Origin of the sequence: Microbacterium sp. GXS0129 (genome assembly GCF_044769785.1) — a bacterium.
Classification (GTDB): domain Bacteria; phylum Actinomycetota; class Actinomycetes; order Actinomycetales; family Microbacteriaceae; genus Microbacterium; species Microbacterium nymphoidis.
In genome coordinates, this window is the sequence record NZ_JBIZVZ010000004.1 from 57672 (window position 1) to 112401 (window position 54730).

A 54730-nucleotide genomic window follows, 5' to 3' on the forward strand; every position below is an offset into this window, starting at 1 on the left:
CCACATCGACCGACACGTACGCTCCCTGGGCGGCGCCGACGAGCGCCAACGCCATGAGGAAGACGGTTTGATCCGGCGCGAACATCGCGATGACGAGCCCGCCGACCGAGAACAGGCAGGAGATCCAGATCACCGGCTTACGACGCCCCGTGCGATCCGAGATCCAGCCGAACAGCACGGTCGTGACCAGCCCGCACAGGGTGAAGACGATGAGCCCCGTCGCCTGCACCGCAGACGCCTCCTCCTTGGGAACGCCCAGGCGATCCATGATGAAGAAGAGCAGGTAGGTGGCCACGGAGAAGATCGACATGGTGACGAACAGCCGGCACAGGAACGCCCAGAAGAAGTCGGGATACCGGCGCGGGCTCAGCCAATAGGTACCGAGCACATCGCTCCAGCGCCAGGGGGCCGGTCGCTCGGTGCGGACGATGTCACGCAGCCCGAAGAACAGCAGTCCCGACAGCACGCCGCCGAGCATGCCGGGGACGGCGAACCACAGCCAGCGCTGGTCGTTGGGCAGCGCCGCGACGATCTGCGACCCGACGATCAGCGCGAGGCTGTTCGCGGCTCCCGCGATGCCGGAAACCCGCGCGCGGATCCGGCCCGGGATCTGGTCGGCGAGCAGCGCGTGGACAGCGGCGTTGGTGGCGCCGAAGCCGATCTGGACCACCACCCAGCCCAGCACGATGCTCCAGAGGCCGGTCGCGGCCGCCAGCAGGAACACTCCGATCAGGCCGATCACCGCGCCACCGAGGATCCACGGTCGCCGCACCCCGAGGCGGGACATGGTCCGATCGCTCAGTCTGCCGAACAGCGGCGTGACGATGATCACCACGATGCCGCCGATGGCGGTGGTGATCGACAGGTTCACCTCCTTGGTCGCGTCGTCGAGGAAGGCGAAGGCCTTCGGGATCGCCGCGCTGCCGAGCGTGGACAGCACCAGGTTGATGCCGAACCAGCTGAGCACGAACAGCGGGAGGAAGGAGCGCGGCTGCTTCGAACCCGGAATCTCGGGTCCGAGGGCTGTGGGAACGGGTGGTGCGGGGGTCGCGGACATCATCGTCCTTTCGGGATCGGGTGCGGAAGGTGGGTGAGGTAGGCGGTGGCGAGCTCGTGCGCGAAGCGACGCTGCCAGACGCGCGCGGCCTCCCAGCGCGCGGTCAGTCCGGGTGTTCCGTGGAGATGACCGGCGCCCACGCGAACGACGACAGGGACGCCGGCGGAGCGGAGGGCAGCGGCGTAAGCGAGCGCGCCGTCGCGGAGCGGATCGTGCTCGGCCACCAGGATGAGCGCCGGGGCGAGTCCGTGCAGGTCATCGGCGTGGAGCGGGAAGGCGTCCTCGGGATCGGCCGTCCCGACGTAGAGCCGAGCGACCTGCTCCGCATCGTCGAGGCCGAAACCGGTCGAGTACAGCTCCCACGATTCCCCCAGCGGTTCGGCGCTGGCGGGGAGCACCTCGAGCGCCTGGTGATGGACGCTCACGCCCTCATCGCGCAGGCGTTGTGCGGCCACCGCGGTGATCGCCGCTCCCGCGGAGTTACCGCCGATGCCGAGTTTCGCCGCGTCGATCCCCAGCTCGCCGGCGCGTGTCGCGGCGTCCCGGAACGCGGCCACGGCGTCGTGGACGGCGGCGGGATAGGGATGTTCGGGGGCGAGTCGGTACTCCAGTGAGAGGATCTGCACGCCCGACGCCAGAGCCAGCGCTGCGCTCAGCCGGTCGTTGAGCGTTTCATCGATGGTGCCTCCGACGAAGCCGCCGCCATGGCACCACAGGATCGTGGGGCGGGCTTCGGGCCCCACCACGGGCCGGAAACGGCGCGCCCGCAGCGATCCCTCGCCGCCGTGAACGGTGACGTCGTCGATCTCGACCCCGGCCGGGATCGGCTCGGTGAACTCCGCGGCGAGCGCGTCGCTCAGCGCGAACGCGGCGACGCGGCGGCGCCTCGCATCCGGCGAGGCCAGGTCGGGGAGATCATCCCGCAGAGCGGCGATGCGCCCGGCGCACTCGGCGATCACCGGATCGAGACTCAGCACGGCGGGGTCGAAACCGACCTGATCCCGGGGCTCAGGTTCGGGGCTCATGCCGCGTCCGCCGAGGGTTCCGGTGCGTCGTCGTGCAGGGTGCGCAGGCGAGCGATGACCGCACGATGCGCCTCCGCGGCCGCGGGGATGAAGCGGTTCCAGCCGAGTGAGGTGTGCGTCTGTCCCACGTAGCGCACCACGCTCACCGGCACCCCGGCAGCGGAGAGCGCGCGGGCGTATGCCTCACCGTCACCGCGGAGCGGGTCCAGCTCGGACGTGCAGATCCACGCCGCGGGCAGCCCCGTGTGTGAACGCGCCAGGATCGGTGACGCGAGCGGGCTGCGCGCCGCCCCTGGCCTGCCGCCGAGATACTGCCGCACCAGCCGGCGGCCCACGCGCCGGACGATCACACCGGGAATCGCCGCGGTGAGTCCCGCCATGTCGGCGTGACCCATCGTGAGATCCACCACCGGGTTCTCCAGGAGCTGGAGCCGGATCGGGCGATTGTTGCGCTCGCGGTTGAGGAGCGTCGTCACAGCGGCGAGGTTGCCCCCGGAGGATCCGCCGCCCACGGCGATCCGTGCCGGCGAGCCCCCCAGCTCGCCGGCATGCTCGTGAACCCATTCCAGCGCGCTCCAGCACTGCTCCGGCTGTGCCGGGAAGCGCACCTCCGGGGCACGCGAGTAGTCGGCCGCGACGATGATCACTCCCGCGTCGCGGGCGCGCTCGCGGAACCGGGCGTCCCACGAGACCCAGTCGATGCCGCCGATGGTGAATCCCCCGCCGTAGAAGTACAGCAGGATCGGCAGATCGGCCCCGGGTTCGGCACGGAGTGCGCTCGGCCAGTAGACGCGAACGCGCACATCCGGGTGATCGGCCACCGGTACGACGTGCTCCTCGGTGGCCACGTCGAGGATCGCGATGTCGAGCGCGTCACACATCCTCGCGTCGTTCTCCTGCGCCACGCGGCGCCGGCCCGCCGCGCTTCGCGGCTCCCGCTCCAGCAGTGGTGCGATGCGGCGCTCGAACGCGGTGACGGCGGTGTCCACCGCGGGTCGTCGAAATGATCGCTTCGGCATGGGTACTCCTTCGTGTGGAACGATTGTGATTCATCGAAGAACTTCGATGAATCATCGAATCGAGGAGCCTCATGCGCGGGAATCCGGGGCGGGTGACCATCTACGACGTGGCCGAGCGGGCGGGCGTCAGCATCTCCACGGTGTCGCTCGTGGTGAATGCGCCGCACCGCGTCTCACCCGCCACGCGGGAGCGGATCGTCGCGGCGGCCACCGAACTCGGCTACCGGATGACCCCCGGTCGCCGGATCGGAGCCACCCGCATCGCGGTGGCTGCACCGTTCACCGCGCATCCGTCGTACCTGCGACGGCTGTCGGGAATGCTGCTGCGAGCGCGCTCCGCCGCGGCCGACATCATCCCGTACGACATCGATTCCGCGGCCAGTGCCGCATCCCCGCTCCTGGAGACCCTGCCCGTGCGCACCGATGCCGCGGGTCTCGTCCTGATGGGTGTGCCGCTGGGCGGGGCCGCCCGCCGCGCCAGTCGTACCGCCCGCGTCCCCGTGGTCCACGTAGACGTCGTGCCCACAGGGCGCACCGCCGTGGACGGACCGGTGGTGCTGGTGGACGACCGTCGCGGCGGCGATCTCATCGGCACGCATCTCGCCGGCCTCGGACACCGCAGCTTCGGCTTCGTCCACGATGTCCAGGTCTCGCCCGCCTATGTGTCATCCGGCATGCTCCGCGCCGAGGGGCTGGCCCAGCACGGCCACGTGCGCGCCTACCCGGCGGCGTCCGGTTCGGATGTGTCCGAAGCCGTGCGGCGGGCCGCTGCCGACGGCTGCACAGCCATCGTCGCGGGCCATGATCAGCTGGCGGCGTCCGTGCTCGGGACGTTGCGGGCGGAGCCCCACCTGCGTTCGCTGTCGGTGGTCGGCTACGACGACGGAGATCTGGCCCAGGCCCTCGATCTCACCACCGTGCGCCAGCCGCTGGAGGAGACCGGACGTGTGGCCCTGGAGCTCGCGCTCGGCATCGTGTCCACGGGGGCGGCGAGGGGCGGCGTCACCCGCCTGGAGCCCGAGCTCGTCGTGCGCGACTCCACACGGCCCGCGTAAGAGGTCGCACGCACGCACGAAGCGCCCGTCCGTTCCCGCAACGGACGGGCGCTTCGCATCAGGTCAGGCGTGGAGCCAGACCGTGACGTCGGTGGGGACCTTCGCCTGGTTCTCCGCGGTCACCAGGAGGGGCTCGGAGGAGAGGATCACCCGCGCGGCGTCGACGAGCAGCTCATCCGCGCCGAAGTTCACGACCACCTCGACGTCGGCGTTGGTGAGCGACAGCAGCGTGGCGCTGCCGGTCTCCTTCCACGTGAGCGTGCCGGACCCGAGGCCGTGCGCGCGGCGTTCGGTCAGCAGGTTCTTGTAGAGCTCGAGCGTGGAGGCGTCGTCCTTCTCCTCGACGGAGCGGGCGTACTCGGCGAACTCCGCGGGCTGGGGGAGCCAGCTCTCGCCCGTCGTGCTGAAACCGAACGCGGGGGCGTCCGGCTCCCACGGGATCGGCACGCGGCACCCGTCGCGGCCGTATCGCTCGCCGTTCGTGCGGAAGAACGACGGGTCCTGACGAGCCTCGTCGGGGAGGTCGATCACCTCGGGGAGGCCGAGCTCCTCGCCCTGGTAGAGGTACGCGGAGCCGGGGAGCGCCAGCATCAGTGTCGTGGCCGCGCGTGCACGACGAAGGCCCAGCGCCGCATCCGGGCGGGGACCGGGCGTGTTCGGGCCGATGCCTGCACCCTGTGCGTTCTCGAACTCGACGGCGAGGCGGGTGGCGTGACGGACCACGTCGTGGTTGGACAGCACCCAGGTGGAGGGGGCGCCGACACTGTTGAACGCACGCAGCGACTCGGTGATCACCTCGCGCTGTGCGTCGGCGTTCCAGCCCGCGTACATGTAGAGGAAGTTGAACGCCTGGTGCATCTCATCGCTTCGCACCCACAGTGCGGTCTCGTCGAGCGTGGGCAGCCACGCCTCCGCGCACAGCACGCGGTCGCCCTCGTACTCCGCGAGGACGTTGTGCCAGTCCCGGTAGATCTCGTGAACGCCCTCCTGGCCCCAGTACGGCACCGGTTCGTGACCGCCCATCGAGTCGCCGTCCGCCGGCGGGGTGTAGTCCGGAAGTCCCTCGGCCTTCACGAGGCCGTGCGCCACATCGACCCGGAAGCCGTCGGCGCCGCGGTCGAGCCAGAAGCGGAGCACGCTGCGGAACTCCTCGCGCACCTCCTCGTTGCTCCAGTCGAAGTCGGGCTGGCTGCTGTCGAAGATGTGGAGGTACCACTGGCCGGGGGTGCCGTCGGCCTCGGTGACCCGGGTCCAGGCGCGACCGCCGAACACCGACTCCCAGTTGTTCGGCGGAAGCTCGCCGTTCTCCCCCTTTCCGTCCCGGAAGATGTATCGCGCGCGCTCAATCGAGCCGGGGCCTGCGGCCAGTGCGGCCTGGAACCAGGCATGGTCGGAGGAGGAGTGGTTTGGGACGAGGTCGACGATGAGCTTGATGCCGCGCTCGTGGGCGGCCGCGAGCATCGCGTCGAAGTCGGCGAGCGAGCCGAACAGCGGGTCGACGTCACGGTAGTCCGCGACGTCGTAGCCGGCATCGCGCTGCGGGCTCACCATGAACGGGCTGAGCCAGAGGGCATCGACGCCGAGCTGGGCAAGCGCGTCCATGCGGCTCTCGATGCCGGGCAGGTCGCCGATGCCATCGCCCGAAGCATCGGCGAAGGAGCGCGGATAGATCTGGTAGATGACGGCGGTGCGCCACCACTCGGAACCGGTGGCGGCGTGCTCGGGCGAGGTGCTCATGCGCACCACCGTAGTGCACGTACCCCGGAATGCGAGGGTCGCCGCTCCCAGACTTCGAATCGATTCGATGACGATGATCGTCACGGCGGCACATCCGGGCGCGCTTCTCAGGTGCAGCGAGTATCGTGGTTGCACGTGACTTCCGTCGAACTGGACCGCGCGTTCTCCCTCATCCGCCTCACGCAGGACTTCCCCCAGCCGGGAATCCTCTTCCGTGACATCGCTCCGCTTCTCGCGGACGCGCGAGCGTTCCGGACCACGATCGACGCGCTGATCGAACCCTTCGCTGGGCAGTTCGATCTGGTCGCGGGTGTCGAGGCGCGAGGCTTCGTGCTCGCCGGGGCCGCCGCGGCCATCGCGGGAACCGGAGTGCTGCCGATCCGCAAGGCGGGCAAGACGCCGCAGCCCGCCGCGCAGGTGACCTACGACCTGGAGTACGGCACCGCGACCATCGAGGTGGGCGCGGACATCCCCGCCGGTGCACGCGTGCTCGTCGTCGACGATGTCCTCGCCACGGGCGGCACCCTGCATGCAGCGCACGGTGTGGTCGAGCAGCTGGGCGGCATCGTCGCCGGTACGGCGGTGCTGCTGGAGATCGAGGGTCTCGGCGGACGTGCCGCGCTCGGCGAGAAGTCGGTGCACGCCGTCTTCGCCTGAGCCGCGTTCGCCGGACGACGGGCCCCTCCGCTGCCGGAGGGGCCCGTCGTGCTATGAACCGTCTCGCCGGGGCTGTACACTCGCGGGTGCTGTGCACCTGCCACGGGCCCGCGCACAGCCTCGGGGCCCACACCTGATCGGACACCTCATGTCTGCCCCTCAACACCCCGGCCAGAAGTCCTTCGTCGTCACCTGGCTGCTCTCGTGGCTGCTCGGTGGTCTCGGTATCGACCGCTTCTACCTCGGAAAGATCGGCACCGGAATCCTCAAGCTGATCACCATCGGCGGTCTCGGCCTGTGGTGGATCATCGATCTCATCATCACGCTCGCCGGGTCGCAGCGCGACAAGCAGGGCGCCCCGCTGGCCGGCTACCTGGAGAACCGCAAGGTCGCCTGGATCGTCACCGGCATCTTCTTCGTCATCGGTCTGCTGAGCGGCGGCATCAGCGGTGCGCTGGGTCTGCTGACGTTCGGCGTCTACGGCAACTGATAGCGCTTCATTGCGCGCACATGGCCCCTATCCCGCGCGGATAGGGGCCATGTGCGCGCTGTGAAAGGGAGTCAGTCCTCAGAACGCAGCGAGGCCAGCTCGGTCATCACCGGTGACTCCTGCAGGGTGCGCAGCTGTGTGTCGACGTGCAGCGCCATCAGGTGCGCCGCCGCAGCGACATCGCGCGCACGGATCGCCGTCAGCAGCCGGTCATGATCGGCCAGCATCACCACGGGATCCACGTCGCCCGCGATCCGGTCGCCGAGCCCGGACGAATCCAGCGCCATCGAGAGGTTCTGCACGAGGTCGAAGAGCAGCCGATTGCCTGAGGCCTGCGCGATCACTCCGTGGAACAGGGAGCACCGCACCGATCCGGTGCCTTCGCGCACCGTCTCCATCTCCGCGGCGATGGTCGACTCCATCGTCTCCAGCAGGGGAGCGGTCCAGTTCGCGGCCGCCGTCTGTGCTGCTTCGACGTCCAGTGCACGGCGGATTCCGACGAGCTCGGCCGGGTGGTAGGCCGCCAGCGCATCGAGCAACAGGGAGGGTGCGGGCGTCAGTGAACGCACGAACGTGCCGCGCGCGGTCAGGGTCTCGACCATGCCGAGCGTGGCGAGCGAGCGCACCGCCTCACGCACCGTCGATCGGCCGACGTTCAGCTCTTCGATCAGCTCGGGTTCGGTGGGGATCCGAGAACCCACGGGCCACTCGCCAGACGAGATCCGCGCTTTCAGGCGTGCGAGGGTCTGGCGCGCCAGAGCGCTGCCGGACGGCTGTGACATGGGGACCTCCTCCCGTGATTCAACCACACCTACAGGGTGACTGAAGGACGGGTGGATCATCAGATGAAGAGCTTCATCTGATGATAGGTTGAGGGGTGCTCGACCTCAGCAGAGCGCGGCGAGGATCTCGTCCCCGCCACCGTCGGCATCCCGGCCGGCTGTCACGCCCGGCGCGGGACCGGCGTCGCCGTGACGGCGACGGTGAAGACTGAGACAGAGGAGACAGCATGAGCGAAAACACCACCCCCACCCGCCCCGTGGTCGATCACTCGGCGGTGGCCGACGCCGTCAACGCTTCCACGGTGTTCACGATGTACGCGGCCTTCACCGCCACCCGTTCCGGCGACGGCACCGCCGCCGATGTGGTGCGCGCGCTGGAGTCGTCTGCGGACGACGTGACGCTGCGCGGCACCTACGACGTCTCCGGCTTCCGCGCGGACGCCGAGGTGCTCGTCTGGTGGCACGGTCCGACGGTGGAGAACCTGCAGGCTGCGTATCGCGCAGTCATCGATGCCGCCGGCGGCGCGCTTGACCCCGTGTGGTCGGTGGTGGGCGTGCACCGCACAGCCGAGTTCAACCGCGGACACGTGCCCGCCTTCCTCGCCGGGGATGCCCCCCGCGGGTACATCTGTCTGTACCCGTTCGTCCGCTCGTACGAGTGGTACCTCCTGCCCGACGCCGAGCGGGCAGGACTGCTGCGCGAGCACGGCGCGGCCGCGCGGGATTACGGCGATGTGCTCGCCAACACCGTCGCGGCCTTCGGCCTGGGCGACTACGAGTGGCTGCTGTCGTTCGAAGCAGACGAACTCGTGCGCATCGTCGACCTCATGCGCGAGCTGCGTGCGACGGGCGCCCGCCGCCACGTGCGGGAGGAGATCCCGTTCTTCACCGGTCCGCGTGTGGATCCGGCGGAGTTGTTCCCCCGACTCCTCTGAGGCCGGTGCCCCTCATCGGGTGCTGGCGGCGTTGCACGCCCGCGCCCGATGAAGTCCCCCTCCAAGGCCTCAGCGTGCGGCGCCGGTCGCCTGGAAGTCGCTGATGCTCAGGACGATGCGTGGCGCCGTGGTCGACGCGGACAGGGTTCCCTTCAGGCCCACCCATCCGGCGGTCTGCATGCCGTCGGTGCCGTCGCTGCCGCTGAGCTGCCAGTCGGCCGGCTCCGACGACCCGTCGCGCCAGAGCTTCGCCGCCGCGGCTGTGGGGCCACCGCCTGACACCCGCAGGCGCACATGGAGAGCCTCGCCCGCTCGATATGTGCCGGGCAGGACGAACCCGGAGCCGGCGATGGACACCTCATCGCGCAGGAGATACAGCCGCACCATGCCACCCGCCTCGATGCGCACCCGCGCCTGGTAGCTGCCGGCCGTCGTCTGGCGCCCGATCACACTGAGGGACACCGCGCCGGCGCCCGTGGGCACCGCATCGGCGGAGAACATGGTCTCGACGGTCGTGGAAGCGGAGGTCGCCTGCGTCAGTGTCGCTGTTCTCGTCCACGAGGGCCTCAGTTCGATCCGTCCGGCATCACCGTTCGCCGAGAAGTCACCGTCGCCTCCCCGCAGCAGCCAGGGGCCGCCGACGACGGCGGAACCCCACGATGCGGACGCCGTCCGGGCGAAGTCGTCGCGGGCGATGATCTCCGCCGGGGGGTCCGCAAGGACGGACACCAACTGGGAGACCGCGTTGGTCGCACCGGCGGCGTCGGTCACCGTCAGCGTCACGGTGTACTGCCCCGGTTGCGCATAGGTGTGCTGAGCCGTCGATCCCGATCCGCTCGTGCCGTCCCCGAAGTCCCACAGGTACTGCCGGATGGCACCCTCCGCATCGGTGGAGGCCGCGGCATCGAAGGACGCGGTCAGAGCGTCGGTGCTGCTGCTGAACGCGGCTCGCGGTGCGGTGTTCCCGTTCGGCGATCCGAGCGGGCGGCCATCGGTGACCGAGTAGTCATCGAAGCGCACGGTGGTTACCGGGACGGTCGACAGCGAACTGGAGGAGCCTCCGAGGCCAATGGCACCGGCTGCCTGGAGCGCGGGGGTGGTGTCGGTGGCGGTGATCTGCCACTGGGACGGTTCCGCGGCGTCAGCGGCCCAGACCTTCGCGCCCAGCTGTGTCGGTGCGGTACCCCGCGCACTCACCGCGACGAGCACATCGGTGCCCGGCGTGTAGCCGGTGAGGACAACGCTCTTACCGCCCAGAAGCGTCTCGCCCTGTAGCAGGTACAGCCGCACGACGCCGCCGGGCTCGAACCGCACCCGAGCCGAGTACCCGGCAGAGCCGACCACCCGGGCGTGGACGTTGGCACTGACGACGCCACCCTCGGAGGCCCGGTCGACGCTGACGCGCACCCGCGTGATGCTGTCGCTGGTCTGTACCGAATCCAGCAGCGCGCCGCGCGTCTGACCGGGCGCCAGCGCGATGTTCGCCGTGCTGTCGGCCATGCTGAACTCACCCGCTCCACCGCTCGTGAGCCAGCGTCCGCCGATGGCGGCCACGCCCCAGCCGGTCGACTCCGTCCGGCTGAATCCGTCGGCTGCGATGACGTTCTGCTCGGTGCTGTCGGTGCTGCTGACGGTGATCGCGGTCCAGTCGCTCGCGGTGCTGTTGCCGTGGACATCGCTGACGACGACCCGGTACTCCTGCACGGATCCGGCCGGGCGGCCCTGATCGCGGTAGCTGAGCACCGGACGGTTCCAGCGGGTGGAGGCGGCCGAGGTGGTGAACAGCGGCGCGGACTCCCCGCGGCGCTCGACCGCGTAGGTGAGCGATGCGTCGTCCGGGTCATAGTTGCTCGTCCAGGTGAGGACCACCTCGCCCCGCAACGCGCTGGCAGCGTGGACGCCGTAGGCCCCGCCGGTGACGACCGGGCCCTGCTTGTTCGGGGCGACCCGTGAGCTCGCGAACCGGACCAGCCCCTGCTGCGGCGTGCCCTGCACGGCCGGGAACTCGCCGCCGTACACCACATACCCGTCACCGGCCGCGACGCTCCACGTCGCCTGCTCCTGCCCGGTGAAGGACCCGGGCGTGAAGGTCGGGTACCAGTGTCGCAGGGTCGGTGCCGGCTGTCCCTCGTAGGAGAGGTACGTGGGCACCTGGTTGGCGGTCAGGGTGCGTCCGCTGGCGTTCATCGAGAAGGCGAGCGCATGGGTGTGGAAGAGCGGGTCCTCATCCGGGAAGCCTCCCGGAACAGTGGCGCAGGCGTGCGTGTGACCCGCGCGGTACATGAGTCCGTCGCTCAGCGCCACGTCGTACACATCGCCGTGGCAGTCCTCCATCGTGATGATGCTGCCGTCCGTCCAGGCCGCACGGAAGGTACCCTCCATTCCTCCGCCGTCGAACGAGTACGTCGTGCCGTAGACGCTGGTCTCATCGGAGGTCACCCCCATGAAACCCGCTGCGGATCCGGCATTGTGGATGAGGGAGTTCATCGCCCACGGCACCGTGGCACCCGTCGACGCGTCCAGCGCAGCGATGCCGCGCCCCGGGTTGGTCGAACCGTTCGCGGCCTCGAAGCTGCCGCCGACGACGATCTTCGAACGGTCGGGGGAGACGGCGATGCTCCGGCCCACTCCGTCGCCGGTGAGGGTCGCATCGAAGGGGAGCACCTTGCCCGTCAGCGTGCTGGCGGCACCGACCCGGGCGTGCGGCTTGTTGTTGATCGTGCTGAATCCGCCCGTCAGATAGAGCGTGTCCGCGGTTGCGGCCAGGCCGTACACCGTCGCATTGGCGCCGATGCTGAGCGGTGAGACGGCGCCACTCGCGGTGTCGAGCGCAGCGACCCGGTAGCGCGGCTGCGTGCCCACCTGCGTGAACGCCCCGCCCAAGTACAGCGTGCGCCCGTCGGGCGACGCGGTCAGCGCGTAGACGGCGCCGTTGACCGGAACGTCGAAGCCCGGATCCAGCTCACCCGTGGTCAGCCGGTAGCGCAGCAGATTCGCGCGCGGAGTCTCTCCGGTTCCCGGAGCCGCGCCCGCCGGTCGTGCGCTGCTGAACCGGCCTGCGGCGTACACCCAGTCGCCCACGATGGCCTGCGTCCAGACGACCCCGTCGATCTGCACCGTCGGAAGCGGGTCCGCGGTCACGGTGGGAGCGAATGCATCGCTCACCGCTGCGCCGGCATCCACCGCAGCGTTCACGGATGCCTGTGCACCTTGCCACGCGACCGCCGGCTGCGCGGCGGAAGCGGGAAGGGCGGCGAGGACCGTTGAGAGCACGATGGCCAGCGCGGCGATCACAAACGTGCCCGGCCGCCATCCCCGACGGCGCGACGAAGAGATTCCGTGAGCCACGCGGCTCCTCCCTGGCGCGCCCGGTCGTCTCGTCGAGTTCGAGAAGGGGCGGTGGGCGCACCGCGGACGCGACAATAGCGGGTTTCCCGGGGCTCCCGCGGTTGCGGCCTCCCGAACTGTGGACAGACGGTGACGTCTGCGGTGCCGGCGCTCAGATGGCACTGCCGTACCCGGTCACACGCGGTCGCGATCGGGCGGAGACGCTAGCGCTCGTTGCCCCGCCTGTAGTTGCCCGTCGCGCGCTGGAGCAGCGCCTGATCGTTCTCGTCCGAGTCGCCCAGCCGGGCCAGCAGCCGGCGAGCGTCCGCCCCGCCGACGACCGTCACGAGTGTGCCGCCGCGGGTGATTCGCACGGTGGTGCCGGCTTCTGTCCACGCGAAGGGGACGTAGGTGCTCACGTCAGCTGGAGTAGACCACGTTGCGGGCGTCCTCGCCGTCCAGCATCCGCGTGATCTGGTCGGCCACGAGCTGGGCGATGCGCGGCTGCATGGCAGCCGACGCACCGCCAACGTGCGGGGAGATCAGCACGCCGGGTGCGGACCACAGCGGGTGATCCGCCGGCAGCGGCTCGGGCTCCGTCACGTCGAGCGCGGCGAGGATCCGCTCACGGCGCAGGTGATCCACCAGCGCGTCCGTGTCGATGATCGGGCCGCGTCCGACGTTGACTACCAGCGCGCCGTCGGGAAGCGCCGACAGCACGGCGTCGTCGATGAGGCCCCGGGTGTCCGGGGTGTCGGGCAGCGTGACGATGAGGACGTCGGCGGTCGGCAGCAGCTCCGCGAGCTCGCTCATCGCGTGCACCTCGCGGCCGTCCTCGACGCGCGCGGACGATGCGACCGGCACCACCTCGACCTCGAACGGGTCCAGCCGCGCCGCGGTCGCCTTACCGACGCCGCCGTACCCGAGCAGCAGCACGCGGCAGTCGGCCAATCCGTTCGCGAACCTGCCCCGCCACTCGTGCGCGTCCTGCTGGCGCACGTACTGGGGCAGGCGTCGTTGCACGGCGAGGGTGAGTGCGAGGGCGAGCTCCGCGGTGGCCGTCTCGTGCACGCTGGCGGCATTGGCGAAGACGTGACCGGCGGGCAGGTGGTGGGGAACGTCGTCCCAGCCGATGGACTGGCTCTGCACCAGGCGCGTCGTCACGTCCGCGAGGCGGGGGAGCGCGTCGCGCGCCGACATGTACGGCGGCACCACGATGTCGATGCGCTGGCGGGGCGTGGGATCGGTCATGTCCCACACGAACAGATCGATCGCTGCGATCTGCTCCGGGGTGAGTCGTGCACGCACGTCCCGCTCGAGTCGTTCGGTGGGCACGGACACGCTCAGCTTCGACATGATTCGACCCTATTCCGATTCCGCCCCCGACAGCACCGGGTGATCGTTATGCTCGCGTCATCCCGATCCGAGGAGAACGAGCATGGTCCCTGAAATCAACTACTGGAGCGTGATCCTGGCGACGCTGTCGACCATGATCGTCGGCAGCGTCTGGTACACCCCGAAAGTGTTCGGAACGAAGTGGATGGCGCTGGCCAAGGTCGACCCCCATCGCGAGGGAGCGAGCGCCGTGACGCCCATCCTCGTCACCGTCGTGGTGAGCTTCATCACCTCCTGGGTGCTGGCTGGCTCGACCACCATCGCGTGGCACTTCTACGAGGGCAGCTACCTGGTGTCGGCCCTCGTCACCGGCGTGCTGCTGTGGGCTGGGTTCACCGCCGCGCGCTTCATCACCCACGATGCGTTCGAGGGGCGGCCGCCGGCGCTGACGGTCATGAACGTGATGCACGAGCTGGTGACGGTGGTGGTCATGGCCGTGATCATCGGCGTCTGGCCGCCCGCCGGCACCGTCTGAACGACGAACGGCCCTGCCGAGGCAGGGCCGTTCTCGTATGCTCTCAGGCTGCGACGCGAGCGATCGCCGCGAGCGCGGACTCGAAGAACGTGATGCCGTCCTCGCCGGAGCGCATCGCTGCGGGGGTGTTCGGGCCGAAGCCCGGCTCCACGGCGTGCTCCGGGTGCGGCATGAGGCCCACCACGTTGCCCGCCTCGTTGGTGAGACCGGCGATGTCGTTGAGGGATCCGTTGGGATTGATGCCGGCGTAACGGAACGCCACCCGGCCCTCACCTTCGAGGCGCTTGAGGGTCTCTTCATCGGCGATGTAGCCGCCATCGGCGTTCTTCAGCGGGATGATGATCTCCTCGCCGGCGGTGAAGGCGTTGGTCCACGCGGTGTCCGCGTTCTCCACACGCAGGCGCTGGTCGCGACGGATGAACTGCTGGTGGGCGTTGCGGATCAGGCCGCCGGGGAGCAGGTGTGCCTCCACCAGCATCTGGAAGCCGTTGCAGATGCCCAGGACGGGCATGCCCTTGCCGGCGGCGTCCTTGATCTCGGTCATGATCGGTGCGAGAGCCGCGATGGCTCCGGCGCGCAGGTAGTCGCCGTAGCTGAAGCCGCCCGGGAGGACGACGGCGTCGACGTTCTGCAGGTCGTGGTCGGCATGCCACAGGGCCACCGGCTCGGCTCCGACGAGGCGGATCGCGCGCTGAGCGTCGCGGTCGTCCAGCGAACCGGGGAAGGTGACGACCCCGATCCGAGCGGTCACTCGACCACCTCGATGCCCACGACGTCCTCGATGACGGCGTTGCTGAGCACGTCCTCGGCGACCTTGCGGGCGGTGGCGAGGATCTCCTCGGTCACCTCGCCCTCGACGGTCAGCTCGAATCGCTTGCCGATGCGGACACCGGTGAAGGCGTCGACGTCGAGACGCGCGAAGGCACCGCTCACCGCCTTGCCCTGCGGGTCGAGGAGTTCGGGCTTCGGCATGACGTCGACGACGATGGTGGGCATTGTGGCTCCGAGGTGGACGCGAACGGCGGTCGTCATCAGTCTACCCGCGGCCCCACGCCGGTTCGACCGCGGCTGATCGGCGCCCTCGGCCCTCGTGAATCACGTTCGGATCACGAAACTTGACTTTCGTGGGAGCGCTCTCATATGGTCGAGAACCGGTTGGGAGCGCTCCCAAGGTGGCCCCACAATCCCCGCACCACATCATCCACAAAGGAGTGACAGTGATTTCTGCAGCACTTCGCCGCGGCGGCATCGCCGTGGCAGCCGTCTCCGCGACGGCCCTCGTCCTCGCCGGCTGCGCCGGCGGATCGTCCGACGCCGCCGACGGCGGATCCTCCGACGGCAAGGTCACGCTGACCGTGTCGACCTTCAACGACTTCGGCTACACCGACGACCTGAAGAAGGCGTACGAGGCCGAGCACCCCGACGTCACGGTCGTGTTCACGAAGGCGGCCACGTCCAACGACGCCCGCGCGAACTACTTCCAGAAGCTCGGCAAGTCGGGCCTCGCCGACATCGAGGCCATCGAGGTGGACTGGCTGCCCGAGGTGATGAAGTACTCCGACCTGCTCGCGCCGGTGCCTGCCGACCTGACCAGCCGCTGGCTGGACTGGAAGACTGCGGCGGCCACCGACAAGGACGGCAACCTCATCGGCTACGGCACCGACATCGGCCCGGAGGGCGTCTGCTACCGCTCCGACCTGTTCGCCGAGGCCGGTCTGCCCACGGACCGCGACGAGGTCGCCGCGTTGCTGGAGGGCGGCTGGGACAAGTACTTCCAGGTCGGCGCCGAGTACTCGCAGAAGACCGGAAAGGCCTTCTTCGACTCCGCGGGCGGCACCTACCAGGGCATGGTCAACCAGATCGAGGCCGCGTACGAGGATCCGAAGAGCGGCGACATCACCGCCACGAAGAACGCGGACGTAAAGGCCGCGTACGACCAGGTGCTCGCCGCCTCGAAGGATCAGTCGGCGCACCTCGGCCAGTGGTCCGACGACTGGAACGCGGGCCTGGCCAACGGCGCCTTCGCGACGATGCTCTGCCCGGGCTGGATGCTCGGTGTCATCTCCGGCAACGCCAAGGACGTGACCACGTGGGACATCGCCGACGTCTTCCCCGGCGGCGGTGGCAACTGGGGCGGTTCCTACCTCACGATTCCCGCCAACGGCAAGAACGTGAAGGCGGCGCAGGAGCTGGCGGATTGGCTCACCTCTCCCGAGACGCAGATGAAGGCGTTCGCCGCGGCGGGAACCTTCCCCAGCCAGGTGGACGCCATGAAGAGCGATGAGCTGGCCGCCGCGACCAACGAGTTCTTCAACGATGCGCCGGTCGGCACGATCCTCAGCAACCGTGCACAGGCGGTCACCGTCTCGCCGTACAAGGGCGCCTTCTACTTCCAGATCAACGACGCGATGCAGAAGGCACTGACGCGCGTGGAAGAGGGAACGCAGGACGCGAAGACGTCGTGGGACCAGTGGGTCTCCGAGGTCGAGGCGATCAAGTAACAGTGTCCGTCTCCGCGGGATCGGTCCGACCGGCCGATCCCGCGGACTCCCTCGCGAAAAGGAGCATCGTGTCCGCCACGACCCCCACCGCCCGGCGAGCGACCCCGCGTGACCCTCAGCGCATCGGGTTCGGGCACAAGCTCAGCAGGTGGGACCTGAAGGTCTCGCCCTACCTCTACATCTCCCCGTTCTTCGTGCTCTTCGCCGTGATCGGGCTGTTCCCCATCGGATACACCGCTGTGATCTCGTTCATGGACTGGGATCTCGTGCGCAACTCCGGTGAATTCATCGGCTTCGACCAGTACACCTACGTGCTGAGCCAGCCGAAGTTCTGGATCGCGCTGCGCAACACGTTCAGCATCTTCCTGCTCTCCTCGGTGCCGCAGCTGATCATCGCGATCATCATCGCCGCGATGCTCAACGAGAACATCCGGGCGCGCACGTTCTGGCGCATGGGGGTCCTCGTCCCGTACGTGATGGCACCCGTCGCCGTCGCGCTCATCTTCTCCAACATGTTCGGCGACCAGTACGGCATCGTGAACACGATCCTCACCAACGCGGGACTGACCGCCCTGCCGTGGCATTCGAACGCCTTTTTCAGCCACATCGCCATCGCCACCATGGTCAACTTCCGCTGGACCGGCTACAACACCCTCATCCTGCTGGCGGCCATGCAGGCCATTCCCCGCGACCTCTACGAGGCGGCGACCGTGGACGGCGCGGGGCGCGTGCGGCAGTTCTTCTCCATCACGATGCCGAGCCTCAAGCCGACGCTGATCTTCGTCATCATCACCTCCACCATCGGCGGGCTCCAGATCTTCGACGAGCCGCGCATGTACGACCAGACCGGCACCGGAGGTGCCAACAGCCAGTGGCTGACCATCACGATGTACCTCTACAACATCGGCTGGGGAGAGTGGAACTTCGGCCGTGCGGCGGCGCTCGCCTGGATCCTGTTCATCATCATCCTGGCCATCGGCATCATCAACCTCCTCGTCACCCGCTCCCTGGTGCGCGATGAGGGGACCCGCGACGGGATGACGCGCGCCCAGCGGCGTGCGGCCTCGGTGGCCATGCGTCGTCGCGTTGCCGCCCAGCGCACGAGCGCGACCACCCGCGAATCGACGAAGACGGAGGCGCTCCGATGACCACCACAGCCACCGAGACCGTCACCCAGGCCACCGGCCGCACGCCGCGAGCACGTGCCATCCGAGGAACCCGCCCCGGCTTCCTCGTCTACGGAGTCCTCGGCGCATTCCTCCTCGCCTGCCTGTTCCCGTACTACTGGTCGCTGCTGATCGGCTCGGGCGACTCCTACACGATCCGCGACCCCCACATGAGCTGGATCCCCGGAGGCAACCTCTGGGAGAACATGCAGAAGGTGATGACGGATCCCGCCGTCAACTTCTGGCAGGCGCTGTGGAACTCCGTGTGGAGCTCGGCGGTGATCGCCGCGTCCGTGGTGTTCTTCTCGACCCTCGCCGGATGGGCGTTCGCGAAGCTGAAGTTCACGGGCTCGAACGTGCTGCTGGTCTTCGTCATCGCCACGATGGCTGTTCCCATGCAGCTGGGTGTCGTGCCGCTGTACATCCTCTTCAGCGATCTCGGCTGGACCGGTCAGATCGGCGCCATCATCGTGCCCGCGCTGACCAGCGCGTTCGGGGTGTTCTGGATGACGCAGTACCTGCGTCAGTCCGTGCCGGACGAGCTGATCGAAGCTGCCCGCGTCGACGGCGCCACCCAGTTCCGCACCTTCCTGACCGTGGGCCTTCCCGCCGCGCGACCGGCCGCCGCGATGCTGGCGCTGTTCACGTTCGTATCCTCCTGGAACAACTTCTTCTGGCCGTTCATCGTGCTGGATCGCTCCAACCCCACCCTTCCCGTGGCGCTGTCCCTGCTGCAGTCGAACTATTTCGTCGACTACTCCGTGGTGCTCGCCGGCGTGCTGCTGTCCACCATCCCGCTGCTGATCCTGTTCGTCTTCGCCGGCAAACAGCTCGTCAGTGGCATCATGGCTGGCGCGGTCAAGGGCTGACGCACACCCGAATCGAGAGGTTTCCCATGTCTTCTCCCGCTCGCTCCTTCCCGGACGACTTCCTCTTCGGCGCGGCCACCGCGGCGTACCAGATCGAGGGCGCGGCCTTCGAAGACGGCAGGACAGCGTCCATCTGGGACGCGTTCGCCCGGGTTCCGGGTGCCGTCATCAACGCCGACAACGGCGATGTGGCCTGCGATCACTATCACCGCTATCCGCAGGACGTCGCGCTGATGAAGCGACTGGGCCTGCAGACCTACCGGTTCTCCACCTCCTGGTCCCGGGTCCGTCCCGACGGGGGCGCGGTCAACCAGGCCGGGGTGGACTTCTACCGGCGGCTGGTGGACGAACTGCTGGAGGCGGACATTCTGCCGTGGCTCACGCTGTACCACTGGGACATGCCGCAGGCCATCCAGGAACGCGGCGGATGGACCACGCGGGAGGCCAGCGACCTCTTCACCGAGTACGCGCTCACGATGCATGACGCCCTCGGCGATCGCGTGAAGGTGTGGACCACGCTGAACGAGCCGTGGTGCTCGTCGTTCCTGTCCTACACAGCGGGAGCGCACGCTCCCGGGCACCGGTCGGTGGCCGAGGGCATGCTGGCCTCCCACCACCTGCTGCTCGGGCACGGGCAGGTGGTGGAGGAACTGCGTCGGCGCGACGAGTCGCTGAACCTCGGCATCACGCTCAACCTCACTGTGGCCGATCCGGTCGACCCGGAGAACGCGGCCGACCGCGATGCTGCGCGACGGGTGGACGGCCAGTTCAACCGCTGGTTCCTGGATCCGGTGTTCCGTGGCGAGTACCCCGCGGACATCGTGGAGGACATCCGTGGCGTGGACGCCGAGGCGGTGGCGCGCTTCGAGGCGGCGGTGCTGCCCGGGGACCTCGACACCATCTCCACACACATCGCGACCCTCGGGGTGAACTACTACCACGGCGAGTACGTGGCAGGGGCACCCTCCGATCGGCCCGCGCCCGAGGGTGAGGCCCCCACCACGCGTGAGACGGCTTCCCCGTTCCCGGCCTCGGACGGGATCTACCACGTCGACCGAGGGCTCCCGCGCACCGGTCAGGGCTGGGAGGTGCAGCCCGAGGGGCTCACCCGTCTGCTGCACCGGGTCTGGGACGAGTACGCGCAGCCGGCGCAGAGCGTGCTCTACGTGACCGAGAACGGCGCAGCCTATGACGACGAGCCGGTGATCGAGGAGGGCGAGACGCGAGTGCACGATGCCGAGCGCGTCGACTTCCTGCGCCGTCACCTCGCGGCCATCCTCGACGCACGAGAGGGCGGCGTCGACGTGCGCGGCTACTTCTACTGGTCACTGCTCGACAACTACGAGTGGGCCTGGGGCTACGAGAAGCGATTCGGGATCGTGCGGGTGGACTACGAGAGCCAGGAGCGTGCATTCAAGGACAGCGCACTGGAGTATCGTCGCATCATCACCGAACGCGCCATCGACGTGCCGACGCCGGTCAGCGTTCCCCCGTACCTGTTGAACTGAAAGAGGGCTCTGTGGCGGATCCGTCGACGTCCGTACCCGCCACGGCGGCCACGATCGAGGAAGTCGCCGCCGCTGCCGGGGTCTCGCGTTCGACCGTCTCCCGTGTGGTCAACGGATCGACGTCCGTCAGCCCGAGCGCCGAGGAGCGGGTGCGGGCCGCCATCGCGAAGCTGCACTACGTTCCGAACCAGGCCGCCCGCTCCCTGGCGAGCAGGCAGACCAAAGCCGTCGCACTGATGGTCCCCGAAGACGTCTCGCGCTTCTTCGGGGACCCCTTCATCGCCTCGGTCGTGGAAGGAGCGCACCACCGGCTCACGGCATCGGGGTATGTCTTCACTCTCGTGCTGGTGGGTGAAGAGACCGGCGAGCGCACCATCGCCTACCTCCGGGGTGGCAGCGTCGACGGCGTGATCGTGGTGTCGCACCACTCGCGCGATGCGTTCGTGGACCGCATCGCCGGTGTCGTGCCCGTCGTGTTCGGCGGCCGCCCGACACGCAAACGCGCGGGGGAGTCCGAGTACTACGTCGACGTGGACAACGTGGAGGGCGGCCGTCTGGCCACCGCCCACCTCATCGAGCGTGGCCGTCGCCGTATCGCGACCATCGCGGGGCCGAGCGACATGCCGGCCGGCATCGACCGCCTGAGCGGCTATCGCCAGGCCCTCGCGGATGCCGGGCTGGCCGAGGGTACGGTGGCGATCGGCGACTTCTCCGAACTGGGCGGGGCGGCTGCCATGCGCGAGATCCTGGCGGACGGGACACCGGACGGCGTGTTCGTCGCCAGCGATCTGATGGCCAAGGGCGCACTCGCCGTGCTGGCCGAGGCGGGGTTGCGGGTGCCGCAGGACGTCGCGATCGTCGGATTCGACGACTCCAGCATCGCGCGCGAACTCACCCCCGCGCTGACCACCGTGCGCCAGCCCGCGCTCGGCGATCTCGTGGCGCAGCGCCTCATCGAGATCCTCTCCGGCGAGGAGCCCCCGCGCGCCACCCTCGTCGAGCTGGAGCTCATCGCCCGCGACTCCACGTGAGGTCATGATCGGTTGCTGAATTCATGACGGATCGGTCGGATTCGTCATGGATTGGTGGCCTGGTCATGGATTCGCGACACCGCGTCAGCGTCGGGCGGGACCGGCGAGGAGCGCTCGCCGGATGGTGCGTTCCACGCTCGCCCACTCATGCACGACCTGAGCGTAGGTGAACCGCAGCACCTGATAGCCGCGGAGAGTGAGCTCCGCGTCGTGGACGACGTCGCGGCCGCGGTCCGCTGCGGACGAATGGAAGGCGTGACCGTCGACCTGGATGACGAGCCAGTCATCGATCAGGAGATCCACGCGATGCCCGGCGATCAGCGCCTGCGGACGAAGCTCACGTCCGATGTGCCGCATCCCACGCATGAGGAGGGTTTCCAGCCCCGAGTCCGAGAGGCCCGTGACCTGCGCGGCGAGTCTTCGTGCATCGTGACGGGGCCAGGGGATTCGCTGAAGGGCGGCCGGTGCGAGCTGTTCTGTGCGCGAAGCCGACTCCCATATCGCCAACGCCGTGGCCTCGTCGCAGCAGCGGACCACGTGCTGAAGCGTGTCTTCGATGGATTCGAGGAGCTCGCCCGTCCGCAGCGGCATCAACGGGCGGGTGCGGTGCACATGAACGTGGCGGGACGTCGTTGCGGCACTGGGCGGAACATGGACATGAGTGTTTGCCGGCGCTGTCACGGGCACCCACCAGCCTCGCAGCCGCGCCGCGGAGACGCACGCGACGCGGGCGTTCAGTTCGGCGGCTGCGCGCCGCACGTCATCGACGTCCGCCAAGGCCACCCAGTTGCGGCCGATCGGAACGACCGCCGATCCGAGCCATCGTCGCACTCCGCGCGCATCGAAACCCGCTTCATGCAGAAGGCGGCGGTGGGCGATTCGGTCGTGCTTTGCGAGCCAGGAAGGCAGATCCATGCCTCATAGTGGCCGCCGTGGCACGCTGCGAACGCCGTGTCCACAGGCCGCGGAATGGATATCGCGCATGTGGAGGAAACCTCGTGCGCACCTCCTCGGGCGCGGCGGGCTTCCTGAATCCATGACCGGGTCTCCAGATCATGACGAGTATTCCGGATTCGTCATGATCCGGAGACCGGGTCATGGATCCGCGTCGGCAGGGTTCAGGCGCTGCGCTCCCAGGTCCAGGGCACGGTCTCCGTGACCTTCACCAGGCCCGCGCGCTCCAGGATCGGACGGGAGAACTCGGTCGAGTCCGAGTGGATCCAGCGCACGCCACGGGAGATGGCGGATCGGGCACGGGCGGCGGTGAGCGCGCGGTAGATGCCGCGACCGCGGTAGTTCGCGAGCGTGGCGCCGCCCCAGATCCCGGCGAAGGCGGTGCCGGGGATCGGATCGATGCGCCCGACGCTGACGATACGGCCGTCGACCTCCGCGGCCCACACCTCCACACCTTCTCCGCGAGCCTGCCGTTCCAGGATCTCCGGCAGCAGACGCTCGGCATACGGCGTGCCGCCGAACACCTCGTCCTGCATGTCGAGCGCGGCGCGGATGTCGGCGGGGGTCGTCATCTGCCGCACCGTCACGCCCTCCGGAGCCGGGACGTCCACCAGGGTGCCCGCATCGCCGAGCATCACGGATTCGACGCCCTCGGCGGCGAATCCGGCGCGCGTCAGGGCGTCTTCCAGGCCCGGCGCGTGGTCGTGGGTCCGGGTCTTCCACTCGGCCTGCACGATCGACTCGTCGGCGGCGATCAGCGCCGCGATCTGCGCGACACGGGCGGCGGGATCATCCAGCTCGGCGTAGGTGACGAACAGGCGACCGCCCTCGTAGCGCGCCGCCCAGAGTGGCCCGATGCGGTCCACGGAGGTGGCCCCCAGTACTTCGGAGGCGGTGCGGAGGTGGGCGTCGTACGCGGCGAGGAGGTCGGTCACCGATCCAGCGTAGAACTCCGTCGCACGGGGGAGGTGTAGCGCGCGGCCCCCGCATAGCCTGCTCCCATGGACGCAGCATCACTGATCATGGGAATGTCCATCGCCAGCGTGTTCTGGATATGCGTCATCGGATGGCAGCGCAAGCGCCGCGATGACACGCCCTCAGACGAGGACTGAGCACACGGCCCCGACGAGCAGTCTCGTCGGGGCCGCGTGCTCACATCTGAGGCGTCAGTTCTCCGGGTCGCCGCCGAGGGGGCCGACCGCCGGGATCGGACCGCCGTCGTCGGCGCCGGTCTTGCGGGCGCAGGCGATGAGGTTGGGGTGCGAACAAGAACGGCGCCACGGGCCTCGGCCGTGACTCCACCGACGAGTTCACGTTCACGTGCGGCTAAATCCGGATCTGCGTCACACGATCGGTTGACCGCCACGGTACGGGGAAGCGGCTCGTGAGCACTCCACGCTCGAACTGAGGGCCCACGATCGCGACATATTCCTCGGCGTCTTCTGCGTTCGCGAAGACGCCGAGGATGTTGTTGTCTGGGCCACTGTCGTGGTAGACGATCCACACCTCTTGCATTCAGAGAACGCTACAGCTGAATGGATCAGTTCTCCGGGTCGCCGCCGAGGGGGCCGACGGCCGGGATGGGACCGCCGTCGTCGGCGCCGGTCTTCCGGGCTCGCGCGATGAGGTTGCCGAGGTGGTAGATCGCGAGCACGGCGACCGTCGCGAGGATGATCGCACCGAACTCGATGCCGCCGAACACCGCGCTGAACCCGCCGATGGAGACGATGAGACCGACGGCGGCGGTGAGCTGGTTGACGGGGCGGGACAGATCCACGCGGTTGTCCACCCAGATCTTGATGCCGATCACACCGATGAGGCCGTACAGGGCGGTGGTGGCGCCACCGAGCACACCCATCGGGATGGTGTTGAAGAGCGCGCCGATCTTCGGCGACAGCGCCAGCACGATGGCGACGAGACCAGCGACCCAGTACACGGCGGTGGAGTAGACGCGGGTGGCCGCCATGACACCGATGTTCTCGCCGTAGGTGGTGGTGCCGGAGCCGCCGAACATGCCGGCGATGGCGGTCGAGATGCCGTCCGCGGACAGCGCCTTGCCGGTGGACTGGTTGATCGAGGGGTCCTCGGTCATGGCGGCGACACCCCGCACGTGGCCGACGTTCTCGGCGATGAGCACGAGCACCACGGGCAGGAACATCAGCACTCCCGACCACGCTGCGGGCTCGGCGAATGCCGGGAGGTGGAACTGCGGCAGGCCCACCCAGTCGGCGGCGGCGACCGTGCCGAAGTCCACCTCGCCCTGGATGACCGCGGCGATGTAGCCGACGATCACACCAAGGAAGATGGAGATACGACCCAGGAATCCGCGGAAGACGACGCTGAACAGCACGATCGCGGCCAGCGTGATCACGGCCGTGAGCGGGGCCGCCTTGAAGTTGTTCCACGCCGCGCCGGCGAGGTTGAGGCCGATGAGGGCGACGATGGTGCCCGCGACCATCGGGGGCATGAAGCGGTCGATCCACTTCACCCCGACCGCCTGGATCAGGAAGCCGATGCCCGCCAGCACCACACCGGCGACGACGATGCCAACGAGGGCCATCGCGATCTGCTCGGGGGTCTCCAGCCGGTTGCCGCCGTTGAAGGCCATCACCGGGGCGAGGAACGCGAAGGAGGAGCCGAGGTAGCTGGGCAGCTTGTTGCGCGTCAGCAGCAGGAAGAGGATCGTGCCGATACCGCTGAAGAGCAGGGTGGTGGCCACCGGGAAGCCGGTGAGGATCGGGACAGTGAAGGTCGCGCCGAACATCGCGAGGACGTGCTGACCGCCCATGGCGATGGTGGCGGGCCAGCTCAGACGCTGTTCGGGCTTGACGACGTCGCCGGGGGCGACGGTGCGACCGTTGCCGTAGACGGACCACAAGGGCATGGAGGGACTCCTCAGGGGTAAGGGGCGGAACCGCTGGATCACTTTATCGAACCTGGGGATTGGCTGGACGGGACGGCTGCCCGGGTAGGAGGCCTCTCTCCCCGATCCGGGGCGGCCCCGGACGCGTTAGCGTTTTCCTATGCCCTCCTATTCCTCCCTCACCGACCATGCGGCCGTCGAAGCGGCGATCGCCGAGTTCTCCTCGTTGGGTCGGGAGCTGTTCCTTCTGAAGTACGGGTTCCCGGAGGTCAACGAGTCCTTCGTGATCGTGGGCGCCGGTCGTTACGACACCCGTGCGCTGTTCGCCTCCGCGTACGGGCACCAGCACGGTGAGCCGCTCACCAGTCGCCAGGTGGTCGCCGGGCTCACCGGCGCCGCGGGGCAGCTCGGCGCGCTCGGCTATGTGGTGACCACTCCGGATGACCTCAAGGCGGCCGACACGTTCCCGACCTTCGACGCCGCGCTCGCACGATTCCCGATCCCGGTGGAGAACCTCCCCGTCATCCGCGAGTTCCTCGTGAACCGCAACTACCGCGAGTTCTTCATCCCCGCCAGCCGTGCATACATCGGCGCCAAGCCGCGCTCGGGGAAGCCCCCGCACCAGATCGGTCGCGGCTACATCGCCTACCGCGAAGAGGACGGACGCCCGCGCGGCATCGAACTGCCGGTGCGGGTGAGCGCCGTCGTCGAAGCGCTGTCGCCGATCCGCGGGGGTGCATCCTCCACGCGGTCGACCGAGCCGCGCGCACCGCGTGCCGCCGCCGAACCCCGCGCTCCGCGTGTGGCGAAAGTGGAGCGTCAGGATGCGTTCTGCCCCACGTGCTTCATGGTGCTGCCCGCCACGGGCGTCTGCGCCAACTGCGACTGAACCAGAAGGGTCGATAGGCTCACCCCGTGCCCGCATTGGATGGAAGCATCGACGGACTGATCGGGTTCCTCACCGACTGGCACGGGGAGCCTGAACCGCGGTTCGGTGTCCCGGCATCGGAGTTGCCCGCGGGTCTGCCCGAAGCCCTGCGCCGGCTGTACGCTGTGGCGGGCCGGTGGCCGGGACGTGATCCGGGGGAGCACCTGCCGGATGCGCCCGGGATCCTCCAGCACCAGGACTTCCTGGTGCGGGCGGAGGACCTGTCGGCGGCCGATGGCTGGTTCGACGTCATCTCCGAGAACCAGGAGGGGTGGCGCGTCCGCGTCCGCGCGGACGATCCCGCCGGAGCGCCCCACTCGAACGCCCACTGGATGTGGGACGACGGCGACATGGACGACTACGTTCCGCTGACTCCCGCCCTGGAGCATCTGCTCACGTCGTTCGTGCTGCAGGAGAGCCTGTTCGGCTCCCGCTTCCTGGCGAGCGTCGATGCCGGCGATGCCTGGTCTGCCGCCTGGGCGGAGGCGGAGCCGGTGTGGGAGAACGGCTGGTACGTGTTCGAGGAGCCGACCCACAGCTTCCGCCGCAGCGGCCCGTTCCTTCTGGCGAGCATCGCCGGCGACGGCTGGATCGGCTGGAATGATGCGGGTGCTCGTCTCGGCGAACCTCTGGCCGCGGAAGTCCACGTGATTCACTCGCCCGAGTGACGGGACGGCCGGCGCCGGTGAGGCGCCGGCCGGTGTCGTCAGGCGTTCTCGGCCGGCGCGATGCGCACCAGCATCTTGCCCGTGTTGGCGCCGCGCATCATGTCGAGGAAGGCGTCGACGGTGTTCTCGATGCCGTCCACGATGGTCTCGTCATAGGCGATCTCGCCCGCTGCGAACCAGCCCGCCATCTTCTCCTGGAACTCCGGCGCGACGCCGAGGTGGTTCGCGAGAGTGAACCCGGTGAGCGTGAGGCCGCGCGTGATGATGTTGGCCATGTTGTCGGGGCCGGGAGTGCGGCCCGTCGTGTTGTACTCGGCGATCGCGCCGCAGAGCGCGGCGCGCCCGCCATCGTTGAAGGCGTCCAGTGCGGCTTCGAGGTGATCGCCGCCGACGTTGTCGAAGAACACGTCGATCCCCTGCGGCGCCGCAGCGGCGAGCTGTGCGCGAACGTCGCCGTCCTTGTAGTTGAAAGCGGCGTCGTAGCCGTACTTTCCGGTGAGCAGAGCGACCTTCTCCGCGCTGCCGGCGGAGCCGATCACCCGCCCCGCTCCGAGGAGCTTCGCGATCTGGCCGACGGCGGTGCCCACGGCGCCTGCGGCACCCGAGACGAACACCGTGTCGCCGGGCTTCATCGCGGCGATCGTGGTGAGACCGACGTACGCCGTGAGACCCGTCATCCCCAGGATGTGCAGGCGCACCGAGGACGGGACGCCGTCGAGCTCCGGTACCGCACGGAAAGTGGTGGCCGGGGCCTGGACGACGTCGGCCCAGCCGTGCTGGTGAAGAACCAGCGTTCCCACGGGGAGCTCCGCGGCGTTCGACTCGACCACGCGGCCGATCGCGCCACCGGCGATAGTCTCGCCGAGCGCGTAGGGCGCGACGTAGCTGCGGACGTCGTTCATCCGCCCGCGCATGTACGGATCGACCGAGACGAACTCGTTGCGCACCCGGACTTCTCCGGCAGCCGGGGTGTCATACGCGACCTCGGCGGTCTCGAAGTCCTCGTGCGTCGGCCACCCCACGGGGCGCTTCGCGAGACGGATCTGGGTGCTCTGGGCAGTGGACATGGAACTCTCTTTCTGAGGAGGAGCGCGCGGACGGTCAGAGCGCGAGGCCGAGTGCGAGCAGGAGGACAGCAAGCGCCGGGATCACGCCCTGCTTGAGGGCGGCGCTGCGCTTGTCGGGGCTGGAGAGAAGCAGGACGAGCGCTGCGCCCGCCATGGCACCTGTGCCCGCGAACACCAGGCCGGCGCCCAGTGATGTGGTGCCGAGGAGGAAAGCGACGATGCCGACCACGGCGATGATGGCGAGGAACAGGTTGTAGAACCCCTGGTTGAACGCCATCTCCTTCGTGGCATGCGCCTCCTCCTCACTCAAGCCGAAGGTGGCGCGGACGCGCGGTGTCGTCCAGGTCAGCGACTCCATCACGAAGATGTAGACGTGGACGAGCGCTGCGATGCCGGCGAGGATCAGGCCTGCGATCACCATGGGGATCTCCTTCTGTCGAGTCGATTCTGTAACGACCTGTCCAGTATATACTGGACAGGTCGTTACAAAGGTGGGAATCCATGGCACGCACGCAGAGCTTCGATCGCGACACGGTCGTGCGGGCGGCTCGCGCGCTGTTCTGGCGAACCGGGTACGAAAGCACCTCAATCCCCGAGCTCGAGGCCGCGACCGGACTCAGCCGTTCCAGCATCTACAACGCGTTCGGATCGAAGCGAGGACTGTTCGACGCCGCCGTCGACAGCTACCTCACGGAGGTCGTGCGGCCCCGGCTGCGACCCCTGACCGCCCAGCATGTCGAACCGAGCGCGCTCGCGGACTACCTCACCGGCTTGCGCGCGGCGTTTCAGAACCTCGAGTCGATGCCCGCCGCGAACGGCTGCCTGCTCATCAACACCGCAGGGGCGCCGATCGCCGACGACCCGCAGGTGGCTCGCGTGATCGCCGACTACCGTGCGGAACTGCGTGACGCGGTCGTGCGGGGGCTGCACGCCGCGCGCGGGCAGGTGCCAGCGCCGGAGCTCGCGCGGCTCGCCGACGCGGTCACCGGACTCATGGTTGCCGCCTTCGCGATGGCGAGGGTGGATGCTGCGGAGGCGGCGCGCAGCATCGATACCGCACTCGCTCTCCTCGGGTGAGTGCCGTGTCCCGGCTCAGGACTGCAGGCGGGTGAGCAGCTCGCCGTATCGTGCCGCGGTCTCGGCCACGATGTCGGCGGGCAGTTCCGGGGGAGTGCCGGTCTTGTCCCAGTTCGCGGCGAGCCAGTCGCGCACGATCTGCTTGTCGAAGCTCGCCATGCGTTCGGCCGGAGTCTGCCCCTTCTCCCACGCGGCGCGGTCCCAGTAGCGCGAGGAGTCGCTCGTGAGCACCTCGTCGCCGAGGGTCAGTGATCCGTCGGCGTCGTGACCGAACTCGAACTTGGTGTCGGCCAGGATCAGTCCGTGCGCTTCGGCTGTGGCGGCAGCACGATGGTAGATCTGCAGGGACAGGTCCCGCAGGTCGGCCGCCAGTTCTTCGCCGACGATCTCCTCCGACTGCTCGAAGGTGATGTTCTCGTCATGCTCGCCCAGTGGCGCCTTGTACGCGGGCGTGAAGATCGGTTCGGGCAGACGGTCGCCGTCCTGGAGTCCCGTGGGCAGCGCCACACCGCAGATCGAGCCGCTCTGCTGGTACTCCTTCCAGCCGGAGCCGGTGAGATAGCCGCGCACGACGCACTCGATCGGGATCATCGACAGCTTCCTGGCCACCATCGCGCGGCCAGTCACCTCGGCGGGAGGCTCCTGCCCCGTGAGGTGGTTGGCGACCGGAACGCCGCCATCGGCGCCCGCCAGCTGCTCGAACCACCATCCGCTGAGGCTGGTGAGCAGGACGCCCTTGTCGGGGATGCCGGGTGAGAGTACGAAGTCGAAGGCGCTCACGCGATCGGAGGCCACCACCAGCATCCGATCCGCCGGCCCGTCCGCGGGCTCGTAGAGGTCCCGGACCTTTCCGGAGTAGACGTGCTTCCAGCCGGGGATCTCGCGCGCGGTGCTCACGCCACCATTATCGCGCCTCCGCGCCTTTCCCCTGTCGGTGGCCCCTCGTATCGTGACCCGCGGAGGCGATGACATGAGCGAACTGGTGTGGGACGAGACGGATCCGGTGCACGTGAAGGCGCTGGCGGCGCTGCGGCGCGAGCTGGTGGGGTGGATCTCGACGGTGGATCGTGCGGGCGCGCCGCGCTCGGTGCCGGTGTGGTTCTTCTGGGAGGACGGCGAGGTGGTCATCATCACTCGCCCCGACACGGCGAAGGTGAAGCACCTGCGCGCGGGCCCGGCCGCCCAGTTCCACCTCAACGCGGGAGGCCCGTTCGGCGATGACGTGGTGATCCTCAGTGGCGATGCGGAACTGCGAGAGGGCGGAACGGCGGCGTGGATGGCACCGCGACGTGAGGCGTACGAGGCGAAGTACCGGGAGGCGATCGCCGACTACGGCATGCCGCTGGATGACATCGTCGAGAGTTTCTCCGCCCTCATTCTGCTCCGGCCGACCAAGCTGCTGGCCTGGTGACCCGCGACACGAGCACGCTCCGGTGATCAGCGCGGGGTGATGGCGTCGACGAAGTCGTGCGCCTCGCTCATGAGCGGTGCCCAGAGCTCGTCCTGCTCGATGCGCAGCGAGAGCCATTCGCGCATCTCGCGTCCGCGCATCACGGTGCGCTCCGCTGTGCCGTCGGCCACGAGTTCCCCGGCGCGGCGTTCGCCGACCTTCACGATCAGGTCACCGCCGCTGCCGACGAACGCGAAGATCTTGCCGCGGACGCCGAGACCGATCGTGCCGAACATCCGCCCGAGCGCCACGTCGGGCAACGACGTGAACTGCGGGGTCAGGTCGTCGAAGATCTCGTGCGCGCGCTCGTGGACCATGCCGGGGATCGTACGCCGCGCGGGCGGCGCACGAAACCCCTGCCGTGTGTCAGCTGAGGCGGCCGGTGCGGGCCACGCCGGCCAGCCAGTCCAGGCTGGGCTTGGGGCGACGCTCGAACGTTACGGGATCGACGGCCACCAGGCCGAAGGTCGGGCGGAACGATCCCCACTCGTAGTTGTCGAGCAGGGACCAGTGCAGGTAGCCGCGGACGTTGATGCCGTCGGCGATCGCCGAGGCCACGTCGCGCAGCGCCACGCCGGTGTAGTCGATGCGGCGCTGATCATCGGAGGTGGCCATGCCGTTCTCCGTGACGATGAGGGGGACATCGCCCACCACCTCGGCGCTGTGGCGGATCGCGATGCCCAGGGCCTCGGGGAAGTACTCCCACCCGGTCAGCGTGCGCTCCACGCCCTCCGGGATCGGCTGCGGCCGCCCGCCCTCGCCGATGAACGTGCGGAGATAGGCCTGCACGCCCAGCCAGTCGTCACCGCGTGCCGCCTCCAGGAAGACATCCTCCCGCGGGTACTGGTAGGCGAGAGTCTCAGCCTCGTAGCCGGGGACCGCATGGTAGGCCTGGTTGGCGATCGTCCATCCCACCTTGTGGCCACGCGCGCGCAGCATCGCCCCGGTGAGGTGATGGGCACGGATGAGGTTCTGCGTGACCACGGGGTCCGGAGCCGGGGGTTCATCGGACTGGTTCGGGGCGGCGAAATCGTGCACCACGGCGACCATGTTGGGCTCGTTGATGGTCACCACCCATTCCACCCCCGCAAGGATCTCTGCGGCGCGGGTGGCGTAGCGGAGGAACACGTCGGGGGCGTCGTCGCGGCGCCACCCACCGCCGTGGGCGAACCAGCGCGGGTTGGTGAAGTGGTGCAGTGTCACATTGGGGGTCAGGCCGAGCTCGATCGCAGTCTCGATCATGCGACGGTAATGCTGCAGCATCGCCTCCGAGAACTGTCCGTCCTCGGGTTCGATGCGCGCCCACTCGATGCTGAACCGGTACATGTCGAATCCACGGTCGGCCAGCAACTGCATGTCCTCGCGGTATCGGTGCAGGCTGTCGGCGGCGTCGCCGCTGCGTTCGGCGATGTGCATCTGCGGGGAGTTCTCCATCTCCCACCAGTCCGAGCCGATGTTGTTGCCCTCGATCTGGTGGGCGGCCGTTGCCGCGCCCCAGAAGAAGGAGTCGGGGAAGCTGGTCACGTGAGTCCTTTCGTGGGCGGGTCTCGGCGTGCTCGCGAAGCATCGGTGCGAATCTCGTGCGGGAGCGTCGAGTCGAGATCTCAGCGCAAATCTACGCGCTTAGATCATGTTCGAGTATTGCCCGATCGCCGGAGCGACGCAAGGGCGCCGGCGGATCAACCGGGAATGCAGCCGCAGGACTCGCCGAGCATCAGCGCGGTCGGCAGGATCACGGTGTGGCCGGTGCCGCTGCGTTGCTCGGCTTCCTCGATGAGGATCCGCGCGGCGGCGCGTCCCATTTCCGCCATCGGCTGGCGCACCGTGGTGAGGGTGGGGTGAAGGACGCGACTGGCGAGGATCCCATCGAAGCCGGTGACGATCACGTCGCCGGGCACGGAGACGCCGCGTCGTTCGAGCCGCTCGATGAGGGCGATGGCGATCTGATCGCTCGCGCACACGAGGGCATCCGGAAGCTCCGTCGCAGGGACGTCCGCGATGCTCGCGGCGATGTCGTCAGCGACCTGCGACGTCGTGTGGTCTGCGATGTCGTCCGGTGCGGAGGGATGGTCCGACGTGGGCGGATCTTCTGACGCGATGAGGGGAGTCGCGGGCCGCGCGAGCCCGCGAGCGGTGAGCTCGTCCGTGATCGCGGTGAATCGCTCCTGGTAGTCCGGCGCGGCGAGATCGCCGATGAAACTGAACCGGCGCGCGCCGTGATGGTCGACGAGATGGGTGATGAGGGCGCGCGCACCGCCGTTGTTGTCGGCCTGCACCCGATGAAACGCTTCGTCGGCGCTCACGCCGCCCATGCTGAACAGCACGACCGGCACCGTGCGCACCACCGACTCGAGTACGCCGGCGACGCCGCTCAACCCCGCGCGGCTGGGGAACACCGCGAGCCCGTCCACGCGCCCGGCGTGATCGGTGACGTCCTGCGGTGCGCGCGGATCGTTGCTGATGTGCACGGACCATCCGCGCCGTCGGCACTCCAGCTCGAACCCCCGCTGCACCTCGTCGACGTAGAGCGGGAAGACGCGGGGATCGGGCGGGCCGTCCTCCGTGGGTGCGTGCTCGTCGGAGGAGAGCAGGTCGGACTCGGTGAGGAGATCGAAGGACTGAAGACCGAGCACCCCGGTGCCGCCACGAGCGAGGCCGCGTGCGGCACCGCTCGGGACATACCCGAGCTCCCGGGCGGCATCCAGCACGGCCTCCCGGGTGCTGTCGCGGACCTGATCCGGGCGGCGGAATGCGAAGGAGACCGTCGCGGTGGACACGCCGGCGAGCTTGGCGACGTCGTACACGGTGGGCCGGCGGGCCATCACGCCTCCCTCGGTGTCGAGCCCGGTGCCCGGGCGGCTGCGGCTGCGTCGATCCTACGCGGGCGCCTCCGTGCGCACCCTCGCACGCCTCTTCTCGTGTGCCTCCGTGGCGCACTGCCGTGAGACTTCGCTCTGTGGGCGAGAACCGGCGCGCTGTCCGGATCTCGCCCACAGGCGGAAGACTCGCGGGGTCATTCCTCCGGGTCGGTGGGATCCAGCGGCGCGTGGTGGTCGAAGTCGGCGGCGCCGCGGCGCCAGTAGCCGTCCACGACGACCTGCTCCTTGGGCAGCCCGAGCTCGCGACGGAGGTGGCGCCGGATCGGAACGAGCTGCGTGGCTTCGCCGGCGGCCCAGACGAACGTGGACGCGTCGATCGGGGCGAGCCCGGCCAGAGTCTGCAGCGCTCCGCTCGCGTCGCGACCCGTGACGTGCACCGTGGCGGCTGTCCGGCCGAGATAGCCTGCCAGCCAGCTGCCGTCACCGACCATCGCGATGATCTCCACGGTGACGGACGCGGGCAGCAGTTCCAGCCACCGCGTCACGGCGGGCATCGCGGTCTCGTCGGCGAACAGGATGGCGCGCGAGATTCCCGCCGGAACGCCACGGGAGCCGCGCGGACCGGCGATCCGTGCGGGATCGCCGACACTCACCGACTGCGCCCAGGCCGCCGCCGGACCCGGATCGGCATGGGTGTAGAAGTCCAGGGCGAGCTCCCCATCGCTGAGCAGCGGCGTGAAGTCGCGGAGGATCACGGGTCCCGTCGGCTCGCCGTCGGGGCGCCGGGTGTGGAAGACCCCGTCCGCGTCGGGGAAGAACACCTTGACGTGGTCCGCGGGGCCGGTGCTCACGAATCCGGCGAGCTCATCCCCGGACAGCGTGACGCGGATCATCTCCGGGGCGACGCGCTCCACGCGGGAGACGGTGAGTGATCGGCTGACGAGGTCGTAGCGGGTGACTTCGCGGTGGAAACGTGGCTGAACATCGGTCATGAGTCCAGCTTAGGGTTACCTAACTTCGGTTGCGATGGTTTCGAGAAAGAATTACAGGTGTACTATTCCATCTGTACTAATTGGAGGCGATCGAACGATGAGCACACGACCCGTGCGTCCGCTCGGGGTCATGATCCTGGCGCTGCTGCGCGAGCGGGACATGCACCCGTACGAGATGATGCGGCTGCTGCGCCATCGCCGGGAGAACCGACTGGTGTCCATCCAGAACGGCACCTTCTACAACCAGATCGCCGGGCTCGTGCGTGACGGATGGATCGCCGAGGCCGGCACCGACCGCGAAGGCAATCGCCCCGAACGCACCACCTACACGCTGCTGCCGGCCGGCGCCGCGGAGATCGTCAGCTGGGTGCGCGAGCGCCTCGGTTCCACCGATCGCCCGGACGAGTTCGCGGTGGCGCTGGCGGAGGCTCACAACCTGCCGCGCGAGGAGGTCGTCGTCCTGCTCAGGCAGCGCGTCGACCAGCTCGCCACCCTGCGCGACGAGTATCAGGGCGGCTACACCGGCGCTCTGGCGAAGCCCGTCGACCGGCAGTATCTCGTCGAGCTGCAGCGGGCGATCGCCCTGCTGAACGCCGACATCGAATTCACCGAATCACTGTGCGCGGATCTCGCGGCGGGAGCCCTGCAGTGGGGCGAACCGTCGGAGTCGCACCGCGCTTCCCAACACTTCATCGCTGGAAAGGACGACGCATGACCGCGTCCGCACCCGTGACCACCGGTTCCAACCGGGTGGTCAAGCCGTGGCCCGCCCTCTGGGCTCTGGTCATCGGATTCTTCATGATCCTGGTGGACACCACGATCGTCTCGGTGGCCAACCCCGCCATCAAGAACGCTCTGGATCCCGACACCAACAATCTCGACAACGTCGTGTGGGTCACCAGCGCGTACCTGCTCGCGTACGCCGTCCCGCTTCTGGTCACCGGCCGGCTGGGCGACCGGTTCGGACCGAAGAACCTGTACCTCTCGGGCCTGGTGGTCTTCACTCTCGCCTCGCTCTGGTGCGGTCTGTCCGAGTCGCTCGGCATGCTGATCGCCGCCCGAGCCGTGCAGGGCCTCGGCGCCGCGCTCATGACCCCGCAGACGATGACTGTCATCACCCGCCTCTTCCCGCCGCAGCAGCGCGGCGCCGCCATGGGGCTCTGGGGTGCCACCGCCGGTGTCGCCTCTCTGGTGGGCCCGATCGCCGGTGGTCTTCTGGTGGACAGCTGGGGCTGGTCATGGATCTTCTTCGTGAACCTCCCGGTCGGTGTCATCGCCTTCGTTGCCGCGTGGATTCTCGTACCCCGCATGGAGCGTCACGCCCACTCCTTCGACATCCCCGGCGTCATCGTCTCCGGTCTGGGTCTGTTCCTGCTGGTGTTCGGGCTGCAGGAGGGCGAGAAGATGTCGTGGGATGGCTGGGTGTGGACCATGATCCTCGGCGGCGTCGCGCTGCTCGTGGTGTTCGTCCTCATGCAGGCACGCACCAAGAACGAGCCCCTCGTCCCGCTGAGCCTGTTCCGTGACCGCAACTTCTCGGTCGCCAACCTCGCGATCACCACGGTCGGCTTCACGGTGACCAGCATGGTCGTGCCGCTGATGTTCTTCATCCAGGTGGCGCGCGGTCTCGATCCCACGCAGGCCGCTCTGCTGATGATCCCGATGGCCGTGATCTCCGGCGTCCTCGCGCCGTTCGCCGGCAAGCTGCTGGATCGCACCGACCCGCGGTTCCTGCTCATCCCGGGGCTGCTGCTGGTGTCGGGAGCCATCTTCGCGTACTCGATGACGATGACCGTCGACACTCCGCTCTGGGTGTACCTGATCATCGCCGGCGTGATGGGCGTGGGTCAGGCCGGCATGTGGGGGCCGCTGGCAACCACCGCCAACCGCAACCTGCCGCGCGCGCTCGCCGGTGCCGGATCGGGTGTCTACAACACCACACGTCAGATCGGCTCGGTCATCGGTTCAGCCGCGATCGCCGCGCTGATGCAGGGACGACTGGAGGCGAAGCTGCCCGGGTCCTCGGAGAGCGGCTTCGGAGCGGCTACGGGACCGATTCCTCCCGCGGTGGCCGAGCCCTTCGCCGCTGCGATGTCGCAGACCATCCTGCTGCCGGCGTTCGTGCTGCTGATCGGCGTCGTCGCGGTGTGCTTCATGCAGCGCCCGTCGTCGATCCCCGCCGCCCGCTCGTAGCCCACGGGTCGCCGCAATACCCGGAACGTCCGAGAAGCCCCACAAGCACGGGGGTTCTCGGACGTTCTGGTTTTTCGCGGTCAGTCGCCGGCGACGCGGGCGGCGATGTCGTGACGGAAGTGCGATCCCTCCAGGCCGATGCGCTCGATCGCCGCATAGGCGGCGGTGCGGGCGGCTGAGAACGAGTCTCCCGTCGCCACCACGTTGAGGACGCGACCGCCCGTGGCCGTGAGCGCGCCCCCGGAGTCGGTGGTCGCGGCATGGGCGATGTGCACATCGGCGACGCTCTCCGCCTCGGGGAGTCCGGTGATCCGGCGTCCGGTCACGGGGTTGACGGGGTAGCCTTCGCTCGCCAGCACCACCGTGACGGCCTTGCGATCGGAGAACTCCGGGCGCGGCTCGTCCTCGAGCGTGCCGGTGGCCGCAGCGAACAGGAGGCGGGACAGCGGCGTGGTGAGGCGGGGGAGGACCACCTGGGTCTCCGGGTCGCCGAATCGTGCGTTGAACTCGATCACCTTGATGCCCGCATCGGTGAGGATCAGGCCCGCGTACAGGAGCCCGATGAACGGCGTGCCGCTGCGGTCCATCTCGCGGATCACGGGCAGGGCCACCGTCTTCTCCACCTCATCGACGAAAGCCGCCTCCGAGCCGAAGCGCTCGGCCAGCCAGGGCAGCGGAGAGTAGGCGCCCATGCCGCCGGTGTTGGGGCCGGCATCTCCGTCTTCGGCGCGCTTGAAGTCCTGCGCGGGGCTGAGCGGGCGGACGGTGTCGCCGTCCGAGAGGAAGAAGAGGGAGACCTCGGGGCCCGAGAGGAACTCTTCGATGAGGACGGGCCCGCCCGGGAGGTAGGACTCGGCGTGGGCGATCGCGGCATCGCGGTCGGTCGTGACGATCACGCCCTTGCCTGCAGCGAGTCCATCGGCCTTGACCACGTAGGGTGCTCCGAACTCATCCAGCGCCGCGGTCACCTCGGTGGCGGACGCCGCGCGGACGGCGCGACCGGTGGGGACTCCCGCCGCCTCCATGATGCGCTTCGCGAATGCCTTGGATCCCTCCAGTGCCGCGGCGGCCTTGCCTGGACCGAATACGGGGATACCTGTGGCGCGCAGACGATCCGCCACGCCGGCGATGAGCGGGGCCTCGGGGCCGACTACCACGAGGTCGATGCTGTGGGTCTGGGCGAAGTCGGTGACCGAGACCGGGTCGTTCGCGTCGACCGGCACGACGGTGGCGTCACGGGCGATGCCCGCGTTGCCGGGGGCGGCGAACAGCTCGTGCTCGCTGCTCTCCGCACGCAGAGCGAGGACGATGGCGTGCTCACGAGCACCGGAACCAAGCACCAGGATCTTCACAGGGCCCAGCCTATCCGGGGGCGTGCCGCGCGTTACAGCCGGTGAATCTCAGGGTCGCAGCGGAAGCAGCGGGGAGAGGTCCGCGCGCACCCCGGAGGCGCTGATCAGACCCTGCCCGTACAGCTCGGCCCAGGACTGTGCGCCGGTGGCCAGCGCGATCCAGGTGTCGGCGTCCGTCTCCACCACGTTGGGCGGTGTGCCTCGTGTGTGGCGGGGCCCCTCGACCACCTGAACGGCGCCGAACGGGGGAACGCGTACCTCCACGGAGTTACCGGGGGCCTTCTCCGCGAGGAGCTGGAGCAGATAGCGCACCGCGGTCGCGCGATCCGTGCGCGCCGTCGATCCGTCCAGCACCGCGGCGAGTGCGCGACGGCCGATGATCGTCTCGATTTTCGGAGTCGGCATACGGACACGTTAGCCCTGGCCGCGGACACGTGGACTCGAACGTAGGTAAGGCATGCCTTAGTCTTATGAAGATCCCCCATCCCGATTCGGAGTCGTCATGCGCCCGTTCGCCGCTGTTCTCTCGCGCCCTCGCATCACCGGGAAGCTTGCCGCTCCCGTGCTCGTCGTCGTGGCCGCCCTCGGAGTGGGCGCGGCCGCCACGGTCCCCGCTGCTCCCGCGGCGGCCGTCACCGCGAACGTGTGTTCGGTCGATGCCGCGGACCTCACGTGGGGCTTCAAGGAGTCGTTCCGCTCGTACATCTCCGGCACGATCGCCAACGGCGAGTGGCAGACCGACGGAGGCGCCAGCTACTCCACCCCGAGCTTCAGCTTCACCGGAGGCACGGGCGAGTATCAGCCCGCCACCGCCACCGGCACGGTCTCCTTCCCCGGCGCGATTCGCTTCACCGGACACGAGGGTCTGCTGCAGACCAGCGTCTCCGTGCCCACCGTGCAGTTCACGAGTGCGGGCACCGCGCGACTCCTGCTGGACATTTCCAGCGTCCCGATGGACCAGGCGCTCGCCGGGGACAGCACCGTGCACACGAGCGCTCAGGTGCCGTTCGTGGACATCGACCTCTCCGCCGCCACCGTCACTCGCACCGGCGAGGATGTGACGATCACGGGTACCGACCTGCCCACCGCGATCACGGCGGAGGGGTTCGCTGCGTTCGGCAACTACGAAGCCGGTACCGCATTCGATCCCATCTCCCTCACCATGCACGCCACGTGCGCTCCGGCGGAAACCGGGGCCCCCACGGCGGAGGCGAGCGCAGCGGCAGACGCCCCGACGGGCGACACCCAGGCGGCCACGCCCGCGACGGCCGCCGCGGGCACGGGCACGGGCACCGGCTGGGTGCCCTGGGCGATCGGAGGCGGTGGGGTCATCGTCGTGCTTGCGGCGGCGGGAACCACCCTCCTTGTGCGCCGGCGCGCAACGGAGTCCGCGCACGCGGACGATCAGCGCTGATGCGTCGTCTCACCTCCGTCCTCGCGGCCGCCGTGCTGGCACTCTCCCTCGCTGCGTGCACCCCCGCTTCGGGTAGCGACACCGGTGCACCTGCGGCCGGCGTCGCGGCAGAGCGTGTGCCGCTGGCGGAGCTGACCCCGCTCGCCGACCCGAAGGCGTACGAGGGTGCCAGCACGGCCCACCTACTCGGCGCGGCGATCGAGCCGGTCGCGGAAGCTCCTGCGCAGTCCCTGCCGGCCACGGTCGTCTCGCACGACCGATCCGGCGACGTGGACGTGACCGTCGCCGACACCTCCCGGGTCATCGCGATGGACATCGCCGGATCCATCGCCGCCACGGTGTGGGGCCTGGGCTTCGGTGACACCCTCGTCGGGCGTGACATCTCCTCCACCTTCCCCGGCGTCGAGGACCTGCCGGTGATCACCGGCAGCGGCCACACGATCAACACCGAGGCCGTCATCGCCCTCCGGCCCACGCTCGTGATCACCGACGGCTCGATCGGTCCGAACGACGTGGTGACGCAACTGCGCGACGTCGGAATCCCGGTGGTCTTCATCGAGGACACCGCTTCTTACGACGGCGCGATCGACATGGCGCGCGCCGTGGCGGCGGTGTACGGGGCGACGGCGGCGGGCGAAGCCCTCGCGCAGCGCACGGCCGATGCGCTCGCGGCCACACGGGCCGACATCACGACCCTGGCGCCGCAAGCCGAGGGGGATCGGCTCCGCATGGTCTTCCTCTATCTGCGCGGATCGTCCGGGGTCTACTACCTCTTCGGATCCGAGTCGGGTGCCGACCAGCTCATCGAGGCTCTCGGGGGTGTGGATGTCGCGGGCGAGCTCGGCTGGGGCGGCATGCGGCCGCTGACCGATGAAGCGATGGTCTCCGCCGACCCCGACCTGATCCTCGTGATGACGAGCGGCCTGGATTCGGTGGGCGGTGTCGACGGGCTGCTGCAGGCCAAACCCGCCATCGCGCTCACGCGGGCCGGTCAGCACCGGCGCATCGTGGACATGGCCGACGGGGAGATCCTCTCCTTCGGGCCGCGCTCCGCCGAGGTGCTGGATGCGCTGGCGCGGGCGATCTACGCGCCGGACGTACCGTGACCGCTCCAGGGCCGGCTGCGCGTCGGCGGTCTCGGACCGTCGTCCTGTTCACGGCGTCGGCAGCGCTGCTGCTCGCGGGAATCGTGCTCTCGGCCGGTCTCGGGCAGCTCGCCATCGGCCCCGCCGACGTGATCGGCTCGCTGCTTCGCGCCGTGGGGCTGCCCAATGGGTGGGCGCCGGAGGACGCCCTCATCGAGCAGACGCTGTGGCAGATCCGCCTTCCACGCGTGGCGATGTCGCTGCTCGTGGGCGCATTGCTCGCCGTCGCCGGTGCGGTCATGCAGGCGGTGTTCGCCAACCCGCTGGCCGAGCCCGGTGTGGTCGGCGTCTCGTCCGGGGCAGCGCTCGGAGCGGCGGCGTCGATCGCCTTCGGCCTGACGTTCCTCGGCGGGTGGACCACGGCGGTCTTCGCATTCGCCGGCGGCCTCGTCGCCACCTTCGTGGTGTACTCGACCGCACGCGCGCAGGGGCGCACCGAGTCGGTGACCCTTGTGCTCACCGGCATCGCGGTGAACGCGTTCGCCGGCGCCGGGCTCGCGCTGCTGATGACGGTGGGGGATTCCGGATCGCGCGAGCAGATCGTGTTCTGGCAGCTCGGATCGATGAACGGGTCGCGTTGGGGCGAGGTGGGAGTCTCTGCGCTGGTCGGCGGTGCCGCGGTGATCGCCGCACTCCTGCTGGCGCGCCAGTACGACCTGCTCGCGCTGGGCGACCGCACCGCGGCTCACCTCGGCGTCCGCGTCGAGCGACTGCGCATCCTCTCCATCGTGCTGGTGGCACTGCTCACGGGCGCCGCGGTGGCCTTCGTCGGCATCATCTCCTTCGTCGGTCTCGTCGTCCCCCACATCGTGCGAATGATCCTCGGCCCGTCCAATCGGCTGCTGATCGGTGCGTCGGCGCTGCTCGGCGCTGCGCTCCTCGTGCTGGCCGACCTGCTCGCCCGCACCCTGGTGCCCGCCACCGACCTGCCGATCGGCGTGCTCACCTCTCTCGTCGGCGGTCCGTTCTTCTACTGGCTCATCCGCCGGAACCGCCGCCGGGCGGGAGGCTGGGCATGAACGCGATTACGGTACGCGGCGTTCGTGTGCTGCTCGGCGGTTCCGCCGTGCTGGACGGCGTGGATCTGGACGTCGCCTACGGGCGGGTGCTGGCGCTGGTGGGACCCAACGGCGCGGGCAAGTCGACGCTGCTGGGCGTCCTCACCGGCGACGTCCGCCCGCACGCGGGGGAGGTCCTGCTCGATGACCGCCCGCTCAGCGCCTGGACGGCGAAGGAGCTGGCGCAGAAGCGTGCCGTGCTCACGCAGTCGAACCAGGTGACCTTCTCCTTCACCGCACGCGAAGTGGTCGAGATGGGACGCGCGCCGTGGCCGGCGTCCGCTGCCGACGGCCCGATCATCGATGAGGCCGTGGCCCGTGTCGATGCCGTGCATCTCGTCGATCGGCCGTTCCCCGCCCTGTCCGGCGGCGAGAAGGCGCGTGTTTCGCTGGCGCGAGTGCTGGCGCAGCACACCGCGATCGTGTTGCTCGATGAGCCCACCGCGGCGCTGGATCTGCGACACCAGGAGGATGTGCTGCGTCTCGCGCGGGATCTGGCCGCGGCGGGCCGCGCAGTGGTGGTGGTGTTGCACGATCTTTCGGTGGCGGCCGCCTACGCCGATGAGGTGGCGATGCTCGCGGGTGGATCGATCGTCGCCCACGGCAGCGCGCATGAGGTGCTCACCGCCGAGCGCGTGGCCGAGGTCTACGGCGCTCCTGTGCGCGTGATGGCGGATCCCGATACGGGCCGTCCCATCATTCTGCCGCGGCGTGATGCCTGAGACCCGGCTTCGCTCCGCGTAGAAGTTAGGTTAGGCTAACAAAAGTCTGATGATTACCCCCGACTCCTGCGCGCAGCACGCAGGTGCACCAGAAGAGGAAGGTCCTGACGTGAAGACCAGGAGAAGGGTGTCCGTACAGCGGGCGCTCGCAACAGCGCTGACCGGCGCAATGGTGGCTGCCGCCGCCGTCATCGGTCTCGCCACCCCCGCGGCGGCCGCAGTGGGCAACCGCACGCTCACCGCCGTGGCCACCGAGGTCCCCGACACACGCGTCGACGTGCAGGTGTCCGGTACGGGCTACGAGGACGTCAAGGCGCTGCCGGGGCAGGCATCGCCGCACCTGTATGCCGCGCTCATCGTGGCGGGCTCGGACCTCGCGAGCATCGACATGGGCGGCGCCGTGCCGAACATCTCCGCGGACATCGCCCCGGACGGCACCTTCTCCGGCACGCTCAGCCAGGAGGCCGCGAAGCTGGACCGCACGCAGGCGTATGAGGTCATCACCTGGCCGTCCCGTTCGCTTCCGACGGCCGCGACCCTGTACTCGCGCACCGATGTGACGATCGACTGGGATGCGCTGTTCCCGAAGGCCGCCCAGGCCACGCAGACAGCGCTTGTGGCGAGCGCTGACTCGATCGTCGAGGGCTCCAGCGCGACGCTCACCGCCACGGTCACCCCGGCTGCTGCCGGCACCGTGACCCTCAGCGACGGACAGAGCACCGCGGTCAGCGACGGGGGCGCCACCTTCACCGTCTCTCCGGCGGTCGGGACGCACTCCTTCACCGCGTCCTTCGAGCCGGAGAACCCGGCCGAGTTCCTCGCATCCGACTCCGGCAGCGCCAGTATCACGGTGACGGCGAAGCCGGTCACGCCGGTCTACGAACCGAAGCTCTCGGTGTTCCTCGCCGACGGCACCACGCCGTACACCGGCCAGCCCCTGTACGACGGCGATGCACTCGTCGTCCGCGGCAGCGGCTTCGACCCCCAGGGCAACGTCGGCGGACGAGGTGCACCGCTGCCGGTGGGTCCGCAGGGCACCTATGTGGTCCTCGGATCCTTCCTCGCCGACTGGAAGCCGTCCGCGTCCGCGCCTTCCAGCGCGCGCAAGATCGCCGATCAGCGCTGGGCGATGTCCCAGGCCGTCCTCGACAGCGTCCCCGCCCAGTACAAGTCAGCCGTCGCGGGCCAGGCGGCGATCGTCTCCTCGACGGGTGAATTCACCCTCACCCTGACCGCCCAGAAGTTCGACACCGCGCTCGCCGGGGGTGCCTGGGGCGTCTACTCCTACGCGGCCGGCGGTGTGGTGAACGCGTCGCAGGAACTGTCCGTCGCCGTGGACTATCGCGGGGCGAAGGCGCCGGAACCCACGCCGACTCCGACTCCCACATCGACCCCGACTCCCACCCCGACGGTCACCTCGACTCCGGCTCCCACCCCGACGGCCACGCCGACCCAGCCCGCGGCGAAGCCGCGTGTGACGGTGACGCCGTCCTCTGACCTTGACCCGTCGGTGGAGAACACGGTCACCGTCTCCGGGACCGGTTTCACCGGTGCCGGTGCGGCCAACGGTGTGTACCTCGCCCTCGGTGAGGCGTCGAACTGGACCTCGGGTGCGTTCCCGGCCGATGGCTGGGTGTCGCTCGGCTGGGTGATGCCGGCCCAGCTGAAGAACGGTGCATTCACGACCACGCTGACGGTTCCGGCCGGGGTCCTCCGGTCGGGCACGTCCTACATCGTCGGCACCTCCGCCGCCCACGGACTGTCGGTCAGCGACCGCACCCTCGACACACGCACGCCCGTCACGGTGAAGACCGTCACGACGCCCACCCCGACGCCGACGCCGACCAAGCCGACGACGCCGGGAACCAAGCCCACCGTGCTCCTCACGCCGCTGGCGCCCCTCGACCCGTCGGTGGAGAACACGGTCACCGTCTCCGGGACCGGGTTCACCGGTGCCGGTGCGGCCAACGGTGTGTACCTCGCCCTCGGTGAGGCGTCGAACTGGACCTCGGGTGCGTTCCCGGCAGACGGCTGGATCTCCCTCGGCTGGGTCATGCCCGGGCAGCTCAAGAATGGTGCGTTCACGACCACGCTGACAGTTCCCGCCGGTGCTCTCGAAGTGGGCACGTCCTACATCGTCGGCACCTCCGCCGCGCACGGACTGTCGGTCACCGACCGCAGCCTCGACACCCGCACCGCGGTGTCGGTGAAGTCCGGATCCACTCCGGAGCCGACCCCGACGCCGACCACCCCGACGCCGACGCCGACTCCGACGACGCCGACCGATGGTCCACACGTCACCCTGTCACCGTCCGCCGAGCTCGACCCGGCCGTCGAGAACGTCATCACCGTCTCCGGCACCGGCTTCACCGGTGCGGGAGCGGCCAACGGCGTGTACCTCGGTCTCGGTGAGGCGTCGAACTGGACCTCGGGCGCCTTCCCGGCCGACGGCTGGCTGGCCTTCGCGTGGGTCATGCCCGGGCAGCTCAGCAACGGCGCGTTCACCACGACGCTGACGGTTCCCGCTGGGGCTCTCCAGCCGGGTACGTCGTACATCGTGGGCACATCCGCGGCGCATGGGCTATCGGTCACCGACCGCAGTCTCGACACCCGCACCGCGGTGTCGGTGAAGTCCGGCTCCACCCCCCAGCCGACTCCGACCCCCACTCCGACCCCGACGCCGACGGCGCCGAGCACGGACGGTCCGGAACTGAGCGTGTCGCCCGCGGGCGCCGTCGATCCGAACATCGAGAACGTCATCACGGTGACCGGAACCGGCTACACCGGTGCGGCCGCGGCGAACGGTGTCTACATCGGTCTCGGTGAGAGCGCGCTGTGGCAGGGTAAGAGCGCCTTCCCGCAGGACGGCTGGCTCGACGTGCAGTGGATCACGCCGCAGCAGCTCACGGGCGGCTCCTTCACCGCCACCTTCACGGTGCCGGCGGGCACGTTCGATCCGAAGGTGAGCTACCAGTTCGCGACGTCGGCCGCGCACGGCCTGTCGATCACGAACCGTTCGCTCGACGCCTTCGCTGCGGTCGAGATCCAGGATGTCGCGCTGGAGCCTGCCATCCGCGTGGGCGCCACCGTGGTCAAGCCCGGGGGTGAGCTGACCGTCACCGGCGTCGGCTTCCCCGTCGGAGCGCCGGTCACGGTGACCATCCACTCCGAGCCGTTCGTCCTCGGCACCGCCCCGGCGGATGAAGCGGGCGCGTTCAGCGTGACCGGTACCCTGCCCGCCGATTTCCCGGCGGGTGAGCACACGGTGATCGCCACCTCGGGTGATATCGAGAAGCGCTCCACCATCACGGTGGCCGCCGCGGTTCAGCCCACTCCCGCTCCGGGGACGACGACCCCGGCCGCTCCGGTCTGCACCGCGCAGGAGATCACCGGTGGCAGCTTCGAGTGGGGCGTGAAGGCCAGCTTCGTGAACTACATCAACGGCCCGATCGCCAAGGGCTCCTCGTCGATCGGCTGGGGTTCGGCGTCCGGCGCCTACAACGCCGCGGACGCCCGTGGCCGCGTGAGCTACGCGGGTGCTGCCAGCTTCACGGGCCACAGCGGCCTGCTGGATCTGACGCTGTCGAATCCGCGTGTCGTGCTCACCGGCGCCTCCTCGGCGACGCTGTACGTCGATGTGGTGTCGGCGGGCTACGGCGGCAAGGCCGCGGTGAATCAGTCGGGTGTCGCCTTCGCCACGCTCAACCTGTCCGCGGCGAGCTCGTCCGGCCTCAGCTGGAGCGGTGCCCCGGCAACGCTGACCGCTGCCGGTGCCGCGGCTTTCATGGGCTTCTACAACGCCGGTGACGCGCTCGACCCCGTGTCGTTCTCGTTCTCGCTCGGTGCAGAGGTTCCGTGCGATTCGTCGACCGATGCGTCGCTCGCCGTGACGGGCTCCGAGGCCCCCGCCGCCCTTCTCTGGGCTGCGCTCGGGCTCATCGCCCTCGGTGCCGGCGTGGTCGTGCGACGTCGGCTGGTGGCCGCTGCGGTCTGATCCGTGGCGCGCACCGGGAGGCGGGGGAGCGATCCCCCGCCTCCCGGCGTTTGCGGACGCACCGTCTCGAAAGGGTGAAGCTAACGCACAGGTGCACGGTGCCACAATGGAGCCATGGCCGCCGATCGCACTCCTCCTGCTGTGTCTGAGGCCCGCATCCGACGGGTCCCGAAGTACGGTGTCTTCCTGGTGCTCGGCGGCGGACTTGGCCTGATCACCGCGGCCATCCTCACCTTCGCGTTCGACGGCAGTAGCACGCCCAGCGCCATCGGCGTGACCTACTCGCCGGGTGCCGTCTTCGGCTTCCTGGCGCTGTTTTGTGCCGTGTGCGGCGTCGCTGTCGGCGCGATCGTCGCCCTCGTCCTCGACAAGGTGGTCGGTCGTCGCACGCACACCGTCACCATCGAGCGCGAGACCTTCACCGAGGACTGACCCTCACAACATCGCGTAGACGTTGAGCAGGCGCACCAGCGACCGCTCCGTCTCGGGCGAGAAGCGATAGCCCCGCGCGGTCTCGACGATCGCTCCGGATTCCACCTGCTGGTTCCACCAGTCCACGACGAAGTCGCGCGCCCAGCCGCCCGTGGAGAAGCCATACGGCTCCCGGACGTAGGACGACGGGATCATCATGACGTAGCAGGGGTGGTCGTAGGTGGGATCCTCCGGGTCCTCGTCGAGGAAGTCGTCCATCGAGGTCGCCGTGGTCAGCGCCGAGTACAGCAGGAACATCGTCGAGTACATCAGGTTCGACTCGCCATCGGCATGCAGGGCGAAGAAGCCCTTCTCCCGCACGATGCGCCGCCCGATGGTGCGGATGGTGGCTTCCGCGTCCGTCAGCACCGGACCGAGGGCGGCGATGCCGCGCTGCACGATGGGCGAGAACGACCCCTTTTCCACCGTCTCGAGCTCCTCCGCGAGCGTCTCTTCGGGGCTGTCGAGGAACTCCGCCTCGGGCACCAGCCCGCGGATGAAGGTCTGGAAGTCCGGCGCGATGAACGAGATGCGGTAATCGTCCTCCTGATCCACGATCACCACCGCGGGCTCGCCCCGGGGACCGCACTCGCGGTAGTCGAACATGAACACGCTGTGACCGGCGGTCGGGGTGTCGGCGAAGCAGATGCCGATGTCCGGGTAGCCCCATTCCGCCTGCATGAACGGTGAGCCGAGGTCGCCCAGCAACGACCACGTGGCCGTCCGGCCGATGGCGTACAGGCCCGTGACGGCGACGTGATCCTCCGCCCACACGCGCACGCCCGCGGTGGGGAAGCAGTTGCGCTCCAGGGTGCCGCCGTTTCGCACGCGGGCGAGTTCGACGTACGCGGCGGGGAGCCGATACCCCAGTTCCGCTTCGACCTCGGCCACGAGCTCGTCCGTGGGGGCGGCCTCCGTGTACTTCTCGAATCCGTACTCGGAATCATCGAACAGGCCGGCCAAGTCTGCCTTGGTGAATATCGACATTCGTCCTCCGAGGGGAGTCTGCCATGCGCCGCCGAACAGTGCGCCGCTCATCTGAGCGCACAGCTCACGCGGGGGCGCTCACCCGCGGTCCGCGGCGCGTTCACCTCCCGTTAGACTGGGCTCGTGGCCGCAGAAACCGCCGAATCCTCCTCGTCCTCCGCCCCCAACTCCTACGCCGCAGCAGGTGTCGACACCGCTGCCGGAGACCTCGCGGTCGAACTCATGAAGTCGGCTGTTCGTGCCACGCACGGCCCCGAGGTGCTGGGCGGTGTCGGCGGATTCGCCGGGCTGTTCGATGCGTCGGCTCTGCTCGGCTACCGTCGCCCCCTGCTGGCGACCTCCACCGATGGCGTGGGTACCAAGGTGGCCATCGCGCAGGCCATCGACAAGCACGACACCGTCGGTCAGGATCTGGTCGGAATGGTCGTCGACGACATCGTCGTGGTGGGCGCCAAGCCGCTGTTCATGACCGACTACATCGCCTGCGGCAAGGTCTTCCCCGAGCGCATCGCGGAGATCGTCCGCGGCGTGGCCGAGGCGTGCGCGGCCACCGGCACCGCTTTGGTCGGCGGCGAGACGGCGGAGCACCCGGGGCTGCTCGGTGCAGACGACTACGACATGGCCGGTGCGGCCACCGGCGTGGTCGAGGCCGATCGCGTGCTCGGTGCCGAACGGGTGCGCGACGGCGACGTGATCCTCGCACTCGCCTCGTCGGGACTGCACTCCAACGGCTACTCGCTGGTGCGCCACATCATCACCGGTGCCGGCATCTCCTACGGTGACAACTCCGCCGAGCTCGGCACCACGTGGGGCGAGGCGCTGCTCGAGCCCACGCGCCTCTACACCACCCCCCTCCTGGGTCTCATCGAGGCCGTCGGCGATGGCGTTCACGCGCTCAGCCACGTCACCGGTGGCGGTCTCGCCGCGAACCTCGCGCGCGTCCTCCCGCTCGGGTCCTGGGCGGAAGTCGACCGCTCCACGTGGTCGCCGTCCCCGGTGTTCCGTGTTCTCAACGAGATCGCCGGCACTTCGCTGGAATCCACCGAGGGCACCTGGAATCTCGGTGTCGGCTTCTTCGCCGTCGTGGACGCATCACGCGCCGCAGAGGCCCTCCGTACGATCGAGGCCACCGGCATCGCCGCCTGGCAGGTCGGAACGGTGCACACCACGAACCGCCCGGCGGGCGAGTTCGAACAGGGCGCCAAGGGCGTCGACGGAGGCGCGGTGCGCCTGGTCGGCTCCTACGCCCGCTGAGTCACGAAGTAAGGAACCCCCCGGAAAATGTGCGGCATCGTCGGCGTCGTCGGAGCAGGCCCCGTCAATCAGGACATCTACGACGCGCTGCTGCTGCTGCAGCACCGCGGCCAGGATTCCACCGGCATCGCGACCGCCGAGAGCGGCGGGCACGTGCACGTGCACAAGCTGAAGGGCATGGTGCGTGAGGGCTTCCGCACCCGCGACATGCGCACGCTGCTGGGCAACGTCGGCCTCGGGCACGTCCGCTACGCCACGATGGGCGCCGCGAGCAACGAGCAGGAGGCGCAGCCGTTCTATGTGAACGCGCCCTACGGCATCGTGCTGGTGCACAACGGCAACCTCACCAACACGCGGGAGCTCGAACAGGAGATCTTCCAGAGCGACCGTCGGCACCTCAACACCTCCAGCGACACCGAGATGCTCGTGAACGTGCTGGCCAGCGAGCTGCAGAACACCAAGTCGGGCCCCGAGCTCGACGCCACGCAGATCTTCGATGCCGTCAGCCGGGTCCACGAGCGCGTCCGCGGGTCCTACGCGGCGATCGCCGTGATCGCCGGCTACGGTCTGCTGGCGTTCCGCGACCCCTACGGCATCCGGCCGCTCATCCTCGGCAAGCGTCGCGCCGGAGACCAGGACGAGTGGGTGGTCACCAGCGAGTCCCTCGTGCTCGACAACGGCGACTACGACGTGGTGCGTGACGTCGCCCCGGGCGAAGCGGTTTTCATCGACCAGGACGGCAACCTCTCCTCCCAGCAGTGCGCGACGCAGACGCAGCTCGCGCCATGCGCTTTCGAGTACGTCTACCTGGCGCGGCCCGACTCGGTCATGAACGGCATCGCCGTGTACGAGTCGCGTCTGCGGATGGGCGACAAGCTGGCCGACACCATCGCCCGCCATGTTCCGGAGGGGCTCATCGATGTCGTGATGCCGATCCCGGACTCGTCACGCCCGTCGGCCATGGAGGTGGCGCGCAAGCTCGGCATCGAGTACCGCGAGGGCTTCTACAAGAACCGGTACGTCGGACGAACGTTCATCATGCCGGGTCAGGCCGTCCGCAAGAAGAGCGTCCGCCAGAAGCTCAACGCGATGCCCAGCGAGTTCGCGGGCAAGAACGTCCTCCTCATCGACGACTCGATCGTGCGCGGCACGACGAGCAAGGAGATCATCCAGATGGCCCGCGATGCCGGGGCCACGTCGGTGACCTTCGCCTCCGCGGCGCCGCCGGTGCGACACCCCAACGTGTACGGCATCAACATCCCGTCACGGCAGGAGCTGGTCGCACACGGCCGCACCATCCCGGAGATCGCCGAAGAGCTCGGCTGCGACTACCTCGTGTATCAGGAGGTCGACGACCTCCGTGACGCGATCCTCGAAGGCTCCGACATCGATCAGCTCGACCTCAGCTGCTTCAACGGGGAGTATGTCACCGGTGACGTCACCGACGAGTACCTCAGCTGGGTCGAGGCGTCGAAGTCCAGCTGACCCGCGTCGCGAGTAGCAGGCCTGCGTGTACATCGACGCGACCGATCTTCCCCGCGGCGGCGGGTATCGGATGCTCGTGGGATCGGTGATGCCGCGACCCATCGCCTGGATCACGTCCGGGACCGACCCGGTGAACCTCGCGCCCTTCAGCGCCTTCACCTGGGTGAGTGTCGATCCGCCGATGCTCGGGGTGACCATCCAGCAGCGTGCGGTGGGCGGTTCCCGGCGTGACAAGGACACGCTCCACAACATCCGGACAACCGGCGAGTACGTCGTGAACATCGCCGACGACATGATGCTGGAGCAGGTGCACGCCAGCTCCGAAGGATTCACCGCCGATGTTGGCGAGGCCGAGCACCTCGGTCTCACTCTCGCTCCGAGCGTGTCGGTGGCGGTGCCACGGCTCGCCGAGGTCCCGGTCGCCATGGAGTGCCGCCTCGATCGCATCATGCGGTTCTCGGCAGTGGGCGGGAGCTTCGTGGTGGGGACGGTCGTCGGCTGGCACGTGCGCGACGACGTCTGGGGCGGCGACCGGATTCAGTATGACCGCGTCCACCCGATCGGGCGTCTCGCCGGACCCCGGTACACGCGAGTGGGCGAGATCATCGAACTACCGCCCGTTCCCGGCGGCTGATCCCTCCGTCGATCTGCCACAGTGTGGCGTGGGCCTCGCGCCCTTCCATGGCGCCGATCACGAACGTGTGGTCGCCGACGGGGAACACGTGTGAGATCCACGCGTCATCGCCCGCTCTCTCCTCCCACCCGGGGAGCTCGATCGGGGCGGCCTCGGACAGATCCGCTGTTGCGAGCACCGGAGAGGCCTCTGTCGCCAGCAGCAGGACGTGACCTGCGCCGAGGTAGCCTCCGGTGAGATCAAAGCCCTGCGGAAGTTCGAGGTCGGACGCATTCAGCGTCGCGACGATCTCACCCGAGGGCCACGAGGCGATCGCCGCGGTCTCCGGATCCGACGGGTAGGGAAGGACCAGGAATCGGGTGCCATCGGGGGAGAAGCCTCCGATGACGGGATCCTCTGCGGGCAGAAGTTCGGTGACCTCCAGGTTGTCCGAGACCACGCGAACGGCTGCGAGGAGCGTGCCGTCTTGCCCCATCGGGAACTCCATCAGTGCCGCGCGCTCCGCGGGATGCGCGATGCCGGACGGGCGGGCTCCGAACACGTCCACGGCGTGCTCGGCCCGGACCCGGTCGGCCGCGTCCACCCAGATGATCGCGTGGGACTGCGACCACCCCGTCTCATCGAGGTCACGAGGTTCCGTGAGTAACCAGCCATCGCCGACCGCAACGGCAGCATCCGCCCCCACGGGAATGTGGACCGGCGCCGCTCCGGCACGGGCGATGATCGTGTCGACGCCGCCGCTGAGCACGGCGGTGTCGCCGTGGACGGCGAGCAGTCTGGCACCCGGTGCGTCCAGGTTGCGGTCGTGCACGTCACCCCGGGTATCCCAATGCCGCAGCACTCCGTCCTCGAACGCGTGGATCCCGCCGGGACCGGAGACGATCCCCCGGCTGGGATCGAGGCCGGTGAGATGGCGGATCAGACGAGCGGCGACCATGATCGAAGCGTAACGCCCGCCGGCGTGCGAGCATGGGCGCATGGGAACAGTGGGTGACTATGTCGAGGCGCTGCCGGCTCCGGTTCGTGAGTACATCCGGGACGCGTACGCCATCGCCCGCGAGCAGGTACCGGACGCAGAGGAAACGCTGAAGTACGCGATGCCAGCCCTGGCGCTCGACGGTGCAGGCGTGATCAGCATCATGTCCACTCGCAAGCACATCGGCGTGTATCCGTACTCATCCGAGACGGTGGCGCGGGTGCTCGCCGGAGGTGGCTTGCCCGGCGTGATCGGGTCGACCACGGGCTCGCTGCACTTCGCCCTCGACGTCCCGCTGCCGCCGGAGGCGATCCGGGCCGTCGTCGCGGCGCGGCTGGCGGAACTGGGCCGCTGACCGGAGCGGCGTCTACGATTGATCTATGGCATTCGACGACGTCGCGGCGGATCGTGAACTGGAAGTCCTCACGTGGGACGGATTCGGGGAGGCGGCGCGAGACCTCGCCCGCACCGTGGTGGCATCGGGATGGATGCCCGATCTAGTCATCGCGATCGCTCGGGGCGGCCTGCTCCCGGCGGGTGCGCTCGGTTACGCTCTGGGTATCAAGGCCATGGGTACGCTCAACGTCGAGTTCTACACCGGCGTGGGGGAGACCCTCGTGGAACCCGTGATCCTTCCGCCCCTGATGGACACGTCTGAGCTTCCGGGCAAGCGCGTCCTGGTCGTCGACGACGTCGCCGATTCGGGCAAGACGCTCGACCTGGTCATGCGCATGATCCGTACGCAGGGCATCCCTGTCGATGCGGACGGCGACGGCGTCGCCGCCGAGCGGCTCGCCGTGGACGCGCGCTCCGTCGTGCTGTTCACCAAGCCGACCTCGGTGATCAAGCCCGATTACACGTGGAAGACCACGGACCGGTGGATCGCGTTCCCCTGGTCGGACAAGCCGCCGGTCACCGAGGACTGAATCCCGCCTGGCGCGGCGGGACGCTCCTCGTCGCCGGATGCGTGACGGGTGCGTTGCGCATCCGTGGGCACCGGACGGATCCGGTGACACCTGCACCCGGCGCTGCGCTTCAGGCCCGAGCCGTCAGTGCCACAGATGGGGCGGCGCGCAACGCGCGGCAGGAACACGAAAGGCCGAGTGGACGCTCAGCACAAGCGCCACTCGGCGAGGGACGAACGGAAGGCTAAGCCTTCTCGAGTTCGTCCTCCTCTTCGTCTTCGTACTGGTCCGCCCACTTGTCCACGTACTCCGGCTCGGAGTCGTGCTCGGCACCCAGCTCGCGCTCTAGCGCGGCGTAGTTCACCGATGGGCTGAACGACTTCAGTTCGCGGGCGAGCTTCGTGTGCTTCGCCTTCTGACGGCCACGCCCCATGCGAGACCCCCTCACGAGTTCAGATGCGGACAGATCTGGCCTGTCCGACGGTTTCACAGGACCGGTTACTTGACCGGTAAGAGTAAAATCCAGGATATCACGCGGCGCCGCCGCCCCCGGCGGTTGCACCGTCCGAACCGCTGCCGGAGGCATCCTTCCGGTGGAAGGAGGAGGAACGATGAATGAGAACCGTCCCGTCGGGGATCGCAGCGATGCGGAATTGCGCGGCGCGGTGGTCGTCGGTCTGGTGGCAGGGCAGCAGCCGCGTGTCGTGAAGGAAGCCGCGCGATTCGCCGAGCTCTTCCGCGTCCCTCTCGTCGTGGTCACAGTGGACGTGGGCCGGTATCTCGGGTTCGACGATCCGACCGGCATGGTGCCCACCGCCAACATCGAGCTCGCTTCCGCGGCGGTGGCTGCCGATGCCGAGGCGGTCGAGCTCGAATGCGCCAACGTGCTCGTCGATCACGACGTCACCTGGACGGTGAGGCAGCTCTCCGGCGACCCCGCTCTTGCTATCGCGGGCCTCGCGGACGACCTCGACGCCTCGCTGATCGTCGTCGGCACGCGTCGGCCCGGTCTCGGTGAGTCGCTGCGCGAGTTCTTCAACGGATCGGTCGCCGCCCGCCTCAGCCACCGGCAGGCCCGCAGCATCCTCGTGGTGCCCAACGCGAAGCCCGTGCCGGCCGATCAGCCTCTGGTTCCGGAGGCCTGAATCCCGCTTCGGTGCGTCTCGCCGGCCTCGTCCGGCGAGCGCGTGACCGGCGAGCGCGTGAACCGGCCGGCACGCGGCGCGACATCGCGGAGGGCGTCGGCCCGCGGAAGTGCGCAGATCGGCGCGGGCGGCGGCGCCCGCCTCGCGTCCGCGGTCAGTGACCGTGCCGCGAGACGGGGCGCGCTCCGGCCCGTCAGCGATGCAGCGCGCGGGTGATGTCACGACCGGCGGCGTCGAGCGCGGCCGCCAGCTGATCGACCACCGCGGAATCGAGCACACCGCCGCGGGCGACGAATGTGCGGGTCTCCGCACGGACGCGGCCGCGGAACTCGTTGACGACGGCGTCCAGGCGCTGCAACTGCTGGCGGCTCTCGCCGCGGGAATCCGGCGCGGGTGGCGCGGTCTTCGCCTGTTCGCGTTCCATGCGGGCAGCCGCGGCGAGATCCGCGTTCAGGCTTCGCATCGCTTCCTTGACGCTCGCCCTGACGCCATCGGCGATCAGGCGAACCGAGTCGGCCAGGCCGGACTCGATGTCTTCGAGATCGTTGGCGCGGGCGGCGACCTCGGCGCGTCCGGTATCGGTGATGGCGTACACCGTCTTGCGTCCGTCGACGGTCTTGGTCACCAGGCCCTCATCTTCGAGCTTCGCGAGGCGCGGGTAGATGGTGCCGGCACTCGGGGTGTAGGTGCCGCCGGTCCGGTCGGTGAGCGCCTGGATCAGGTCATAGCCGTGACGCGGTTCCTCATCCAGCAGGCGCAGGAGGTACAGGCGGAGGTCGCCGTGGGAGAAGACCGGGGACATCAGCGGGCCTCGCCGTCGGTGTCGGCGGTCTCGCCGGGCGCGGTCGCCTCGCCATCGCTGGCGCGGAACGGCTCGCCGGTGGGCATGTCGTGGCGTGCGTGGGATCCCTCGTCCGCGGAGGCGGGGGCCTCGAAGGCCTCGATGCGCCGCCGCAGTACGGTGACGTCGCCCGAGACGGTGTTCACGTTGAGGTCCAGGAAGGAGCCGCTGAGGTCGCCGACCGTGTCGGTGACGTTCGATGGGCCGGACTTCGAGCGCAGCACGCCGTCGATCTGCACGCGTCCGCTGACGGTGCGGGTGATGAAGTTGGCCGGGCGTCCCTCATCCAGGCGGACGGTGACATTGC

The 54730-nt window shown here is 69.1% G+C and carries 55 protein-coding genes (2 of these 55 only partly in view); 28 read left to right on the top strand and 27 right to left on the bottom strand.

The genetic code is table 11. The features are described from left to right. The 3 genes in view from ACIQJ5_RS12695 to ACIQJ5_RS12705 are tightly spaced (each overlapping or abutting the next) and all read right to left on the bottom strand, a layout consistent with a single transcriptional unit that may run on beyond the window. On the bottom strand, positions 1 to 1057 hold the 5' portion of the coding sequence (locus ACIQJ5_RS12695; protein ID WP_231092951.1) for an MFS transporter. 221 nt of this gene lie to the left of the window's left edge; 1057 of the gene's 1278 nt are visible here — the first part of the coding sequence; the start codon lies at positions 1055 to 1057; its stop codon lies beyond the left edge, outside the window. Beyond that, a complete protein-coding gene (locus ACIQJ5_RS12700) occupies positions 1057 to 2082 on the bottom strand; it encodes an alpha/beta hydrolase (RefSeq protein ID WP_402844474.1) in 1026 nt (341 codons plus the stop codon). Before ACIQJ5_RS12700 ends, ACIQJ5_RS12695 begins: the two co-directional genes overlap by 1 nt. Further along, positions 2079 to 3101, bottom strand: coding sequence for an alpha/beta hydrolase (locus ACIQJ5_RS12705; protein WP_402844476.1), 1023 nt, complete (start codon positions 3099 to 3101; stop codon positions 2079 to 2081). Before ACIQJ5_RS12705 ends, ACIQJ5_RS12700 begins: the two co-directional genes overlap by 4 nt. 71 nt (positions 3102 to 3172) lie before the next feature. Here ACIQJ5_RS12705 and ACIQJ5_RS12710 point away from each other — a divergent pair, with 71 nt between their 5' ends. Next, positions 3173 to 4156 (top strand): LacI family DNA-binding transcriptional regulator, encoded by a 984-nt coding sequence (locus ACIQJ5_RS12710; RefSeq protein WP_402844479.1) that lies wholly within the window; start codon positions 3173 to 3175, stop codon positions 4154 to 4156. A 63-nt stretch (positions 4157 to 4219) separates the two neighbouring features. Here the strand turns inward: ACIQJ5_RS12710 and ACIQJ5_RS12715 are convergent, their stop codons facing one another. Continuing rightward, positions 4220 to 5893 (bottom strand): glycoside hydrolase family 13 protein, encoded by a 1674-nt coding sequence (locus ACIQJ5_RS12715; RefSeq protein ID WP_402844482.1) that lies wholly within the window; start codon positions 5891 to 5893, stop codon positions 4220 to 4222. A gap of 135 nt (positions 5894 to 6028) precedes the next feature. Here ACIQJ5_RS12715 and ACIQJ5_RS12720 point away from each other — a divergent pair, with 135 nt between their 5' ends. Together ACIQJ5_RS12720 and ACIQJ5_RS12725 are read left to right on the top strand one after the other, a co-directional pair. Next, positions 6029 to 6550, top strand: a complete 522-nt coding sequence (locus ACIQJ5_RS12720; RefSeq protein WP_231092946.1) for an adenine phosphoribosyltransferase — start codon at positions 6029 to 6031, stop codon at positions 6548 to 6550. A 148-nt stretch (positions 6551 to 6698) separates the two neighbouring features. Then, positions 6699 to 7040 carry an NINE protein gene (locus ACIQJ5_RS12725; protein ID WP_231092945.1) on the top strand — a complete coding sequence of 114 codons (342 nt, stop codon included), beginning with the start codon at positions 6699 to 6701 and terminating at the stop codon, positions 7038 to 7040. Positions 7041 to 7111: 71 nt separating this feature from the next. On the opposite strand, the gene ACIQJ5_RS12730 is transcribed toward ACIQJ5_RS12725, so the two are convergent. Next, positions 7112 to 7822 (bottom strand): FadR/GntR family transcriptional regulator, encoded by a 711-nt coding sequence (locus ACIQJ5_RS12730; RefSeq protein ID WP_231092944.1) that lies wholly within the window; start codon positions 7820 to 7822, stop codon positions 7112 to 7114. Between the two features lie 227 nt (positions 7823 to 8049). Between ACIQJ5_RS12730 and hemQ the strand changes: the two genes are divergently transcribed. Next, entirely contained in the window at positions 8050 to 8757 is a 708-nt protein-coding gene (gene hemQ / locus ACIQJ5_RS12735; protein WP_402844487.1) for a hydrogen peroxide-dependent heme synthase, read from the top strand. 69 nt (positions 8758 to 8826) lie between these two features. Here the strand turns inward: hemQ and ACIQJ5_RS12740 are convergent, their stop codons facing one another. The 3 genes from ACIQJ5_RS12740 to ACIQJ5_RS12750 all read right to left on the bottom strand — a co-directional run bounded on the left by ACIQJ5_RS12740 (position 8827) and on the right by ACIQJ5_RS12750 (position 13440). After that, complete coding sequence (locus tag ACIQJ5_RS12740) at positions 8827 to 12105, bottom strand: PKD domain-containing protein (RefSeq protein WP_402844490.1); 3279 nt, start codon at positions 12103 to 12105, stop codon at positions 8827 to 8829. Between the two features lie 203 nt (positions 12106 to 12308). Beyond that, entirely contained in the window at positions 12309 to 12503 is a 195-nt protein-coding gene (locus tag ACIQJ5_RS12745) for a hypothetical protein (protein WP_231092941.1), read from the bottom strand. A 1-nt stretch (position 12504) separates the two neighbouring features. Beyond that, the gene (locus ACIQJ5_RS12750; protein ID WP_231092940.1) at positions 12505 to 13440 is read right to left on the bottom strand and encodes an NAD(P)-dependent oxidoreductase; all 936 of its coding nucleotides are present in this window, start codon (positions 13438 to 13440) and stop codon (positions 12505 to 12507) included. 82 nt (positions 13441 to 13522) lie between these two features. On the opposite strand from ACIQJ5_RS12750, the gene ACIQJ5_RS12755 reads away from it, so the two are divergent. After that, positions 13523 to 13954 (top strand): DUF1761 domain-containing protein, encoded by a 432-nt coding sequence (locus ACIQJ5_RS12755; RefSeq protein ID WP_231092939.1) that lies wholly within the window; start codon positions 13523 to 13525, stop codon positions 13952 to 13954. Positions 13955 to 13997: 43 nt separating this feature from the next. Here ACIQJ5_RS12755 and purQ read toward each other — a convergent pair whose 3' ends face one another. After that, positions 13998 to 14705 (bottom strand): phosphoribosylformylglycinamidine synthase subunit PurQ, encoded by a 708-nt coding sequence (gene purQ / locus ACIQJ5_RS12760; protein ID WP_231092938.1) that lies wholly within the window; start codon positions 14703 to 14705, stop codon positions 13998 to 14000. Beyond that, positions 14702 to 14950: a phosphoribosylformylglycinamidine synthase subunit PurS gene (locus ACIQJ5_RS12765; protein ID WP_231092999.1), complete on the bottom strand. Its 249-nt coding sequence runs from the start codon at positions 14948 to 14950 to the stop codon at positions 14702 to 14704. Before ACIQJ5_RS12765 ends, purQ begins: the two co-directional genes overlap by 4 nt. 221 nt (positions 14951 to 15171) lie before the next feature. Between ACIQJ5_RS12765 and ACIQJ5_RS12770 the strand changes: the two genes are divergently transcribed. The 5 genes from ACIQJ5_RS12770 (at position 15172) to ACIQJ5_RS12790 (ending at position 21029) form a co-directional block, all read left to right on the top strand. Next, positions 15172 to 16455 carry an ABC transporter substrate-binding protein gene (locus ACIQJ5_RS12770; RefSeq protein WP_402844498.1) on the top strand — a complete coding sequence of 428 codons (1284 nt, stop codon included), beginning with the start codon at positions 15172 to 15174 and terminating at the stop codon, positions 16453 to 16455. 68 nt (positions 16456 to 16523) lie between these two features. Next, the gene (locus ACIQJ5_RS12775) at positions 16524 to 17603 is read left to right on the top strand and encodes a carbohydrate ABC transporter permease (RefSeq protein ID WP_402844501.1); all 1080 of its coding nucleotides are present in this window, start codon (positions 16524 to 16526) and stop codon (positions 17601 to 17603) included. Continuing rightward, positions 17600 to 18490, top strand: a complete 891-nt coding sequence (locus tag ACIQJ5_RS12780; protein ID WP_402844503.1) for a carbohydrate ABC transporter permease — start codon at positions 17600 to 17602, stop codon at positions 18488 to 18490. Before ACIQJ5_RS12775 ends, ACIQJ5_RS12780 begins: the two co-directional genes overlap by 4 nt. 26 nt (positions 18491 to 18516) lie before the next feature. Continuing rightward, positions 18517 to 19998 carry a GH1 family beta-glucosidase gene (locus ACIQJ5_RS12785; RefSeq protein ID WP_231092935.1) on the top strand — a complete coding sequence of 494 codons (1482 nt, stop codon included), beginning with the start codon at positions 18517 to 18519 and terminating at the stop codon, positions 19996 to 19998. An 11-nt stretch (positions 19999 to 20009) separates the two neighbouring features. Continuing rightward, a complete protein-coding gene (locus tag ACIQJ5_RS12790; protein WP_231092934.1) occupies positions 20010 to 21029 on the top strand; it encodes a LacI family DNA-binding transcriptional regulator in 1020 nt (339 codons plus the stop codon). A gap of 84 nt (positions 21030 to 21113) precedes the next feature. Here ACIQJ5_RS12790 and ACIQJ5_RS12795 read toward each other — a convergent pair whose 3' ends face one another. From ACIQJ5_RS12795 to ACIQJ5_RS12805, 3 genes are all read right to left on the bottom strand, one after another. Next, positions 21114 to 21944: an endonuclease domain-containing protein gene (locus ACIQJ5_RS12795; RefSeq protein ID WP_402844508.1), complete on the bottom strand. Its 831-nt coding sequence runs from the start codon at positions 21942 to 21944 to the stop codon at positions 21114 to 21116. Positions 21945 to 22147: 203 nt separating this feature from the next. Beyond that, positions 22148 to 22918, bottom strand: a complete 771-nt coding sequence (locus ACIQJ5_RS12800) for a GNAT family N-acetyltransferase (protein WP_402844511.1) — start codon at positions 22916 to 22918, stop codon at positions 22148 to 22150. 605 nt (positions 22919 to 23523) lie between these two features. Beyond that, positions 23524 to 24867, bottom strand: coding sequence for a uracil-xanthine permease family protein (locus tag ACIQJ5_RS12805; protein WP_231092930.1), 1344 nt, complete (start codon positions 24865 to 24867; stop codon positions 23524 to 23526). Between the two features lie 139 nt (positions 24868 to 25006). On the opposite strand from ACIQJ5_RS12805, the gene ACIQJ5_RS12810 reads away from it, so the two are divergent. Both ACIQJ5_RS12810 and ACIQJ5_RS12815 read left to right on the top strand, forming a co-directional pair. Further along, a complete protein-coding gene (locus ACIQJ5_RS12810) occupies positions 25007 to 25735 on the top strand; it encodes a hypothetical protein (protein ID WP_402844514.1) in 729 nt (242 codons plus the stop codon). Positions 25736 to 25761: 26 nt separating this feature from the next. After that, entirely contained in the window at positions 25762 to 26442 is a 681-nt protein-coding gene (locus tag ACIQJ5_RS12815) for a hypothetical protein (protein ID WP_402844517.1), read from the top strand. A gap of 38 nt (positions 26443 to 26480) precedes the next feature. Here ACIQJ5_RS12815 and ACIQJ5_RS12820 read toward each other — a convergent pair whose 3' ends face one another. Continuing rightward, the gene (locus ACIQJ5_RS12820) at positions 26481 to 27509 is read right to left on the bottom strand and encodes an NADP-dependent oxidoreductase (protein ID WP_402844520.1); all 1029 of its coding nucleotides are present in this window, start codon (positions 27507 to 27509) and stop codon (positions 26481 to 26483) included. 34 nt (positions 27510 to 27543) lie between these two features. Then, positions 27544 to 27930 (bottom strand): DUF1304 domain-containing protein, encoded by a 387-nt coding sequence (locus tag ACIQJ5_RS12825; protein ID WP_231092926.1) that lies wholly within the window; start codon positions 27928 to 27930, stop codon positions 27544 to 27546. A gap of 80 nt (positions 27931 to 28010) precedes the next feature. Here ACIQJ5_RS12825 and ACIQJ5_RS12830 point away from each other — a divergent pair, with 80 nt between their 5' ends. Then, complete coding sequence (locus tag ACIQJ5_RS12830) at positions 28011 to 28586, top strand: TetR/AcrR family transcriptional regulator (RefSeq protein ID WP_402844523.1); 576 nt, start codon at positions 28011 to 28013, stop codon at positions 28584 to 28586. A 15-nt stretch (positions 28587 to 28601) separates the two neighbouring features. Here the strand turns inward: ACIQJ5_RS12830 and ACIQJ5_RS12835 are convergent, their stop codons facing one another. Continuing rightward, the gene (locus ACIQJ5_RS12835) at positions 28602 to 29483 is read right to left on the bottom strand and encodes a phosphoribosylaminoimidazolesuccinocarboxamide synthase (RefSeq protein ID WP_402844526.1); all 882 of its coding nucleotides are present in this window, start codon (positions 29481 to 29483) and stop codon (positions 28602 to 28604) included. Positions 29484 to 29556: 73 nt separating this feature from the next. Between ACIQJ5_RS12835 and ACIQJ5_RS12840 the strand changes: the two genes are divergently transcribed. Next, positions 29557 to 29997: a pyridoxamine 5'-phosphate oxidase family protein gene (locus tag ACIQJ5_RS12840; protein WP_402844529.1), complete on the top strand. Its 441-nt coding sequence runs from the start codon at positions 29557 to 29559 to the stop codon at positions 29995 to 29997. A gap of 26 nt (positions 29998 to 30023) precedes the next feature. Here ACIQJ5_RS12840 and ACIQJ5_RS12845 read toward each other — a convergent pair whose 3' ends face one another. From ACIQJ5_RS12845 to ACIQJ5_RS12860, 4 genes are all read right to left on the bottom strand, one after another. Further along, complete coding sequence (locus ACIQJ5_RS12845) at positions 30024 to 30353, bottom strand: TfoX/Sxy family protein (RefSeq protein ID WP_231092922.1); 330 nt, start codon at positions 30351 to 30353, stop codon at positions 30024 to 30026. Positions 30354 to 30402: 49 nt separating this feature from the next. Beyond that, entirely contained in the window at positions 30403 to 31560 is a 1158-nt protein-coding gene (locus ACIQJ5_RS12850) for a glycoside hydrolase family 1 protein (protein ID WP_402844533.1), read from the bottom strand. Positions 31561 to 31715: 155 nt separating this feature from the next. Next, on the bottom strand, positions 31716 to 32858 hold the full coding sequence (locus ACIQJ5_RS12855) for a LacI family DNA-binding transcriptional regulator (protein ID WP_402844535.1): 1143 nt from the start codon (positions 32856 to 32858) through the stop codon (positions 31716 to 31718). A gap of 191 nt (positions 32859 to 33049) precedes the next feature. After that, positions 33050 to 33847, bottom strand: coding sequence for a siderophore-interacting protein (locus tag ACIQJ5_RS12860; protein WP_402844538.1), 798 nt, complete (start codon positions 33845 to 33847; stop codon positions 33050 to 33052). A 97-nt stretch (positions 33848 to 33944) separates the two neighbouring features. Here ACIQJ5_RS12860 and ACIQJ5_RS12865 point away from each other — a divergent pair, with 97 nt between their 5' ends. After that, positions 33945 to 34562, top strand: coding sequence for a PadR family transcriptional regulator (locus ACIQJ5_RS12865; RefSeq protein WP_402844541.1), 618 nt, complete (start codon positions 33945 to 33947; stop codon positions 34560 to 34562). Then, on the top strand, positions 34559 to 36040 hold the full coding sequence (locus ACIQJ5_RS12870) for a DHA2 family efflux MFS transporter permease subunit (protein WP_402844543.1): 1482 nt from the start codon (positions 34559 to 34561) through the stop codon (positions 36038 to 36040). Before ACIQJ5_RS12865 ends, ACIQJ5_RS12870 begins: the two co-directional genes overlap by 4 nt. A gap of 80 nt (positions 36041 to 36120) precedes the next feature. Here the strand turns inward: ACIQJ5_RS12870 and purD are convergent, their stop codons facing one another. Both purD and ACIQJ5_RS12880 read right to left on the bottom strand, forming a co-directional pair. After that, a complete protein-coding gene (gene purD, locus ACIQJ5_RS12875; protein WP_402844546.1) occupies positions 36121 to 37392 on the bottom strand; it encodes a phosphoribosylamine--glycine ligase in 1272 nt (423 codons plus the stop codon). Between the two features lie 48 nt (positions 37393 to 37440). Next, on the bottom strand, positions 37441 to 37797 hold the full coding sequence (locus tag ACIQJ5_RS12880; RefSeq protein WP_402844549.1) for a sterol carrier family protein: 357 nt from the start codon (positions 37795 to 37797) through the stop codon (positions 37441 to 37443). A gap of 97 nt (positions 37798 to 37894) precedes the next feature. Here ACIQJ5_RS12880 and ACIQJ5_RS12885 point away from each other — a divergent pair, with 97 nt between their 5' ends. From ACIQJ5_RS12885 to ACIQJ5_RS12910, 6 genes are all read left to right on the top strand, one after another. Beyond that, positions 37895 to 38806: an HtaA domain-containing protein gene (locus ACIQJ5_RS12885; RefSeq protein WP_402844552.1), complete on the top strand. Its 912-nt coding sequence runs from the start codon at positions 37895 to 37897 to the stop codon at positions 38804 to 38806. Beyond that, positions 38806 to 39912, top strand: a complete 1107-nt coding sequence (locus ACIQJ5_RS12890; protein ID WP_402844555.1) for a hemin ABC transporter substrate-binding protein — start codon at positions 38806 to 38808, stop codon at positions 39910 to 39912. Before ACIQJ5_RS12885 ends, ACIQJ5_RS12890 begins: the two co-directional genes overlap by 1 nt. Then, on the top strand, positions 39909 to 40970 hold the full coding sequence (locus ACIQJ5_RS12895) for a FecCD family ABC transporter permease (RefSeq protein WP_402844558.1): 1062 nt from the start codon (positions 39909 to 39911) through the stop codon (positions 40968 to 40970). The genes ACIQJ5_RS12890 and ACIQJ5_RS12895 overlap by 4 nt, the downstream gene beginning before the upstream one ends. Further along, complete coding sequence (locus ACIQJ5_RS12900) at positions 40967 to 41731, top strand: heme ABC transporter ATP-binding protein (protein ID WP_402844561.1); 765 nt, start codon at positions 40967 to 40969, stop codon at positions 41729 to 41731. The genes ACIQJ5_RS12895 and ACIQJ5_RS12900 overlap by 4 nt, the downstream gene beginning before the upstream one ends. Positions 41732 to 41858: 127 nt before the next feature. Then, on the top strand, positions 41859 to 45725 hold the full coding sequence (locus tag ACIQJ5_RS12905; RefSeq protein WP_402844564.1) for an HtaA domain-containing protein: 3867 nt from the start codon (positions 41859 to 41861) through the stop codon (positions 45723 to 45725). Between the two features lie 114 nt (positions 45726 to 45839). Continuing rightward, positions 45840 to 46157: a potassium transporter Trk gene (locus ACIQJ5_RS12910; RefSeq protein WP_231092910.1), complete on the top strand. Its 318-nt coding sequence runs from the start codon at positions 45840 to 45842 to the stop codon at positions 46155 to 46157. Positions 46158 to 46160: 3 nt separating this feature from the next. Here the strand turns inward: ACIQJ5_RS12910 and ACIQJ5_RS12915 are convergent, their stop codons facing one another. Then, positions 46161 to 47183 (bottom strand): SMI1/KNR4 family protein, encoded by a 1023-nt coding sequence (locus ACIQJ5_RS12915; RefSeq protein ID WP_402844569.1) that lies wholly within the window; start codon positions 47181 to 47183, stop codon positions 46161 to 46163. Between the two features lie 123 nt (positions 47184 to 47306). Here ACIQJ5_RS12915 and purM point away from each other — a divergent pair, with 123 nt between their 5' ends. Genes purM through ACIQJ5_RS12930 form a run of 3 tightly spaced genes read left to right on the top strand, consistent with a single transcriptional unit; the run spans position 47307 to position 50556 of the window. Next, complete coding sequence (purM, locus tag ACIQJ5_RS12920) at positions 47307 to 48437, top strand: phosphoribosylformylglycinamidine cyclo-ligase (RefSeq protein WP_402844571.1); 1131 nt, start codon at positions 47307 to 47309, stop codon at positions 48435 to 48437. A gap of 27 nt (positions 48438 to 48464) precedes the next feature. Beyond that, the gene (gene purF, locus ACIQJ5_RS12925) at positions 48465 to 49922 is read left to right on the top strand and encodes an amidophosphoribosyltransferase (protein WP_402844573.1); all 1458 of its coding nucleotides are present in this window, start codon (positions 48465 to 48467) and stop codon (positions 49920 to 49922) included. 25 nt (positions 49923 to 49947) lie between these two features. Beyond that, positions 49948 to 50556 carry a flavin reductase family protein gene (locus ACIQJ5_RS12930; protein ID WP_231092906.1) on the top strand — a complete coding sequence of 203 codons (609 nt, stop codon included), beginning with the start codon at positions 49948 to 49950 and terminating at the stop codon, positions 50554 to 50556. Here ACIQJ5_RS12930 and ACIQJ5_RS12935 read toward each other — a convergent pair. Next, positions 50525 to 51493: a hypothetical protein gene (locus ACIQJ5_RS12935; protein WP_231092905.1), complete on the bottom strand. Its 969-nt coding sequence runs from the start codon at positions 51491 to 51493 to the stop codon at positions 50525 to 50527. The two genes, ACIQJ5_RS12930 and ACIQJ5_RS12935, sit on opposite strands and share 32 nt — an antisense overlap. 40 nt (positions 51494 to 51533) lie before the next feature. Between ACIQJ5_RS12935 and ACIQJ5_RS12940 the strand changes: the two genes are divergently transcribed. Next, positions 51534 to 51887: an iron chaperone gene (locus ACIQJ5_RS12940; protein ID WP_231092904.1), complete on the top strand. Its 354-nt coding sequence runs from the start codon at positions 51534 to 51536 to the stop codon at positions 51885 to 51887. 25 nt (positions 51888 to 51912) lie between these two features. Continuing rightward, on the top strand, positions 51913 to 52458 hold the full coding sequence (locus ACIQJ5_RS12945; protein WP_231092903.1) for a phosphoribosyltransferase: 546 nt from the start codon (positions 51913 to 51915) through the stop codon (positions 52456 to 52458). A 223-nt stretch (positions 52459 to 52681) separates the two neighbouring features. Here ACIQJ5_RS12945 and ACIQJ5_RS12950 read toward each other — a convergent pair whose 3' ends face one another. Continuing rightward, positions 52682 to 52870, bottom strand: a complete 189-nt coding sequence (locus ACIQJ5_RS12950; RefSeq protein ID WP_231092902.1) for a DUF3073 domain-containing protein — start codon at positions 52868 to 52870, stop codon at positions 52682 to 52684. 178 nt (positions 52871 to 53048) lie between these two features. Between ACIQJ5_RS12950 and ACIQJ5_RS12955 the strand changes: the two genes are divergently transcribed. Further along, the gene (locus tag ACIQJ5_RS12955) at positions 53049 to 53582 is read left to right on the top strand and encodes a universal stress protein (RefSeq protein WP_402844580.1); all 534 of its coding nucleotides are present in this window, start codon (positions 53049 to 53051) and stop codon (positions 53580 to 53582) included. 193 nt (positions 53583 to 53775) lie between these two features. On the opposite strand, the gene ACIQJ5_RS12960 is transcribed toward ACIQJ5_RS12955, so the two are convergent. After that, positions 53776 to 54384 (bottom strand): helix-turn-helix transcriptional regulator, encoded by a 609-nt coding sequence (locus tag ACIQJ5_RS12960; protein WP_402844583.1) that lies wholly within the window; start codon positions 54382 to 54384, stop codon positions 53776 to 53778. Next, positions 54384 to 54730, bottom strand: partial view of a DUF4097 family beta strand repeat-containing protein gene (locus ACIQJ5_RS12965; protein ID WP_402844586.1) — the 3' portion only. It continues 598 nt past the right edge of the window; 347 of the gene's 945 nt are visible here — the last part of the coding sequence; its start codon lies beyond the right edge, outside the window; it ends in the stop codon at positions 54384 to 54386. The genes ACIQJ5_RS12960 and ACIQJ5_RS12965 overlap by 1 nt, the downstream gene beginning before the upstream one ends.

What these genes read in the sequence shown, in the direction of transcription:
- ACIQJ5_RS12700 (WP_402844474.1), bottom strand. Translation starts at nt 2,082, where the DNA reads ATGAGCCCCGAACCTGAGCCCCGGGATCAGGTCGGTTTCGACCCCGCC.
- ACIQJ5_RS12705 (WP_402844476.1), bottom strand. Translation starts at nt 3,101, where the DNA reads ATGCCGAAGCGATCATTTCGACGACCCGCGGTGGACACCGCCGTCACC.
- ACIQJ5_RS12710 (WP_402844479.1), top strand. Translation starts at nt 3,173, where the DNA reads ATGCGCGGGAATCCGGGGCGGGTGACCATCTACGACGTGGCCGAGCGG.
- ACIQJ5_RS12715 (WP_402844482.1), bottom strand. Translation starts at nt 5,893, where the DNA reads ATGAGCACCTCGCCCGAGCACGCCGCCACCGGTTCCGAGTGGTGGCGC.
- ACIQJ5_RS12725 (WP_231092945.1), top strand. Translation starts at nt 6,699, where the DNA reads ATGTCTGCCCCTCAACACCCCGGCCAGAAGTCCTTCGTCGTCACCTGG.
- ACIQJ5_RS12730 (WP_231092944.1), bottom strand. Translation starts at nt 7,822, where the DNA reads ATGTCACAGCCGTCCGGCAGCGCTCTGGCGCGCCAGACCCTCGCACGC.
- hemQ (WP_402844487.1), top strand. Translation starts at nt 8,050, where the DNA reads ATGAGCGAAAACACCACCCCCACCCGCCCCGTGGTCGATCACTCGGCG.
- ACIQJ5_RS12750 (WP_231092940.1), bottom strand. Translation starts at nt 13,440, where the DNA reads ATGTCGAAGCTGAGCGTGTCCGTGCCCACCGAACGACTCGAGCGGGAC.
- ACIQJ5_RS12755 (WP_231092939.1), top strand. Translation starts at nt 13,523, where the DNA reads ATGGTCCCTGAAATCAACTACTGGAGCGTGATCCTGGCGACGCTGTCG.
- ACIQJ5_RS12765 (WP_231092999.1), bottom strand. Translation starts at nt 14,950, where the DNA reads ATGCCCACCATCGTCGTCGACGTCATGCCGAAGCCCGAACTCCTCGAC.
- ACIQJ5_RS12780 (WP_402844503.1), top strand. Translation starts at nt 17,600, where the DNA reads ATGACCACCACAGCCACCGAGACCGTCACCCAGGCCACCGGCCGCACG.
- ACIQJ5_RS12785 (WP_231092935.1), top strand. Translation starts at nt 18,517, where the DNA reads ATGTCTTCTCCCGCTCGCTCCTTCCCGGACGACTTCCTCTTCGGCGCG.
- ACIQJ5_RS12795 (WP_402844508.1), bottom strand. Translation starts at nt 21,944, where the DNA reads ATGGATCTGCCTTCCTGGCTCGCAAAGCACGACCGAATCGCCCACCGC.
- ACIQJ5_RS12805 (WP_231092930.1), bottom strand. Translation starts at nt 24,867, where the DNA reads ATGCCCTTGTGGTCCGTCTACGGCAACGGTCGCACCGTCGCCCCCGGC.
- ACIQJ5_RS12810 (WP_402844514.1), top strand. Translation starts at nt 25,007, where the DNA reads ATGCCCTCCTATTCCTCCCTCACCGACCATGCGGCCGTCGAAGCGGCG.
- ACIQJ5_RS12820 (WP_402844520.1), bottom strand. Translation starts at nt 27,509, where the DNA reads ATGTCCACTGCCCAGAGCACCCAGATCCGTCTCGCGAAGCGCCCCGTG.
- ACIQJ5_RS12825 (WP_231092926.1), bottom strand. Translation starts at nt 27,930, where the DNA reads ATGGTGATCGCAGGCCTGATCCTCGCCGGCATCGCAGCGCTCGTCCAC.
- ACIQJ5_RS12830 (WP_402844523.1), top strand. Translation starts at nt 28,011, where the DNA reads ATGGCACGCACGCAGAGCTTCGATCGCGACACGGTCGTGCGGGCGGCT.
- ACIQJ5_RS12840 (WP_402844529.1), top strand. Translation starts at nt 29,557, where the DNA reads ATGAGCGAACTGGTGTGGGACGAGACGGATCCGGTGCACGTGAAGGCG.
- ACIQJ5_RS12845 (WP_231092922.1), bottom strand. Translation starts at nt 30,353, where the DNA reads ATGGTCCACGAGCGCGCGCACGAGATCTTCGACGACCTGACCCCGCAG.
- ACIQJ5_RS12855 (WP_402844535.1), bottom strand. Translation starts at nt 32,858, where the DNA reads ATGGCCCGCCGGCCCACCGTGTACGACGTCGCCAAGCTCGCCGGCGTG.
- ACIQJ5_RS12860 (WP_402844538.1), bottom strand. Translation starts at nt 33,847, where the DNA reads ATGACCGATGTTCAGCCACGTTTCCACCGCGAAGTCACCCGCTACGAC.
- ACIQJ5_RS12865 (WP_402844541.1), top strand. Translation starts at nt 33,945, where the DNA reads ATGAGCACACGACCCGTGCGTCCGCTCGGGGTCATGATCCTGGCGCTG.
- ACIQJ5_RS12870 (WP_402844543.1), top strand. Translation starts at nt 34,559, where the DNA reads ATGACCGCGTCCGCACCCGTGACCACCGGTTCCAACCGGGTGGTCAAG.
- ACIQJ5_RS12880 (WP_402844549.1), bottom strand. Translation starts at nt 37,797, where the DNA reads ATGCCGACTCCGAAAATCGAGACGATCATCGGCCGTCGCGCACTCGCC.
- ACIQJ5_RS12885 (WP_402844552.1), top strand. Translation starts at nt 37,895, where the DNA reads ATGCGCCCGTTCGCCGCTGTTCTCTCGCGCCCTCGCATCACCGGGAAG.
- ACIQJ5_RS12890 (WP_402844555.1), top strand. Translation starts at nt 38,806, where the DNA reads ATGCGTCGTCTCACCTCCGTCCTCGCGGCCGCCGTGCTGGCACTCTCC.
- ACIQJ5_RS12900 (WP_402844561.1), top strand. Translation starts at nt 40,967, where the DNA reads ATGAACGCGATTACGGTACGCGGCGTTCGTGTGCTGCTCGGCGGTTCC.
- ACIQJ5_RS12910 (WP_231092910.1), top strand. Translation starts at nt 45,840, where the DNA reads ATGGCCGCCGATCGCACTCCTCCTGCTGTGTCTGAGGCCCGCATCCGA.
- ACIQJ5_RS12915 (WP_402844569.1), bottom strand. Translation starts at nt 47,183, where the DNA reads ATGTCGATATTCACCAAGGCAGACTTGGCCGGCCTGTTCGATGATTCC.
- purF (WP_402844573.1), top strand. Translation starts at nt 48,465, where the DNA reads ATGTGCGGCATCGTCGGCGTCGTCGGAGCAGGCCCCGTCAATCAGGAC.
- ACIQJ5_RS12935 (WP_231092905.1), bottom strand. Translation starts at nt 51,493, where the DNA reads ATGGTCGCCGCTCGTCTGATCCGCCATCTCACCGGCCTCGATCCCAGC.
- ACIQJ5_RS12940 (WP_231092904.1), top strand. Translation starts at nt 51,534, where the DNA reads ATGGGAACAGTGGGTGACTATGTCGAGGCGCTGCCGGCTCCGGTTCGT.
- ACIQJ5_RS12945 (WP_231092903.1), top strand. Translation starts at nt 51,913, where the DNA reads ATGGCATTCGACGACGTCGCGGCGGATCGTGAACTGGAAGTCCTCACG.
- ACIQJ5_RS12950 (WP_231092902.1), bottom strand. Translation starts at nt 52,870, where the DNA reads ATGGGGCGTGGCCGTCAGAAGGCGAAGCACACGAAGCTCGCCCGCGAA.
- ACIQJ5_RS12955 (WP_402844580.1), top strand. Translation starts at nt 53,049, where the DNA reads ATGAATGAGAACCGTCCCGTCGGGGATCGCAGCGATGCGGAATTGCGC.
- ACIQJ5_RS12960 (WP_402844583.1), bottom strand. Translation starts at nt 54,384, where the DNA reads ATGTCCCCGGTCTTCTCCCACGGCGACCTCCGCCTGTACCTCCTGCGC.